General features: G+C 63.0%; 50 protein-coding genes and 2 pseudogenes (1 of these 52 cut by a window edge). 27 read left to right on the top strand and 25 right to left on the bottom strand.

What is annotated here, in order from left to right:
• Both acs and NKJ15_RS08340 read left to right on the top strand, forming a co-directional pair.
• Positions 1-1527: the 3' portion of an acetate--CoA ligase gene (acs, locus tag NKJ15_RS08345; protein ID WP_352814798.1), read on the top strand. 429 nt of this gene lie to the left of the window's left edge; only the last 1527 of its 1956 coding nucleotides appear in the window; the start codon falls outside the window, past its left edge; the stop codon is at positions 1525-1527.
• Positions 1527-2270 carry an MOSC domain-containing protein gene (locus NKJ15_RS08340; protein ID WP_352814796.1) on the top strand — a complete coding sequence of 248 codons (744 nt, stop codon included), beginning with the start codon at positions 1527-1529 and terminating at the stop codon, positions 2268-2270. The genes acs and NKJ15_RS08340 overlap by 1 nt, the downstream gene beginning before the upstream one ends.
• Here the strand turns inward: NKJ15_RS08340 and NKJ15_RS08335 are convergent, their stop codons facing one another.
• The 3 genes from NKJ15_RS08335 to NKJ15_RS08325 form a co-directional block, all read right to left on the bottom strand.
• Positions 2271-3539 carry a class I SAM-dependent methyltransferase gene (locus NKJ15_RS08335; RefSeq protein WP_352451225.1) on the bottom strand — a complete coding sequence of 423 codons (1269 nt, stop codon included), beginning with the start codon at positions 3537-3539 and terminating at the stop codon, positions 2271-2273.
• Between the two features lie 387 nt (positions 3540-3926).
• Entirely contained in the window at positions 3927-5288 is a 1362-nt protein-coding gene (locus NKJ15_RS08330) for a pilus assembly protein TadG-related protein (protein ID WP_352814794.1), read from the bottom strand.
• A 328-nt stretch (positions 5289-5616) separates the two neighbouring features.
• Entirely contained in the window at positions 5617-6486 is an 870-nt protein-coding gene (locus NKJ15_RS08325; protein ID WP_352814792.1) for a transglutaminase-like domain-containing protein, read from the bottom strand.
• A gap of 178 nt (positions 6487-6664) precedes the next feature.
• Here NKJ15_RS08325 and NKJ15_RS08320 point away from each other — a divergent pair, with 178 nt between their 5' ends.
• On the top strand, positions 6665-7336 hold the full coding sequence (locus NKJ15_RS08320) for an HAD-IA family hydrolase (RefSeq protein ID WP_352814790.1): 672 nt from the start codon (positions 6665-6667) through the stop codon (positions 7334-7336).
• 17 nt (positions 7337-7353) lie between these two features.
• On the opposite strand, the gene NKJ15_RS08315 is transcribed toward NKJ15_RS08320, so the two are convergent.
• Positions 7354-7566: a DUF1674 domain-containing protein gene (locus NKJ15_RS08315; RefSeq protein WP_352451229.1), complete on the bottom strand. Its 213-nt coding sequence runs from the start codon at positions 7564-7566 to the stop codon at positions 7354-7356.
• A 115-nt stretch (positions 7567-7681) separates the two neighbouring features.
• Here NKJ15_RS08315 and htpX point away from each other — a divergent pair, with 115 nt between their 5' ends.
• From htpX to purH, 5 genes are all read left to right on the top strand, one after another.
• A complete protein-coding gene (gene htpX / locus NKJ15_RS08310; RefSeq protein ID WP_352451230.1) occupies positions 7682-8695 on the top strand; it encodes a zinc metalloprotease HtpX in 1014 nt (337 codons plus the stop codon).
• Complete coding sequence (locus tag NKJ15_RS08305; protein ID WP_352451231.1) at positions 8692-9018, top strand: hypothetical protein; 327 nt, start codon at positions 8692-8694, stop codon at positions 9016-9018. Before htpX ends, NKJ15_RS08305 begins: the two co-directional genes overlap by 4 nt.
• Positions 9015-10361 carry an RsmB/NOP family class I SAM-dependent RNA methyltransferase gene (locus NKJ15_RS08300; protein ID WP_352814787.1) on the top strand — a complete coding sequence of 449 codons (1347 nt, stop codon included), beginning with the start codon at positions 9015-9017 and terminating at the stop codon, positions 10359-10361. The genes NKJ15_RS08305 and NKJ15_RS08300 overlap by 4 nt, the downstream gene beginning before the upstream one ends.
• A gap of 146 nt (positions 10362-10507) precedes the next feature.
• Positions 10508-12256, top strand: coding sequence for a heparinase II/III family protein (locus tag NKJ15_RS08295; RefSeq protein ID WP_352814785.1), 1749 nt, complete (start codon positions 10508-10510; stop codon positions 12254-12256).
• A gap of 84 nt (positions 12257-12340) precedes the next feature.
• Entirely contained in the window at positions 12341-13957 is a 1617-nt protein-coding gene (gene purH, locus NKJ15_RS08290) for a bifunctional phosphoribosylaminoimidazolecarboxamide formyltransferase/IMP cyclohydrolase (protein ID WP_352814783.1), read from the top strand.
• Between the two features lie 37 nt (positions 13958-13994).
• Here the strand turns inward: purH and NKJ15_RS08285 are convergent, their stop codons facing one another.
• Positions 13995-15371: an MFS transporter gene (locus tag NKJ15_RS08285; protein ID WP_352474669.1), complete on the bottom strand. Its 1377-nt coding sequence runs from the start codon at positions 15369-15371 to the stop codon at positions 13995-13997.
• A gap of 189 nt (positions 15372-15560) precedes the next feature.
• Positions 15561-20381 carry an NAD-glutamate dehydrogenase gene (locus NKJ15_RS08280; RefSeq protein ID WP_352814781.1) on the bottom strand — a complete coding sequence of 1607 codons (4821 nt, stop codon included), beginning with the start codon at positions 20379-20381 and terminating at the stop codon, positions 15561-15563.
• 130 nt (positions 20382-20511) lie between these two features.
• Here NKJ15_RS08280 and NKJ15_RS08275 point away from each other — a divergent pair, with 130 nt between their 5' ends.
• Positions 20512-21075 (top strand): peroxidase-related enzyme, encoded by a 564-nt coding sequence (locus NKJ15_RS08275; protein ID WP_352683681.1) that lies wholly within the window; start codon positions 20512-20514, stop codon positions 21073-21075.
• Positions 21076-21212: 137 nt separating this feature from the next.
• Positions 21213-21536 (top strand): YciI family protein, encoded by a 324-nt coding sequence (locus NKJ15_RS08270; RefSeq protein ID WP_023678126.1) that lies wholly within the window; start codon positions 21213-21215, stop codon positions 21534-21536.
• A gap of 10 nt (positions 21537-21546) precedes the next feature.
• Here NKJ15_RS08270 and NKJ15_RS08265 read toward each other — a convergent pair whose 3' ends face one another.
• Positions 21547-22161 carry a LysE family translocator gene (locus tag NKJ15_RS08265; protein WP_352540903.1) on the bottom strand — a complete coding sequence of 205 codons (615 nt, stop codon included), beginning with the start codon at positions 22159-22161 and terminating at the stop codon, positions 21547-21549.
• A 393-nt stretch (positions 22162-22554) separates the two neighbouring features.
• On the opposite strand from NKJ15_RS08265, the gene NKJ15_RS08260 reads away from it, so the two are divergent.
• Positions 22555-23181, top strand: coding sequence for a DUF1062 domain-containing protein (locus NKJ15_RS08260; protein WP_352814778.1), 627 nt, complete (start codon positions 22555-22557; stop codon positions 23179-23181).
• Between the two features lie 46 nt (positions 23182-23227).
• On the opposite strand, the gene NKJ15_RS08255 is transcribed toward NKJ15_RS08260, so the two are convergent.
• The gene (locus NKJ15_RS08255; protein ID WP_352458081.1) at positions 23228-23437 is read right to left on the bottom strand and encodes a hypothetical protein; all 210 of its coding nucleotides are present in this window, start codon (positions 23435-23437) and stop codon (positions 23228-23230) included.
• A 16-nt stretch (positions 23438-23453) separates the two neighbouring features.
• Positions 23454-25283, bottom strand: coding sequence for a translational GTPase TypA (typA, locus tag NKJ15_RS08250; protein ID WP_352451241.1), 1830 nt, complete (start codon positions 25281-25283; stop codon positions 23454-23456).
• A gap of 198 nt (positions 25284-25481) precedes the next feature.
• On the opposite strand from typA, the gene NKJ15_RS08245 reads away from it, so the two are divergent.
• On the top strand, positions 25482-25763 hold the full coding sequence (locus NKJ15_RS08245) for a hypothetical protein (RefSeq protein WP_352451242.1): 282 nt from the start codon (positions 25482-25484) through the stop codon (positions 25761-25763).
• Between the two features lie 47 nt (positions 25764-25810).
• On the opposite strand, the gene NKJ15_RS08240 is transcribed toward NKJ15_RS08245, so the two are convergent.
• Together NKJ15_RS08240 and NKJ15_RS08235 are read right to left on the bottom strand one after the other, a co-directional pair.
• Positions 25811-27385, bottom strand: coding sequence for an alkaline phosphatase D family protein (locus NKJ15_RS08240; protein ID WP_352767496.1), 1575 nt, complete (start codon positions 27383-27385; stop codon positions 25811-25813).
• Between the two features lie 279 nt (positions 27386-27664).
• Entirely contained in the window at positions 27665-28948 is a 1284-nt protein-coding gene (locus NKJ15_RS08235) for an MFS transporter (RefSeq protein WP_352767494.1), read from the bottom strand.
• A gap of 82 nt (positions 28949-29030) precedes the next feature.
• Between NKJ15_RS08235 and NKJ15_RS08230 the strand changes: the two genes are divergently transcribed.
• Positions 29031-29636 carry a TetR/AcrR family transcriptional regulator gene (locus NKJ15_RS08230; RefSeq protein WP_352767492.1) on the top strand — a complete coding sequence of 202 codons (606 nt, stop codon included), beginning with the start codon at positions 29031-29033 and terminating at the stop codon, positions 29634-29636.
• A 98-nt stretch (positions 29637-29734) separates the two neighbouring features.
• Positions 29735-30325, top strand: a complete 591-nt coding sequence (locus tag NKJ15_RS08225; RefSeq protein ID WP_352814775.1) for a hypothetical protein — start codon at positions 29735-29737, stop codon at positions 30323-30325.
• A 17-nt stretch (positions 30326-30342) separates the two neighbouring features.
• Here the strand turns inward: NKJ15_RS08225 and ppa are convergent, their stop codons facing one another.
• The 6 genes from ppa to NKJ15_RS08195 form a co-directional block, all read right to left on the bottom strand.
• Entirely contained in the window at positions 30343-30873 is a 531-nt protein-coding gene (gene ppa / locus NKJ15_RS08220; protein ID WP_352451245.1) for an inorganic diphosphatase, read from the bottom strand.
• 116 nt (positions 30874-30989) lie between these two features.
• Complete coding sequence (locus NKJ15_RS08215; RefSeq protein ID WP_023678138.1) at positions 30990-31496, bottom strand: GNAT family N-acetyltransferase; 507 nt, start codon at positions 31494-31496, stop codon at positions 30990-30992.
• Positions 31497-31613: 117 nt separating this feature from the next.
• Positions 31614-32252: a TPM domain-containing protein gene (locus NKJ15_RS08210; RefSeq protein WP_352767488.1), complete on the bottom strand. Its 639-nt coding sequence runs from the start codon at positions 32250-32252 to the stop codon at positions 31614-31616.
• Between the two features lie 10 nt (positions 32253-32262).
• On the bottom strand, positions 32263-33081 hold the full coding sequence (locus NKJ15_RS08205; RefSeq protein ID WP_502906884.1) for a TPM domain-containing protein: 819 nt from the start codon (positions 33079-33081) through the stop codon (positions 32263-32265).
• 76 nt (positions 33082-33157) lie between these two features.
• On the bottom strand, positions 33158-34000 hold the full coding sequence (locus tag NKJ15_RS08200; RefSeq protein WP_352814771.1) for a TPM domain-containing protein: 843 nt from the start codon (positions 33998-34000) through the stop codon (positions 33158-33160).
• 167 nt (positions 34001-34167) lie between these two features.
• Positions 34168-34812: a LemA family protein gene (locus tag NKJ15_RS08195; RefSeq protein ID WP_352814769.1), complete on the bottom strand. Its 645-nt coding sequence runs from the start codon at positions 34810-34812 to the stop codon at positions 34168-34170.
• 161 nt (positions 34813-34973) lie between these two features.
• Between NKJ15_RS08195 and NKJ15_RS08190 the strand changes: the two genes are divergently transcribed.
• From NKJ15_RS08190 to NKJ15_RS08180, 3 genes are all read left to right on the top strand, one after another.
• Complete coding sequence (locus tag NKJ15_RS08190; RefSeq protein WP_352470714.1) at positions 34974-35225, top strand: hypothetical protein; 252 nt, start codon at positions 34974-34976, stop codon at positions 35223-35225.
• A gap of 9 nt (positions 35226-35234) precedes the next feature.
• Positions 35235-36119, top strand: coding sequence for a pyridoxal kinase PdxY (gene pdxY, locus NKJ15_RS08185; protein WP_352470715.1), 885 nt, complete (start codon positions 35235-35237; stop codon positions 36117-36119).
• A 62-nt stretch (positions 36120-36181) separates the two neighbouring features.
• The gene (locus NKJ15_RS08180; protein ID WP_352815007.1) at positions 36182-36949 is read left to right on the top strand and encodes a DUF429 domain-containing protein; all 768 of its coding nucleotides are present in this window, start codon (positions 36182-36184) and stop codon (positions 36947-36949) included.
• Between the two features lie 11 nt (positions 36950-36960).
• Here the strand turns inward: NKJ15_RS08180 and NKJ15_RS08175 are convergent, their stop codons facing one another.
• Positions 36961-38163, bottom strand: coding sequence for an aromatic ring-hydroxylating oxygenase subunit alpha (locus NKJ15_RS08175; protein ID WP_352814767.1), 1203 nt, complete (start codon positions 38161-38163; stop codon positions 36961-36963).
• 418 nt (positions 38164-38581) lie between these two features.
• Between NKJ15_RS08175 and NKJ15_RS08170 the strand changes: the two genes are divergently transcribed.
• On the top strand, positions 38582-38986 hold the full coding sequence (locus NKJ15_RS08170) for a hypothetical protein (RefSeq protein ID WP_352814765.1): 405 nt from the start codon (positions 38582-38584) through the stop codon (positions 38984-38986).
• Positions 38987-39074: 88 nt separating this feature from the next.
• Here the strand turns inward: NKJ15_RS08170 and NKJ15_RS08165 are convergent, their stop codons facing one another.
• Together NKJ15_RS08165 and NKJ15_RS08160 are read right to left on the bottom strand one after the other, a co-directional pair.
• Positions 39075-41162: a PAS domain S-box protein gene (locus tag NKJ15_RS08165; protein ID WP_352683696.1), complete on the bottom strand. Its 2088-nt coding sequence runs from the start codon at positions 41160-41162 to the stop codon at positions 39075-39077.
• Positions 41163-41201: 39 nt separating this feature from the next.
• Positions 41202-41981: a response regulator gene (locus NKJ15_RS08160; protein ID WP_352815005.1), complete on the bottom strand. Its 780-nt coding sequence runs from the start codon at positions 41979-41981 to the stop codon at positions 41202-41204.
• A 46-nt stretch (positions 41982-42027) separates the two neighbouring features.
• Here NKJ15_RS08160 and NKJ15_RS08155 point away from each other — a divergent pair, with 46 nt between their 5' ends.
• Entirely contained in the window at positions 42028-42714 is a 687-nt protein-coding gene (locus tag NKJ15_RS08155; protein WP_292663715.1) for a response regulator transcription factor, read from the top strand.
• Positions 42715-42790: 76 nt separating this feature from the next.
• On the opposite strand, the gene NKJ15_RS08150 is transcribed toward NKJ15_RS08155, so the two are convergent.
• A complete protein-coding gene (locus NKJ15_RS08150) occupies positions 42791-42958 on the bottom strand; it encodes a hypothetical protein (RefSeq protein ID WP_352451255.1) in 168 nt (55 codons plus the stop codon).
• Between the two features lie 599 nt (positions 42959-43557).
• Between NKJ15_RS08150 and NKJ15_RS08145 the strand changes: the two genes are divergently transcribed.
• Positions 43558-44022 (top strand): L,D-transpeptidase, encoded by a 465-nt coding sequence (locus tag NKJ15_RS08145; RefSeq protein ID WP_352470721.1) that lies wholly within the window; start codon positions 43558-43560, stop codon positions 44020-44022.
• A 48-nt stretch (positions 44023-44070) separates the two neighbouring features.
• Here NKJ15_RS08145 and NKJ15_RS08140 read toward each other — a convergent pair whose 3' ends face one another.
• Both NKJ15_RS08140 and NKJ15_RS08135 read right to left on the bottom strand, forming a co-directional pair.
• A complete protein-coding gene (locus NKJ15_RS08140; RefSeq protein ID WP_352767473.1) occupies positions 44071-47157 on the bottom strand; it encodes an efflux RND transporter permease subunit in 3087 nt (1028 codons plus the stop codon).
• Positions 47154-48431, bottom strand: a complete 1278-nt coding sequence (locus NKJ15_RS08135) for an efflux RND transporter periplasmic adaptor subunit (protein ID WP_502906878.1) — start codon at positions 48429-48431, stop codon at positions 47154-47156. The genes NKJ15_RS08140 and NKJ15_RS08135 overlap by 4 nt, the downstream gene beginning before the upstream one ends.
• 149 nt (positions 48432-48580) lie before the next feature.
• On the opposite strand from NKJ15_RS08135, the gene NKJ15_RS08130 reads away from it, so the two are divergent.
• The 4 genes from NKJ15_RS08130 (at position 48581) to NKJ15_RS08115 (ending at position 52522) form a co-directional block, all read left to right on the top strand.
• A complete protein-coding gene (locus NKJ15_RS08130) occupies positions 48581-49117 on the top strand; it encodes a TetR/AcrR family transcriptional regulator (protein WP_352683701.1) in 537 nt (178 codons plus the stop codon).
• A gap of 194 nt (positions 49118-49311) precedes the next feature.
• Positions 49312-49956, top strand: a complete 645-nt coding sequence (locus NKJ15_RS08125; protein WP_352814762.1) for a carbonic anhydrase — start codon at positions 49312-49314, stop codon at positions 49954-49956.
• 13 nt (positions 49957-49969) lie between these two features.
• The gene (locus NKJ15_RS08120; RefSeq protein WP_502906883.1) at positions 49970-50377 is read left to right on the top strand and encodes a nuclear transport factor 2 family protein; all 408 of its coding nucleotides are present in this window, start codon (positions 49970-49972) and stop codon (positions 50375-50377) included.
• Positions 50378-50467: 90 nt separating this feature from the next.
• On the top strand, positions 50468-52522 hold the full coding sequence (locus NKJ15_RS08115; protein WP_352815002.1) for a M3 family metallopeptidase: 2055 nt from the start codon (positions 50468-50470) through the stop codon (positions 52520-52522).
• A gap of 327 nt (positions 52523-52849) precedes the next feature.
• Here the strand turns inward: NKJ15_RS08115 and NKJ15_RS08110 are convergent.
• A pseudogene (locus NKJ15_RS08110) lies at positions 52850-53246 on the bottom strand (transposase); the annotation flags it as partial.
• Between NKJ15_RS08110 and NKJ15_RS08105 the strand changes: the two are divergent.
• The 3 genes and pseudogenes from NKJ15_RS08105 to NKJ15_RS08095 all read left to right on the top strand — a co-directional run.
• Complete coding sequence (locus NKJ15_RS08105) at positions 53233-53424, top strand: hypothetical protein (protein WP_352470727.1); 192 nt, start codon at positions 53233-53235, stop codon at positions 53422-53424. The pseudogene NKJ15_RS08110 and the gene NKJ15_RS08105 overlap by 14 nt on opposite strands.
• A gap of 35 nt (positions 53425-53459) precedes the next feature.
• Positions 53460-54293 carry an NAD(+) synthase gene (gene nadE, locus NKJ15_RS08100; RefSeq protein WP_352500802.1) on the top strand — a complete coding sequence of 278 codons (834 nt, stop codon included), beginning with the start codon at positions 53460-53462 and terminating at the stop codon, positions 54291-54293.
• A 116-nt stretch (positions 54294-54409) separates the two neighbouring features.
• Positions 54410-54544, top strand: a pseudogene (locus NKJ15_RS08095) (IS630 family transposase); the annotation flags it as partial.
• A 211-nt stretch (positions 54545-54755) separates the two neighbouring features.
• On the opposite strand, the gene NKJ15_RS08090 reads toward NKJ15_RS08095, so the two are convergent.
• Positions 54756-56093 (bottom strand): LGFP repeat-containing protein, encoded by a 1338-nt coding sequence (locus NKJ15_RS08090; RefSeq protein ID WP_352814758.1) that lies wholly within the window; start codon positions 56091-56093, stop codon positions 54756-54758.
• Between the last annotated feature and the right edge of the window lie 227 nt (positions 56094-56320).

Genomic DNA, 56320 nt, shown 5'->3' with positions numbered 1-56320 from the left:
GCCGCTTATGCGATGCTCGCCTGCACGCGCATCGGCGCCATTCATTCGGTTGTCTTCGGCGGCTTTTCGCCGGATGCGCTGGCCGGACGCATCGACGACTGCAAGTCGACCTTCGTCATCACCGCCGACGAAGGCCTGCGCGGCGGCAAGACTATCCCGCTGAAGGAGAACACCGACAAGGCGATCGAGATCGCCGCCAAGGCCGGAACGAAAGTCGAAAAGGTCTTGGTCGTGCGCCGCACCGGCGGCAAGACCGGCTGGGCCGCCGGGCGCGACGTCTGGTACCATGACGAGGTCGCCACGGTTAAGGCCGAATGCAAGCCCGAGAAGATGAACGCCGAGGACCCGCTGTTCATCCTCTACACATCCGGCTCGACCGGCAAGCCGAAGGGCGTGCTGCACACCACCGCCGGCTATCTCGTCTATGTCTCGATGACCCACCAATATGTCTTCGACTATCATGAGGGCGATATCTACTGGTGCACCGCCGATGTCGGCTGGGTCACCGGCCACAGCTATATCGTCTACGGGCCGCTCGCCAACGGCGCCACCACGCTGATGTTCGAAGGCGTGCCGAACTACCCGTCGCAGTCGCGTTTCTGGGACGTGATCGACAAGCACAAGGTCAACATCTTCTACACGGCGCCGACGGCGCTGCGCGCGCTGATGGGCGCCGGCGATGCCCATGTCACCAAAACGTCGCGCAAGTCGCTGCGCGTGCTCGGCACCGTCGGCGAGCCGATCAATCCGGAAGCCTGGAAGTGGTATTTCAACGTCGTCGGCAACGGCAAGGTGCCGATCGTCGACACCTGGTGGCAGACCGAGACCGGCGGCATCATGATCACGCCGGTTCCGGGCGCCACCCACCTCAAGGCGGGTTCGGCGACGCGGCCCTTCTTTGGCGTCAAGCCGCAGCTGGTCGACGCCGACGGCAAGGTACTGGAAGGCGAAGCCAGCGGCAATCTTTGCATTGCCGACTCATGGCCGGGCCAGATGCGCACCGTCTATGGCGATCACGACCGCTTCGTGCAGACCTATTTCTCGACCTACAAGGGCAGGTACTTCACCGGCGACGGCTGCCGCCGCGATGCTGACGGCTACTACTGGATCACCGGCCGCGTCGATGACGTCATCAACGTCTCCGGCCACCGCATGGGCACCGCCGAGGTCGAATCGGCGCTGGTTTCGCATGAGAAGGTCTCGGAGGCCGCCGTCGTCGGCTACCCGCACGATATCAAGGGCCAGGGCATCTACTGCTATGTCACGCTGATGGCCGGCGAGACGCCAAGCGAGGAATTGCGCCAGGAGCTCGTCGCCCATGTCCGCAAGGAGATCGGCGCCATCGCTTCGCCCGACAAGATCCAGTTCGCGCCCGGCCTGCCGAAGACCCGTTCCGGCAAGATCATGCGGCGCATCCTGCGCAAGATCGCCGAGGATGATTTTGCCGCGCTCGGCGACACCTCGACGCTCGCCGACCCGGCAGTCGTCGACGACCTGATCGCCAACCGGCAAAACAAGAAGGGCTGATGCAACCCGCATTGGGCGCCGTCACCGAGCTTTGGCGCTATCCCGCGAGCTCGCTCGCCGGCGAGTTTCAGGAGGCGATCTCCGTCGACTGGTATACCGTCGAAGGCGACCGCCTGTTTGGTCTTGTCGATACCTCGACCGATGAAATCGCGCGGCCCGACCGCGAAGCGAAATGGCACAAGGTGCCCCGCATCCGCACCCGGCTGTCGCAGGCCGGCAGGCTGGAGGTCGCCATCCCCGACGGACGCTGGCTTTCGGCACCTGGCGCGCAAAGTGATCGCGCGGTTTCCGCGTATCTCGGCTTTGCGGCTTCCATCCGGCCGTTCCGCCGGGAAAATGCGGCTCCGGATTACCTCGGCCCCCTGCTGACGGAACGCTACGTCAAAACCCCTATTCATCTGCTGACCACCGCCTCACTGGCGCGTTTGAAAGTGCTGCATCCAGAGGGCGCCGCCGACGCGCGCCGCTTCCGCCCCAACATCGTCGTCGATATGCCAGAGGTCGAGGGGTCGTTCCCCGAGACGGAATGGATCGGGTGCAAGCTGGCAATCGGCGACCTGCTCCTGACCATCTCCGAGCCGTGCCGCCGCTGCGGCTTCACCATCATTGGCCAGGACGGGTTCGATCACGACCCGGCAATCCTGCGCAGCCTGGTCCGCCACAACGCCCATAACCTCGGCGTCTACTGCACCGTCGACCGACCGGCCCGCGTCGAGATCGGCGCCACGATGCGCCTCCTGTAGCTATCGATACAAATCCGCCCGCGTCGGCGGCAGGCCGCTCGGGCCGCGCGCGCGCCTGGTGACAACGGTCTGGAAGACCTGCGCCGAGGCGCGTTCGAAGGTGATCGAGCAACCGGTCAGATAAAGCAGCCAGAGCCGCGCCTTGGCTTCGCCGACCTCGGCGATGGCTTCGTCGAAGCGTGCGTGGAGACGCTCTGCCCATAGCCTGCAGGTGCGCGCATAGTGCTCGCGCAAGTTTTCGACGTCGTAGACGAGGAAGCCGTGCGCCTCGAGATTGCCGAGCGTCATGCCGATCGTATCGAGTTCGCCGCCCGGAAAAATGTATTTGATCAGCGCCTTGAATTCCGGCCCCTTGCGCAGCGTCTTCTTCAAGCTGCCCTTGTCGCGCCGGGTGATGGCGTGGTGCAGATAGATGCCGCCGGGCTTGAGCAGGCGATGGATCCTCGAGAAATAGGCCGCATGGTTGGCAAGCCCCAGATGCTCGAACATGCCGATCGAGGAGATCTTGTCGAAGGAGCCGGACAGCTCGGCATAGGACTTGATCTCGATGGTGATGCGGTCCTCCAGCCCGGCGGCGCGGATGCGTTCACGGGCGAGTTCGGTCTGTGCTTCCGATAGCGAAACGCCGTGGCCGACGACGCCATAATTCTTCACCGCATGGATGAGCATCGCTCCCCAGCCGCAGCCGATGTCGAGCAATCTGTCGCCGGGCTTCAGGCGAAGCTTGCGGCAGATATGGTCGAGCTTGTCTCTCTGGGCCTGATCGATATCGTTGGCGAAATCCTTGAAGTAGCCGCAGCTATAGACCATGCGCTCGTCGAGGAAGAGCCGGTAGAATGCGTTGGAAATGTCGTAATGATGCTGGATCGCCTCCTTGCTCGAACCGCTGACGAAAGGATTGCGGCCGGAAAGATCGGTTCGCGTCGTCATCTGTTTTCGCGAAAACAGCACCGCCGGCAGGTCGCGCAGGATCGCCAGCTTCGGCAATGTCTTGAGCTTCGTCCTGAGCTTGCCGTGCGTGGGCAAGGCGTAGAAATCGAACAGCGATCCGTCTTCGACGTCGACCGCCTTGGCAATCCACATCTCGATCAGCGTCGATAAAGAGGGCCGACGTACGATCTGCCAGACGATGTCCTGGTCGTTGATAGTGAGCACCGGGCCGGTAGCCGGGCCGATCCGCTCGCCTGTCCACAGCCTCACCGCGAAACCCGGCTTCAGCGTTTCGATGACCGTCCGAACAATCCGGGCCGCTCTCTCGGCTGCCTCCATCCCCGTCCTCCCTTACCCGGCAAATAACGGCCCGGAACAATCGCGGCTCGATCTTGCCTGCCCGATCGGCCGGCCGCAAGCCGCCCGAGTGCACAAGCACGCTTGTTCAGGATTTTCGAGTGCCGCGCCTTGCCATTTGCCGGATGACACCCCATCATGAGGAAGTGTTCAACAAATCGAAAGGAGGTGATCCGATGTCGAGTGATTTCGTTTTCCAGAACGTGGCCTCAGCGGATCGCACTTTCGGGAAGCAGTCTTCCCGTTAAGGCGCGAGATGCGCGGCTGGCGACCAACCGTCGCCGCCAGGAGCCGCGCCATGGACGGAAACACGGAAGGCCGCCGACTTCGCGAGAAGCGGCGGCCTTTTCCTTTTTGGGCTGTTGTCCCTTATTTGGTTACGGTCAACATCTCGACGTTGCGGGCTATGTCCTGGAAAGCCTGGTTGAGTTCGGTTCCATTGGCAGCTTGGTAGAAGTGCTTGATCTTGGCGGTGTCCGGGCTCGCGCAATCCTGGAGCGTGGCCTTGGCATTCGTTTCGTTTAGGTCAAACCCAATAGTGAAGATCTCGATGCCGTTGTCGCGCATGGCAGCGCAAAGTTTCTTGGCGGCCGTGCGGGTCGGCTCCTTGCCGGCGTCATTGTAGACGTCGCTCACCGTGCTCGCATCGAAGTAGGACAGGTTGAATTCGCCGTCGGTCATCAGGATCGCGATTTTGGCGACCTTTCTTGGATCCATCTTGGCTGGCCGCTGCGAAGTCCTCATGATGCCCCCCCAGTTCTCCGAGAGCATGTACCAGGTCCACTGCACGCCGATATGGCCGGCAGTGCCGCCGGAGGCGACGAAATTCTTGATGACAGTCTTGAGCGCCGTCGCATCCGCCGTCAGCGGCATCAGCGTGGCGGCCGGGCAGGCGGCGGTGCCGGTTTGCCAGGCGAAGGACGACAGCAGGTAGTCGCGGTTGACCATGCTGGCGCCGGGGCCTGCGTCCGAATATTGGTAGGTCCCCTTGCGTTCGGTGGCGCAATTGTCAGGACGGATGAGCCCCGAGACATACTGCACAGCGTCATTGGCCGGCGCCTGTTTGCGTTGGCTGGCGGTGGTTTCCACATAGACGCTGCTGGCGGCAAGTGTACCGGCATTCACCGAATTGGCATAAGGTACGATGGCAACCCGCACGCGCGGTTTGGAGGTGTCCTGACCGCCCAGAAAACTGTCGACGGCATTCGCCGCAGCCGTCCGCAGATCGATGATTTTCTGGCCTGCCATCGAGCCGGTCACATCGAGCATCATCGCGACTTCGATCTGCTTGTCCGAATAGAGAGCCGTCGTCGATGCGGGAACGCGCTGCATGCTACCCGTGCTGAAAAGCGGGAAATAATAGCTGACATTGACATGAACGTCCGCCTGAACGGTCCTGGCGGTCTGGTCGACGGTCAGTTTGTCGAGAACGATCTGATTGTCCTGCAGGATACCCGCCGTGCTGTTGGCATCGAGAAAGGCCTGCACCGATTTGCTGGCTTCGGCCTCGCTGATGACGCCGGTCGTCAGGTCGCGGGCCGTCGAGGTGACCGCAGCGTCGACGACGCCTTGCAGGCTCGATTTCACATTGTAGAGTTGGGATACGTTGACGGCAAAGCCGACACTCAGCGCCAGTACTGAGCCGATTATACCAAACAGGACCGCGAAATTTCCGCTGCGATCCCCGGCAAAGCCGCCGATCGCCTGAACAAGACCCCCGAAACGCCGCATTCCTTCCGCCTCCATTCGCTACAGCCTGCAGCTGTCCGAACGCGCATTGCAGGAATCCGGCCGGATCGCGCCGCCGGGCGCGGGAAAGCGAGCGGCCCCCGCTCAGGCCATTGTTTCCAAACGGTTTCGAGCGGCGACAAGGTAAACAGCGGGTAAACGAAAGCCGCGTCGGCACGGCTTTGTTCAAAAAGCGCTTACCAAGATTCGGGCTCGCAATTCGAGACGGCTGGACTTCGTCCCAATCCGGTACAGACGAGATGTATCGAACAGGATCAGTGCTGCCGCAGTGGCGGCAGGTGGAAATCCGGACTGCGAATGTGTCCGAAGATCAGGCCAGCATCCGTGCGCTGACGGTCTTGTCGACGCCGCGATAGGGCGGCTTGAACAGATTGCCTTCCTGCTCGTGGGTCCAGACCTTGAACAGGCTGAGCCGATGCGGGCCGAAACTGTGCAGCAGCGGCACGTCGGTGGCGTCGCGGCCGCGGGCTATGACGACGCGGCCGATCCTCGGCACATTGTGGCGAGGATCGAAGGTGTACCATCTGCCGTCGAGGAACACTTCCACCCAGGCCGAGAAATCCATCGGCGCCGGATCGGCGGGCACGCCGATATCGCCGAGATAGCCGTTCACGTAGCGGGCCGGGATGTTCATGCAGCGGCAGAGCGTGATCGCCAGATGGGCAAAGTCGCGGCAGACGCCGACGCGCTCCTCATGCGCCTGCGCCGCCGTGCGGGTCGAGCGCGCATAGCCGTAGCCGAAGGACAGGCGGTTGTGGACATAGTCGACGATCGCCTGCACCCGCGCCCAGCCCGGCGGAAGCTGGCCGAAAAGTTGCCAGGCCAGGTCGCCGAGATGGTCGGTCTCGCAGTAACGGCTGCCGAGCAGATAGCCGAGCACCTCGTCCGGCAATTCGGCAACCGGGACTTCCCCGGCCAGCGTGCTGACTTCGTCCATCTCGCCGCTGTCCTCGACCACCGCGTCATAAAGGATGCGAAAGCTTCCGGCCGGAGCCGTGAAGCGGCGGCAGCTATTGCCGAAAAGATCGTGGTAGACCCTGGTCGGAACCGACGGCGACGTCAGCACGCGCGTCTGCCGCTTGATGTCGGCCTGGCGATCCCGATGGATCTCGAGCAGCGAAACAATCGGCGTGGCTGCAGCGCATTCAATGGCAATTTCATAGCCGAGCCTGATCAGCATCGCCGTCCCCCTACGATCGTCATGGAAGATAGTGGTGGTCAACGCAGGAGAGTGTGCGGCGGTTCCTTGCAAACGTCGAAAACGACGCCTCGCGGCTTCCCATACGGACGCGGCAACGTTACGGTCGATCGACACGCGTCTTTTGACATAATCCCTCCAAGATGACCCGGGAAAGCCGATGTTCGCAGGCAGAAAATTCGCGGCCTTACTGTTCGATATGGACGGCACGATTCTCAATTCGATCGCCGCGGCGGAAAGGGTCTGGGCAGCGTGGGCGCATCGGCAAGGTCTTGACGTCGCCGCATTCCTGCCGACCATCCACGGCGTGCGGGCGATCGAGACCATCGGCCGGCTGGAGCTCCCAGGCGTCGATCCTGCCCGCGAAGCCGAATCGCTTTTGCAGGCCGAGGCGGCCGATGTCGAGGGCATTCGCCCGATTGCCGGCGCCGCGGCCTTCTTGGCGTCGCTGCCGCCTGGAAGCTGGGCGATCGCCACTTCGGCACCGCGCGAACTTGCCTTGCTGCGCCTGCAGGCCGCCGGCATTCCGGCTCCCGCCGTGATCGTCGCGGCGGAGGACGTGGCTCGCGGCAAGCCGGCGCCCGACTGCTTCCGGCTGGCGGCCGCACGGCTCGGCGTCGATGTGCGCGACTGCCTCGTCTTCGAGGACGCGCCGGCCGGCATAGCGGCAGCCGAAGCCGCGGGCGCTGCAATCGTGGTGATCAGCGCCACGCACCGGCATCCGTTGCAGACGCCGCATGCCGCCATCACCGGCTATGGCGCGATCGGCATCGCCGTCGATGACAACGGCTGGATTGCCATCGAAGCGGAACGGACCGCACAGCCTGCTTAACTAGCATCCTGCTTGCGCTAAAAGTCGCTGGTCAGGCCCTTGACCTCCCAGTCGCCATAGCGGCCAGGCTCCTTGCCGCCGCGCCCGCCGATCTCCCTCGGCAGCGTGGCTTCCTGCTCGCGATATTTCTCCCGCCGGGCCTCGGCCTCGACCAAGGCGCGCCTGGCTGCCGGGGTCAGCGGCTTTTGCGGCGAGCCGTTAGCATGCGTTTGGCTGGTTTTGTCGATCATGCGATCTTCCGCTAGATTGAAACAGGCCCGATTGAAACGGGAACGGCTGTTTCCCATCATATAGCGATGCGCCCACAAGGATCGACCCCTTTGTTGGGCCCAAATGGAGCAGACGATGAACACCCTTCGCACCGCCATGCTTTTGGCCGCAATGACGGCCCTGTTCATGGGCGTCGGCTATCTGGTCGGCGGATCCGGCGGCATGATGATCGCCTTGCTGATTGCCGCCGGCACCAATTTGTTCAGCTATTGGAACGCCGACAAGATGGTGCTGTCGATGCACCGTGCGATCGAAGTCGACGAACGCAACGCGCCTGAATATTACGCCATCGTGCAGGGTCTCGCCCAACGTGCCGGCCTGCCGATGCCGAGAACCTATCTCATCGACAATCCGCAGCCCAATGCCTTCGCCACCGGCCGCAATCCGCAAAATGCCGCTGTCGCCGCCAGCACCGGCCTGCTCGAGCGGCTATCGCATGAAGAAGTCGCGGCGGTGATGGCGCACGAGCTCGCCCATGTGCAGCACCGCGACACGCTGACCATGACGATCGTCGCCACCTTTGCCGGCGCAATTTCGATGCTCGGCAATTTCGCCTTCTTTTTCGGCGGCAACCGCGACAACAACAATTCCTTCGGCATCGTCGGCGTGCTGGTGGCAATGATCGTCGCGCCTTTGGCCGCCATGATCGTGCAGATGGCGGTGAGCCGCACCCGCGAATATGAGGCCGACCGGCGCGGTGCCGAAATCTGTGGACACCCGCTGTGGCTCGCCTCGGCGCTTGACAAGATCGCGCGGGGCGCCGAACGCATCCGCAACCCGGATGCCGAGCGCAATCCGGCAACCGCCCATCTCTTCATCATCAATCCTCTTTCCGGCGAGCGTATGGACAGTTTGTTTTCCACTCACCCGAGCACAGAAAACCGCATCGCCGCGTTGCAGAGGATGGCGAGCGAAATGGCCGGCGCACCCGAAGCGGCCGCGACGCCAAGGCCGGCGCCGGAAGCGACCGGGCAGCCGTCTGGTCCGTGGGACAGGGCCGCGCGGCCCGAGAGGCCGGCTGAGCCGGCCAAGCCGAGACCCAATCCCTGGGGACGCAATCCGACCGGCCCCAAAGGTCCGTGGTCGTGACGAGCGCGACAGACAAAAAAGGCGGGATCTCGCTGGCGGAAATGCGCGATCTTTGTGCAAGGCACTGGAACCCTATCGGCATACCGATGGCGAGCATAGCAACATCAAGTGACCTGGGCTTTCGCCCACTTCCTGAAGATGAATATGACACCTATCTCCGCCACATCGTCCGACTTGTCGGGGATGGTGCATCTCCAAAGCAAGTCGCGGACTATGTCGGCACGGTTGAGAAAGACTACATTCAGGTGATCTCACCCCTAGGAAGTAAAGAAGATTTTGTCAGCGCCATATTTAAACTAGTCAACCGATCGCCGACACAATGAGGCCAACTCACAGTGAGGCTTCAGAAGCTCGCGGTCTCGCCGCGCGCAAGGCAGCCGCGCGGCTGCTTGCCGCTGTCATCGACGCGAGGACGCCGCTCGACGGGCTGACCGACCATGAGAACGGCCATCCACAATACAAGGCGCTCGACCTGCGCGACCGCGCTTTGGTGCGCGCCACTCTGGTCACCGCCCTGCGCTACCGCATGACCATATCAGGCCTTCTGGCCCGTCGCCTGGAAAAGCCGCTACCGCCCAACGCCACGGCGCTTTCGCACATTTTGCATGTGGCGGCAGCGCAGATCCTGTTCCTCGATGTTCCCGACAGCGCCGCCGTCGACCTCGCCGTGACACACGCCAAGTCCGATCCGCGCACGGCGCGCTTTTCCGGCCTCGTCAACGGCGTGCTGCGCACGCTGGCGCGGGCCAAGCAGGACGAGCTCGCCGCAGCACTTGCCGCTACCGACGAGGCGCCAAAATGGTTTTCCGACCGTTTGAAAACAGTCTACGGCCTCGACAAGGCCAGGCAGATACTGCTCGCCCATCGCCATGAGGCACCGGTCGATTTCTCGGTCAAGTCGGACCCGGCGCTGTGGGCCGAACGGCTCGGCGGCTTTGTCCTGCCGACCGGCACGGTGCGGGTGGAAAAGCTCAGCGCTTCCGTGACCGAACTGCCCGGCTTTGGGGAAGGCGCCTGGTGGGTTCAGGATGCAGCGGCCAGCCTGCCGGCCCGGCTGTTCGGCGACATCAATGGTTTGCGAATCGCCGACCTCTGTGCCGCGCCGGGCGGCAAGACCGCCCAGCTGATCCTCGCCGACGCCCACGTCACCGCGCTCGACATGTCCAAAACGCGGCTGGCACGGCTGACGCAGAACCTCGAACGGCTCGGTCTGGCCGCCGAGATCGTCCAGGCCGATCTGCTCAAATACGAGCCGAAGGACCTCTTCGATGCGGTCCTCCTCGACGCACCTTGCTCTTCGACCGGCACGGTGCGGCGGCATCCCGACGTCCCCTGGACGAAGACGGCGGCCGACGTCGAAAAACTGGCCAACCTGCAACGCCGGCTGCTTGCCCGCGCCGTCACCCTGGTCAAGCCTGGTGGACGCATCGTCTTTTCCAACTGTTCGCTCGATCCACTGGAAGGCGAAGAGCTCTATCGCGACTTTCTCGCCGGCAATGCGGAGATTGTCGACGACCCGCTTCGGCCGGGTGAGATCGCCGGCATCGACCCGTTTCTGACGCCGCAAGGCACGTTGCGCACCACGCCTGCCGATCTGGAGCTAGGCTCGCCGGGCCGCTCCGGGCTGGACGGCTTCTTCGCCGCCCGCATGCGCAGAGCCGGCTAAGGGCCGATCTTGAAGCGCCGTCCGGCTTCTTGGGGCGAGGAGGCATGGAAAACAGGCTGAACGGCCCCACTGCCGCGGAATTCGCCTTCGCACAAGTTCTTGAATCATATAAACTTGTGCCTGGGTGAGGACGATCAGGAGGGGTTTTGGCAATCGCTGCCGGTAACACGACGCGTCTGTGGACGCTTGTCGCGAGGGAGTTCTGGCGCAAGACGCGCCGGCGCTTGCGCGCCGGGCCACTCTATCGCTGGCGCTACTCAGGCCGCACGCCGGAGCGCGTCCTGATCGCCCCACCGGACCTGCGGCTCGCCGATCCTCAGATCGCGCTCGAGATCTATTACAGCCGCTATCCGCTTTCGGGGCATCTGGTCGAGACCGGCGGCAAATCGCCCTTCCAGATCGACGTGCCCAATCCCGGCTGGCAAAAAACGCTGCATGGCTTTCGCTGGCTGCGGCATATGCGTGCCGCCGGCACCGAGCTAGCCGCCGCCAACGCGCGGGCGTTGGTTTCCGACTGGATTGCAATCCATGGCAGCCATATTTCCGGCGTCGCCTGGGAGCCCGGCACGACGGCCAAGCGTGTCATTGCCTGGCTGCAGCATTCCTCGATCGTGTTGCAGGGCGCCGAATTTCCGTTCTACCGCGCGTTCTTGAAATCGCTCGCCGTCCAGATCCGCTATCTGCGCGCCATGGTGCGCGAGATGCCGGACGGCAAGGACCGGCTGCGCGCCCGCATTGCGCTGGCCTTTGCCGCTTTGTCGCTGCCGGCGCCGGCCTCGGCGCTACGCGGTGCTACCCGCAATCTCGCCGAGGAGCTCGACCGCCAGATCCTGCCTGACGGCGGCCATATCTCGCGCAATCCGATGGCCGTGCTTGAAATCCTCGCCGACCTTCTGCCGTTGCGCCAGACATACGCCAATCAGGCCGAGACACCGCCGGCCGCCCTGATCGGCGCAATCGACCGGATGCTGCCGGCATTGCGCTTCTTTCGCCATCAGGACGGCAGCCTTGCCCGCTTCAACGGCATGGGCGCCACCATTCACGACCGTATCGCCAGCATCCTGCATCACGACGACACCGCCGGCGCACCGTTGCTGCACGCGCCGCATTCGGGTTATGAGCGCCTGTCGATGGGCGGTGTCACTGTGATCGCCGATACCGGCCCGCCGCCCCCTGTCGACGTATCCAATGCCGCTCACGCCGGATGCCTCGCCTTCGAATTGTCGTCGGGCCGCCAGCACTATATCGTCAACGCCGGAATAGACACTTATGGCGCCGCCGAGTTCCGGCCGCTTGCCCGCGCCACCGCCGCCCACTCGACCGCCACCATCAACGACACGTCGTCGGCGCGCTTCAATCACTCCTTGCGCGTCAACGACCTGCTCGGCACGCCTTTGATCGGCGGGCCGCAGCATGTGCCTTGCAAGCGCACCGACCAGAAGGGCAGCCAGGGCTTCATCGCCCGCCATGACGGCTATGCAGCGCGCTTCGGCTTCCTGCATGAGCGCGAGCTGAAATTATCGACCGAAGGCAATGTGTTTGCCGGCAGGGACCGTTTCCTGCGCCCGGGCGGCGCTTCTATCCGCAACAATGGCCGTGACTTCGTCACGGTGCGTTTCCATGTCCATCCCGATATTAGCCTGCTCCAGGATGAGCATGACCGTCTGGTGCTGGCCGCCGACCATGCCGACACCTGGGTGTTTACCTCTACCGAAGTGGTGCCCGAGGTCGAGGAATCGATCTATTTCGCAGGGCTTGGCGGCCCGCGCCGCAGCCGCCAGATCGTGCTTGCGTTCAAGGCCTCGGAAATTTCGGAGGTCCACTGGCAATTGACGCGCACCATCATCGCCGGCCGTCCGGAAAAAGCTGAAGCCGGTGGCAACGGCAGACACTGATCAAGTCTTGCGGCTTGATTTCCGGGCCTCATATGCTACGGCCCGCGGACGCTCTCCAACCAGAACTGGAAAGGCCGCCAGCCCATGGCCGTCGCCGCCAAGAACATTCCCGCGCCCGACCTTGTACCCATCCGTCGCGCGCTCCTTTCCGTCTTTGATAAGACCGGCCTGATCGATTTCGCCAGGGCGCTGGCTTCGGCCGGCGTCGAGCTAGTCTCGACCGGCGGCACCGCAAGGGCGCTTGCCGAGGCAGGCATGGCGGTGCGCGACGTGTCCGAGCTCACCGGCTTTCCCGAGATCATGGACGGCCGCGTCAAGACGCTGCACCCGTCGGTGCATGGCGCACTGCTTGGCGTGCGCGACGATCCCGAGCACGCCGCAGCGATGCGCGACCACGGCATCGAGCCGATCGATCTCGTCGTCTCCAATCTCTATCCGTTCGAAGAGGTGCGTCGCTCCGGCGCCGACTACGCGGCTATCGTCGAGAACATCGACATCGGCGGCCCGGCGATGATCCGTGCCTCGGCCAAGAACCACGCCTATGTCGGCATCGTTACCGATCCCGATGACTATGCCTCGGTGCTCAACGCGCTGGAGATGAATTTCGGGTCGTTGTCGCTGGATTTCCGCAAAAAGCTGGCAGCCAAGGCCTTTGCCCGCACCGCCACCTACGATGCGGCGATCTCGGGATGGTTCGCCGAGGCGCTTGAGATCGAGCATCCGACATGGCGCGCCTTCGGCGGCAAGCTGCAGTCGGTGATGCGCTATGGCGAAAACCCGCATCAGGGCGCCGGCTTCTATGTCAACGGCGACAGGCGGCCGGGCGTCGCCACGGCGCGCCAGCTTCAGGGCAAGCAGCTTTCCTACAACAACATCAACGACACCGACGCTGCCTTCGAGCTGGTCGGCGAGTTCGACCCGTCGCGCTCCGCAGCAATTGCCATCATCAAGCACGCCAACCCGTGCGGCGTCGCTGAGGACGCTTCGCTGCAGGCGGCCTATGCCAAGGCGCTGGCCTGCGACCCGGTCTCGGCCTTCGGCGGCATCGTCGCCATGAACCGCATCCTCGATGCCGGAACCGCCGAAGAGATCGTCAAGACCTTTACCGAAGTGATCATCGCACCGGAGGCGTCCGAAGAAGCAGTCCGCATCATTGCCGCCAAGAAGAACCTACGCCTGCTGGTCACCGGCGGCCTGCCCGACCCGCGCGCAGCGGGCCTTGGCTTGAAATCGGTTGCTGGCGGTTTGCTGATCCAGGGCCGCGACAACGCGGTGGTGGATGACCTCGAGCTGAAAGTGGTGACCAGACGCGCTCCGACGCCGGCAGAATTGGCCGATCTGAAATTCGCTTTTCGCGTGGCAAAGCACGTCAAGTCGAACGCCATCGTCTATGCCAGGGATGGCGCTACAGTCGGCATCGGCGCCGGCCAGATGAGCCGGGTCGATTCCTCGCGCATCGCGGCGCGCAAGGCGCTCGACGCCGCCGAAGCTGCCGGCCTGACGGAGCCTTTGACCAGGGGCTCGGTCGTCGCCTCGGATGCCTTTTTCCCGTTCGCTGATGGGCTTTTGTCGGCAATCGAAGCCGGCGCCACAGCCGTCATCCAGCCCGGCGGCTCGATGCGCGACGACGATGTCATCGCCGCCGCCGACGCTCACGGCATTGCCATGGTCTTCACCGGAGTGAGGCATTTCCGGCATTGAACGCGTTACCCCCGCTGCGGGAGAAGGCAAGAGCAGCTCACTCCGCCGGCCGATCCGCCGGATAGGGCGTGCCGATCAGGATCGCCATGCCGGCGCCAAGGAACAGCACGATCGCCGCCATGCCGAGCCGCGCCGAGCCGCTGGCCAGGGTGATCGTGGCCACCATGAAGGGTGCGGCAAAACTGGTTGCCCGGCCGGCCAGCGCATAGATGCCGAAATAGCGGCCCGATTCGGCAGCGGAGACGCTGCGCGCCATGTAGGAGCGCGACGATGCCTGCACCGGCCCGAAAGCAAGCCCGATCAGCAGGCCGTAGAAAATGTAGGCTTTTTCCGCCGCCGTGCCGAACAATCCGCCGCCGTCCAGTCCGGGCATCACCCAGGCGCCGAACAGCGTATAGCCCGGGCCGGTCGAGACGATGCCGAGCGTAGCGATGCTTAGCATGACCAGCGAAATCATCACTATGGTCTTGGAACCCAGTGCTGTGTCGAGGCGTGCGGCAACCAGGCAGCCGACGATGGCAACGACGTTGAGGATGATGCCGAATAGGCCGATCTCGGTAATCGACCAATGGAACATTGCTGCCGCAAACGTTCCGCCCAGCGCCAGCAGTGCATTGACGCCGTCCTGATAGATCATGCGGGCGACGAGAAAGCGAAAAATGCCGCTGCGCTTGCGCACTTCGGCCAGCGTCGACTTCAGTTCCGACAGGCCTTCGCGCACCGCCGGCCCGATTGGAATGCCTTTGATCGCATCAGGCGTGAAGAAGAACATCGGCAGGATGAACAGGAAATACCAGGCCGCCGACAACGGTCCGGTGGCGCGCGCGTCCTCGCCGAGCCTGGGGTCGAGGCCGAAGATCGGGTCGAGCCCAACGACGGTCTTGCCGGTTTCAGGCGAGCCGGCCATGACGGTAACGACGAAGATCAGTGCGATCATGCCGCCGAGATAGCCGAGTCCCCAGGCCATGTTCGAGATCCTGCCGATGTCGCTCTTCGGCACCAGGCGGGGCATCATCGAATCGTTGAACACAGTCGAGAATTCCGCCGCGACCGACGCCAGCGAGAACAACGCCACGACCAGAAAAAGATTAGAGCCGGGCGCGGCGAACCACAGCAGGGTGAGGCAGGTGATTTTAACCGCGGCGAAGAAGGCTATCCACGGTTTGCGTGGTCCAGTCTGATCGGCGATCGAGCCGAGGACCGGCGACAAAACGGCAATGACGACGCCGGCGGCGGCAATGCCGTAGCCCCAGGCCGCTTGCCCGGTCTCTGGATTGCTGGCCATGCGCGAGACGAAATAAGGACCGAAGATGAAGGTGGTAACGACCGTGAAAAACGGCTGTGCCGCCCAGTCGAACAGCATCCATCCCCAGATGCCGCGTCCCGATGCCCGCTGCACTGCCATCTCAGCCATGTCCCCTCCGCTGGAGCTTGCTCCATGCCGATCGAATCGGAATGATGCTCCGTCTTGTTGTTGAGCACGATCTTGTCCAAAAGCCGATCGTCACTTTTTGGGATCATGCTCCGGCGCCCCCCAACGCAGGGCGCCGTTCGCTCAATAGCGCAGTTCTTCCCGGCAATCCCGCGCGATGTGGAAGACGTCTCACAGCCCTGTCAGATCGCTCATCAGGCCGGACGCCACCGACAGCCGCGACACGGTGATGTCGCCGCCCTCGGTCAGAGCCTGCAGCCGCTCGCGGATGCGTCCGACCCGTTCGCCGCCCGCCTCCAACCATGCTGTCACCGGATCCGCCGCCTCGGCATGACTGGTGAGTGCCGCCACCGCGATGCCGCGCCTGGCCGCGCCGATTGTGTCGGTGGCGCGCGAAAGCGCCAGTTGATCGTAATAATCCGAGGGCGTGATCGACCGCGCCGCATCTTCGACGCGCGGTATGCGGAAGACATCGCTGACTGCAAAAAACGCCTTGGCGGCAGCGACGATGCCGGCAGTTGCCGTCCGCGCCGTCAGCGCAATGTCGGGGATGAGTTCCGCCACATCGGTCAACGCCAGTTGCTCGGCCAGGCTCTCGGGCGCGCCGCCCTTCGACAGACTGTGCCGCCGCTCCTCGATCCGCTCGCGCGAGAAGGCCGGCAACAGCGCAACGAGCTTCGGCTCCAGCGCCTTGCGCGCATCCTGCAACTCGGTGATCCGCTGCCCGAGCGGTGCGGTGCCGGCATCGTTCTTCAGGTGCCAGCCGCTGGTCACATAGATCAGCCGGCTGACCGCCTGATAGAGGTCGAGCTGGATCTGTCCGTCGATCCGGTTGTCGAGCGCGTCGATCTGGCGATAGAGCGCCGGCAGCGCAAAGCCATCCCGCACCACGGCGAAGGTGCGCACGACATCGGCGGCACTGCGCCCGGTCGCTTCCTGCAGCCTGTTGACGAAGGACGGGCCGCCGCGATTGACCAGGTCATTGGCGACGGCACGGGCGATGATCTCGCGGCGCAGGCGATGGCCGTGGATTTCCGCCGCATATTTCTTTGCCATGCGGTCGGGAAAGTAACCCATCAGGTCGCGGTCGAAATGCGGATCGTCCGGCACGTCGCTGGCGACGATATCGGAAAACAGCACGATCTTGGCATAGGCAAGCAGCACGCCGAGCTCGGCCCGGGTGAGCGGCTCGCCGCGCGCTTCGCGCTCGGCAAGAGCCGCCGGCGACGGCAGCGTCTCGACGGCACGGTCGAGCAGCCCGCGCGCCTCGAGCGCCTCCATGAAGCGGCTCTGATGGGCAATGTCGGCAAGGCCGCGCTTGCGAGCAAGGGACAGCGCCAGCGTCTGCTGGTAATTGTTGGACAGCACCAGGGCGCTGACCTCGTCGGTCATCTCGGCCAGCAATTTGTTGCGCGACGGCCGCGTCAGCGAACCCTTCCGCATGGCGGAAGCCAGCGCGATCTTGATGTTGACCTCGACGTCTGAGCAGTTCACGCCGCCCGAATTGTCGATCGCATCTGAGTTGCAGCGGCCGCCATTCAATCCGAATTCGATGCGCGCCCGCTGTGTGACGCCGAGATTGGCGCCTTCACCGATGACCTTGGCACGCAGGTCGAGCGCGGCGATGCGGATCGCGTCATTGGCACGGTCGCCGACGTCCTGGTTGGTCTCGCCCGATGCCCTGACATAGGTGCCGATGCCGCCGAACCACAAAAGATCTGCCGGCGCCTTGAGGATGGCACTCATGATCTCGACCGGCGTGGCCGTTATCTTGCCGAGGCCGATAGCTGCAGCCGCGGCGGCCGGCAAGGTGATCGACTTCTGGCTGCGCGAGACGATGATGCCGCCTTCGGACAGCTTCGTCTTGTCGTAATCCTGCCAGCTTGAGCGAGCGAGAGCGAACATACGCCGGCGCTCGGCCATCGAAGCGGCCATGTCGGGATCGGGATCGATGAAGATGTCGCGATGATCGAAGGCGGCGATCAGCCGGGTCTGCTCCGACAGCAGCATGCCGTTGCCGAACACGTCGCCCGACATGTCGCCAACGCCGACGACGGTGAACGGCGTGGTTTGGATGTCGCGGTTCATCTCGCGGAAATGCCGCTTGACCGCTTCCCAGGCGCCCTTGGCGGTGATGCCCATCTTCTTGTGGTCGTAGCCGGCCGAACCGCCGCTGGCGAAAGCGTCGTCGAGCCAGAAGCCGTGCCTTTCGCTGATGGCGTTGGCGATGTCCGAGAAGGTCGCCGTGCCCTTGTCCGCGGCGACGACGAAATACGGATCATCCTGATCGCGCCGCACGACGCCGGCTGGCGGGATGACGCCATCCAGCCCGATATTGTCGGTGATCGACAACAGGCTGGAAACGTAATTCTTGTAGGCGGCCATGCCGGCCTCGAAAATTGCGTCGCGCCCGGCGCTCATCGGCAGCTTTTTCGGGTAGAAGCCGCCCTTGGCGCCAACCGGCACGATCACCGCATTCTTGACCTGCTGTGCCTTGACCAGGCCGAGCACCTCGGTGCGATAGTCCTGCGCACGGTCCGACCAGCGCAGGCCGCCGCGCGCGACCGGGCCGAAGCGCAGATGCACACCCTCGACCTCGGAGCCGTAGACGAAGATCTCCCGCCATGGCCGCGGCGCCGGCAGCCCGTCGACCGATTGCGAATCGAGCTTGATCGCCAGCGATTGGCCTTTCTGTTTCGTATCGGCAACGAAATGATTGGTGCGCAGCGAGGCTTCGATCAGGTTCAGATAACGGCGGATGATGGTGTCGTCGTCAATGTTGGGAACGTCTTCCAGCGCATCCGTGATCTTGGCTTTCAGATGTTTGGCCTGAACGACGCCTTCCGTCTCGGCCGTCGCGCCGAGGCGGGCGACAAACAGCGCATGCAGGTCGCGGGCGATCTCGGGATAACGGTTGAGCGCGGCGGCGATGAAATCCTGGCTCTGCGGGATGCCGGCCTGCTGCAGATAGCGGCCATAGGCGCGCAGGACGGTGATCTCGCCCGACCACAGGCCGGCGGTCTGGGCAAGGCCGTTATAGCCGTCATTGTCGACATCACCGCGCCAGACGGAAAGGAACGCATCCTCGAACAGCGCGCCGCCATTGCCGAGGTCGATCGGCCTGCCGTAGCTGTTCTCGAGTTCCATGTCGTGGATGAAGACCATGCCGGGCTGATCACTATTGATCATGCCGGATTGATTGTCGCCGACCTCGAAAGTGCGCTCGCTGATGACGCGGAAACCGATGTTTTCCAGCACGGGAACGCGCCGCGACAGCGCCACCGGGCTGCCATGGTGATAGATCTTCAGCGCCGCCTGATGCGGCTTCTGGTCGGCGTGACGGTAATAGTCGATGGCGATCGGATTTGACGCATCGAGCTTGGCGATGCGCCCGGCATCGGCCAGCGCCACGCCCGGCCGAAAACTGTCGCGATAGCTTTCCGAAAAACGCGAGGCGATGGCCGTGAGTCTCGCATCGGCGCCGGTCTCGGTCGCGGTCTCGCGCAGGGCATCGTCCCAGGTCCGTACGATGTCGCGGATCGCCGCCTCGATCGTTGCCTGCTCGACCTTCGGCGTCTTGCCGCCGGAGCGGCCGATGATGAAATGGACGCGCGCCAGCCCGCCTTCCGGGAAGGCCGGGTAATAGGCGGACAGCCGGCCTTCGAAGACGGTCTTCAGATAGGTGCCGATCTTCTCGCGCACGACGCTGTCGTAGCGGTCGCGCGGCACGAAGACGAGCACGGAGACGAAGCGGTCGAACTGGTCGACACGCACCAATGCCCTGACGCGCGGCCGCTCGATCAAGCCCAGTATGGCTTCGGCATGCTTGCGCAGGATCGGCACCGGAACCTGGAACAGCTCGTCGCGCGGATAGCTCTCCAGCACGTTGATCAATGCCTTGCCGGAATGGTCGCTTGGATTGAAGCCGGATTTGGCGATGACGGTTTCCGCCTTCGAGCGCAGATAGGGGATTTTCATCACCGAGCGCGTATAGGCAGTCGAGGTGAACAGGCCGACGATACGGAGCTCGCCCGAAAGCACGCCTTTGCCGGTGTAGGTCTTGACGCCGATGTAGTCGAGGTAGATGCGGCGGTGCACCGACGACTTGGCGTTGGCCTTGGTGACGATCAGCGGTTCCGGCCCATGCAGGAAGGCACGGATTTCCGGCGTCGTGCTTACCGCTTCGGTGCCGCGCCTGAGCACCAGCACGTCGGGATCGGAAAGGATGCCGAGGCCGGGCTTTTCGGCGCGCTCGAGCATGCCGCTCGTCTCGCCGCCGGTGTAGTTGAATTCGCGCATGCCGAGAAAGGTGAAATTGTCGTCGCGCAGCCATTCGAGGAAGGCGATCGCCTCGGTGACATGGGCCTTGTCGAGCGGCACTGGGGAGTAGCGGAATTCCGAGATCGCCTGGTCGAGGCGGGCAAGCATCGGCTTCCAGTCGGTGACGGCGGCTCGCACCTGGCCGAGCAGCTTCGTCAGGCGTGCGGCCAGGCCTTCGGCCTGCTCGGCCGAAAGGCGGCCGATATGGACATGGATGACGCTCAGTCGGTCATGGCTGTGGTCGCCCTTGGCATAACCGCCATCGCCGAGGATTTCCTCGACGCCGTTCTTGCCGTGCCTGACGACTATGACTGGATGGGTAACCAGCAGCGGCTCGCCGGCGCTTTCTGTAATCTCGCCGAGGACGGAATCGAACAGGAACGGCATGTTGTCGTTGACGACAGTGATCACCGTCATCGGCCGGCCCTGGCGGACGACACCGGAATCGACGTCTATGGCAACGACGCAGTCGTCCTTCTTGTGCCTGGCCACTGCGCGGCCGGCGAGTTCGGCAGCGCGTTCGAGATCGATGACGTCGTAGGCGGCGACATCTTCGGCCGGAGCTCGGGCCAGCAGGTAGTCGGCAAGCCTGCCGGGCTTTTCACCACCCGCGGCTTCACCCCTCGTCAGGCCGGCTTTTTTCAACCGGCTCGCTGACTTTACGCTGGCCATGAGTCCCTCCCGTCACATGTTTTTGCGGCTATGCTAACAGATGACGGGTATTTGGCGACAAAGGTTTGACGGCTTGCGACGAAATGTCGGAATTCACCGGCAGCCTGGCGAAAAAGAGGAGAGATCCGCCATGACGGACAAAATCACCGCGCTTGACCTGGCACCGGCGGAGCTGAGCGACGCGACCAAGGCCTATTTCACCAAGTGCCGGGAGAAGCTCGGCCTCGTTCCCAACGTGCTGCTCGCCTATGCCTTCGACGAGAAGAAGCTGCGCGCTTTCACCGACATGTACAATGATTTGATGCTGGGTGAATCCGGCCTGTCGAAACTCGAGCGCGAGATGATCGCGGTGGCCGTCTCATCGGTCAACCATTGCTACTATTGCCTGGCCGCGCATGGCGCGGCGGTGCGCCAGCTTTCCGGCGACCCAGCCTTCGGCGAGATGATGGTGATGAATTTTCGCGCCGCCAAGCTGTCGGACAGGCAACGCGCCATGCTCGAATTCGCGGTGAAGCTGACCGGGCAGCCGGCAAAGATCGTCGAAGCGGACCGGGCGGCGTTGCGGCAAGTCGGCTTTTCCGACCGCGACATCTGGGACGTCGCCTCGACCGCGGCGTTCTTCAACATGTCGAACCGGCTGGCATCGGCAATCGATATGCGGCCGAACGATGAATACCATGCGATGGCGCGATAGGGCACCGCCGTTGCGAGTCAACGGCATATTATATTAGCTACTTCGCATTATCGTTGCTTGTTTGCCGGTTTGGTCCGATGATCGGCATGCGGCATGACCGCATGCCGGTTCGATGCCGCCGATCAGAGGAGGAGAACATGGCGAAATTTCTCTACGTCTATCACGGCTCGGGCAAGATGCCGACCGAGGAGGCCGAACGGAAGGCAGCGATGGATGCCTGGAACGGCTGGTACGGCAAGCTTGGCTCAGCGGTGGTCGACGGCGGCAATCCAGTCGGCATGTCGAAGACCCTGCTGCCCGGCGGCAAGGTCGAGAACAATGGCGGCAGCAATCCGACCGCCGGTTACACCATCATCGAAGCAAAGGACATCGACGATGCCGTCGGCAAAGCCAAGGATTGTCCTATCTTGACGGACCCGGGTTTCAGCGTCGAGATCGCGCCAATAATCGAAATGGGTTGACGCGCCCGGCTCAAGACCGCGCGGCGATCGCCGCCGCAGCGCCGGCCATGGTACCGGCGCTGATGCGGTTGGCGATTTTCATCGCCCGCTTGCTCCTCAAGAGCTTCCGCGCCTGCGATGCGGCGAGCACCCATGTCAAATCGATGGCGACCAGGACCACTGCCATGGTCGCCGTCAATTCGATCCAGCCGACCATGCTGACCGAACCGAGGTCGATGATGGTCGGCAGCAGCGCCAGATAGAACATCATGATCTTGGGGTTGCCGAGCGTCACGGCCATGCCGGCAAAGAACAGTCTGACGGGCGAATCTTCGCGCGGCAGCGCGCCTTCCTTGGCCTCGACCGGTGCCGTCCACATCTTCCAGGCAAGCCAGCCGAGATAGGCGACGCCGACCCACTTCACGACGACAAAGGCAAAGTGGAACGTCTGCGCCACCACGGCGAGGCCAAACACCGCCAGCGACAGCCAGATCGCTTCGCCGATCCACATCGCAAGCAGGAACGGGAACACGTCGCGAAACCCTTTTACGATGACCCGCGCCACGAGAGCGGCGATCGATGGGCCGGGCGAGCCGGCGGCAACAAGCAGGGCGCCGGCAAAAATCAGAAGCGATGTGAAATGCATGACGCGGATCCCGTTTGAAATGTTTGGGTCGTTCAAGATAACCCAACTGGTCCGACGACAGTAGCGTCCACCGAAAGAAGGCTTGTCGGCCAGGCACCTCGCGGCTAGAAATGTCGTCCCGACATCATTTCGAGCTTCACTTTGCCTTCGTAACCGCCGGTCTCGTCAACTCCCCCAACACAGAGCAGGGCGTCGCAGTCGCGATGCCTATTTTCACATCATGTGTTCCTCGGGTGGCGGTTCGAGACCGGTTTGGCACTGCTGAACCGCTGTCGCGCATAACCACCCGCGACACCTGATTTCCAACTGCCGCAGTCTCTCGCCACGCCGTCCCCGCATGGGTTCTCGATATCGCCGATCTGACGAACTTCCCGACGGGAAGGGCTTTTCGGCATGCCTTCGATACTGCGTATCCGCTGGACGATCACACCCAAGACCGCACCTCGACCTCACCTCAACTGCAATCGCTGCGGCGGCCTGAAAGCCTATCGCTGCAGCGGCAAATTCCGGGTCAATGCCAACGGCAAGCGCATTGACGCCTGGTTGATCTACCGCTGCATCGACTGCGACAATTCCTGGAATTTCGGCATTCTGGAGCGCTGCAGCCGCCGCGATATCGAACCGACAATATTGCAGGCGCTCGAAAGCAACGATCCGGTCCTGGCGCGGCGCCATGCCTTCGATGTTGCCGCATTGCGAAGCAGTATCGGGCGCGTCGAGGAGTTTCCCGAAGCCGTCGTTCATAAGCAGGTGCTCGGGGATAGACCGGAAAATACCAGCGCGCTCGAACTTCAGCTCTGGCTCGAAATGCCGACAGCGCTGCGGCTCGACCGGTTGCTCGCCAACGAACTCGGTGTCCCGCGATCGCGGCTACAGGTTTGGGAAGAGAAGCGATTGCTGGTGGTTGGTCCGGACGGGGCCAAAGCCTTGCGCCGGCCGGCTCGGGCGGGAACGGCGATCCAGATCCACCTGTCTGGCGAACCAGACCGGGACGAAATCATTTCGGCTGCAGGTGGATGAGGCGACGGCAAGGGAATCCGTAATCAGAGACAGTTACGGCCAGGGGTCAGTCGCCCTCTTTGGAGGCCGAGCCAATCAAACCCTTGGCCGCATCGAGATCGCTGTCGGCGACTTGCACATGGATCAAGCCAAGCCTGCCCGTGTCGAGAAGATAATTCGCGAGAGCATAAATTCCATACGCGTCGAGCATCGACACGCAAACTTCGGCCTCGGGTCGATTGTCGTATATGCCAGCCGTGACGAGTTTACCGCTCATTGCGCGGTATTGCCCTTTATGCCGCGCCGACCACTTTCGCCGACTTCTCAAAACGCTTGCGCTCGTTCGGATCGAGATAGAGCTTGCGCAGGCGGATGGTCTTCGGCGTCACTTCGACCAGCTCGTCGTCCTGGATCCAGGCCAGCGCGCGTTCCAGCGTCATGCGGATCGGCGGTGTCAGTTTCACCGCCTCGTCCTTGCCGGCGGCGCGGATGTTGGTCAGCTTCTTGCCCTTGAGCACGTTGACTTCGAGGTCGTTGTCCCTGGAATGGATGCCGATGATCATGCCCTGATAGACCTTGACGCCGGGGTCGATGACCATCGGGCCGCGGTCTTCCAGGTTCCACATGGCGTACGCCACCGATTCACCCTGTTCATTGGAGATCAGCACGCCGTTGGTACGGCCCGGCAGCTCACCCTTGTAAGGTTCATAGGCATGGAACAGCCGGTTCATCACAGCGGTGCCGCGCGTGTCGGTCAACAGTTCCGACTGGTAGCCGATCAGGCCGCGCGTCGGTGCGTGAAAGACGATGCGCTGGCGATTGCCGCCCGAAGGGCGAAGCTCGACCATCTCGGCCTTGCGCTCCGACATCTTCTGCACGACGACGCCGGCATGCTCCTCGTCGACGTCGATGACGACTTCCTCGACCGGCTCCAGTAATTCGCCGCTGTCGCCCTTCTGCATGACGACGCGCGGCCGCGACACGGCGATCTCAAAACCTTCGCGGCGCATCGTCTCGATCAGCACGGCCAGCTGCAATTCGCCGCGGCCGGAGACGAAGAACGAATCCTTATCCGGCGATTCCTCGATCTTCAGCGCGACATTGCCTTCGGCCTCGCGCAGCAGGCGGTCGCGGATGACGCGGCTGGTCACCTTGTCGCCTTCGGTACCGGCCAGCGGCGAATCGTTGACGAGGAAAGACATCGTCACAGTCGGCGGATCGATCGGCTGCGCGTGCAGCGGCTCGGTCACCGACAGGTCGCAGAAGGTGTCGGCGACAGTGCCTTTCGACAGGCCGGCGATGGCGACGATGTCGCCCGCCTGCGCCTCGTCAATGGGCTGGCGCTCGAGCCCGCGGAAAGCAAGGATTTTCGAGATTCGGCCGGTTTCGACCTGGGTGCCGTCATGGTGCAGCACCTTGACCGCCTGGTTGGATTTCAGCGTGCCGGATTCGATACGGCCGGTGATGATGCGGCCGAGGAAAGGATTGGCTTCCAGGATGGTGCCGATCATGCGGAATGGGCCGGGATGAACGGTCGGGGCCGGCACGTGCTTGATGACGAGGTCGAACAGCGGCGCCAGAGCCTGGTCCTTCGGACCTTCGGGGTTTTCCGAGACCCAGCCGTCGCGGCCTGAACCGTAAAGGATAGGGAAGTCGAGCTGCTCGTCGGTAGCGTCAAGTGCTGCAAAAAGATCGAACACCTCGTTCACCACTTCGACGTGGCGGGCATCTGGCCGGTCGATCTTGTTGATGACGACGATCGGCTTCAGTCCAACCTTGAGTGCCTTGCCGACCACGAATTTGGTCTGCGGCATCGGCCCCTCGGCGGCGTCGACCAGCACGATGGCCGAATCCACCATCGACAGAATGCGCTCGACCTCGCCGCCGAAGTCGGCGTGGCCGGGCGTGTCGACGATGTTGATGCGGGTGTCCTTCCAGTCGACCGAGGTCGCCTTGGCCAGGATGGTGATGCCGCGTTCCTTTTCGAGGTCGTTCGAATCCATGGCGCGCTCGGCGACGCGCTGGTTGTCGCGGAACGAGCCGGACTGTTTCAGAAGCTGGTCGACGAGGGTGGTTTTTCCATGGTCGACGTGCGCGATGATCGCGATATTGCGGATTTTCATGTTTTGGTCTCGGGAGCGTTGCAGGCAGCAGGCCAAAAGGCGCTGCCTCTTTCGGTTGGGCGGCTCATACAGGGTTTTTCGCAATTGCGAAAGAGGAGGCGAGCCACCAAATAAAGTCACCAAATCTTAAATGTCTTGGTGTGAAGTGGAATTATTAACCAAGGCGGAACCTTTCATGGTCCGGACAGTTCGAATTTCATGATCGAGATAGGCATCAAACTCCGGCCGATTTTGGCATGTACCGCGCTCGCCGTCCTCCTCGCGGCCGGCGCGGCGCAATCGGCGGCGTCGTTCAAGGAGACGCGGTCTGCTTTGCCGTCCGACAAGCCGTCGGCGGAGCAGCTTTTTGCCGATGCTCCCGATGGCGTCGATCCGGTGGTGACCGGGCCGGTCAGCGCCGCCTTCAAGCAGCGGCAGCAAAATGCCGGATGCGACAGCGCCGTCTGGCCCAACATTCCCGTCGTCTGCTATCCCGATTGATATACGTTCCTACCCTCGGGCTGGCCCGAGGGTAGTGGCGCCGTCGCTCACGCCGACCGCACCGGATCAAGCGTGACCTTGTAGAGTTCGCTGTCGTCGCGATCCATCAGCCGCACCGTCAACTGTTCGGTGGCACCATCGATCTCGACGAGCCCGAAGAACTGCAGGCCGGCCGAAGGCGCCAGGTTTTGACCCTGTTCGGCAGTTGGTGCCTTTATGAACTTCAGCTCCGGGCCGAATGTCATATCGAAACCATTAGGCCCGAACGTCCCGGAATGGATCGGACCCGAAACGAATTCCCAAAACGGATCGAAGTCCTGGAACTGCGCCTTGTCCGGATTGTAGTAATGCGCGGCTGTGTAATGCACGTCTGCGGTGAGCCAGACAGTGTTGCTGATACCCGCATTCTTTATATAGCGAAGAAGGTCGGCAATTTCCAGCTCACGCCCTTTGGCCGGGCCATTGTCGCCATTGCTGACCGCCTCGGCCCCTACCTTCTTGGTGCCGTCGTTCCAGACGACGAGGCCGAGCGGCATGTCGGCGGCGATGATTTTCCAGGTTGCGTTGGAATTCGCCAGTTCACGCTTCAGCCACTTGATCTGCTGTTCACCGAGGATGCGCGATTGCGGCGTCATCGTCTCCTGCATATCCGGACCGTTGGGGCCGCGGTAGGAACGCATGTCGAGGAAGAACACGTCGAGCAGCGGACCATAGGCGATCTTGCGGTAGACGCGGCCGGGCTCCGACGGCTCGTAACGGATCGTCGTCATTTCGTGGAAGGCGCGCGCCGCACGTGCCGCCAGCACATGGATGGATTTTTCAGTGTAGCGATCGTCGGCGCTCAGGTCCTTCGAGTCCGACCAGTTGTTCAGCACCTCGTGGTCATCCCACTGATAGAAGGTCGGACAGATGGCGCTGAGCGCCAGCACATGCCTGTCCATCATGTTGTATTTCCACTGCGCCCGGTATTCGTCCAGCGTCTCGGCAACCTTGCGCTTCTCGTCGATCAGCACTTTGTTTTTCCACTTGCCGCCGTTGGGCAGGTCGACCTCGTCCTTCATCGCACCATCGGCATAGATCGTATCGCCCGAATGCAGGAAGAAGTCGGGCGTGTGCTTGGCAATGGCGGCGTAGGTCTTCATGCCGGTCTCGTCGATGCCCCAACCTTGGCCGGCGGTGTCGCCCGACCAGGCAAAGCGAATGTCGCGCTTCGAGGCAGGTGCCGTGCGGAAGCGGCCGACGACCGGCTCGGAAACGGCGTTGATGTCGGCAAGATCGGCCGCGACCATGCGGTAGAAGATGTCCTGGTCGGAGGCGAGATCGGTAAGCAGCCGCTTCACCGTATAGTCGCTGGCCGGCGAGGTATCGAGCGGCGCCAGGCGGACGGCATTGGTGAAGCTTTCGGTCGACGACACCTCGAACATGACGCGCGACGGCCGGTCGGTGCGTGTCCAGACCATGCCGCTGGTGGCGTCGACGTCGCCGGATTGGATGCCATGGGTGAACGCCGGGCGCTGATTGGCGCGCGAGTAATAGGGAAGGGCGAGGCCCGAGGCGCCGACCAGGCCAACGGCGCTGGCCGACGTGACGAAAGCGCGCCGCGTCATCGAAATCTTGTTCATGGCTGTCTCCTGGATGGCATTGAACGTCGCCGCCAAGCTCCAGCTTCAATGTTTCAGGCACATTTCGAAACGATGAAGGTTTGATAACAGTGAACAGGCTGGCGAATCTCCCCCCTCGAGGGGGAGATGTCGCCGAAGGCGACAGAGGGGGTCGTCTCGGATGGAGCACCGACCTCTTGCGCCTGCGATAAGGGGCCGAGCCCCGTTGGACCGACCCCCTCTGGCCGCTTCGCGGCCATCTCCCCCTCAAGGGGGGAGATTAGCACGGCCGATTGCGCCCTACGCCGCCTGCGGTTCCGGATCAAACGCCGGGCGGCTGGTGTTGATCAACAGCGAGATGCAGGCGGCGGCTATTGCCGTCATACCGGCGATCAGGAAGGCAAGCTCGTAATTGCCTTGCAGCTCGCGCATGGTGCCGCCGAAGAAGGCCGCTGTCGCGGCGCCAACCTGATGGCCGGCGACGATCCAGCCGAAGACGATCGGCCCGCTGCGGTCGCCGAACGCCTCGTTGGAAAGCCTGAGCGTCGGCGGCACCGTGGCGATCCAGTCCAGTCCGTAAAACACCGCGAAGATGATCAGGCTGGTCGCCGAGAAGCCGGAATAGGGCAGATAGATCAGCGACAGGCCGCGAATGCCGTAATAGACGCCGAGCAGCTTGCGCGGGTCGAAACGGTCGGTGAGCCAGCCCGACAGCGTCGTGCCGATCAGGTCGAAGATGCCCATCATCGACAGCAGGCCTGCGGCCTGCACTTCGCCGATGCCCATATCGCCGCAAAAGGCGATCAGATGCGTGCCGACCAACCCATTGGTGGTGAAGCCGCAAACGAAGAAGGTGGCGAACAGATACCAGAACACGCGCGTGCCGGCGGCGCGGCGCAGCGTGCTCAATGTATGCGAAAGGAAATTGCCTTGCGAGGCTGGCGGCACCGGCGGCACGTCGTCGGCATCGGCGCCATAGCGGACCATGCCGATCGACGCCGGGCGCTCCGGCACCAGCATATAGACCAGCGGCACCAGGCAGGCGGTGGCCACGGCAATGGCGATGGCGACCGGCTTCCAGCCGCCCGACTGGGCGAGCGAGGCGAGCAGCGGCAGGAAGACCAGCAGCCCGGTGGCACTGGACGCCGACATCAGTCCCATCACCAAGCCGCGATTGGTCTTGAACCAGCGGTTGACGATGGTCGCGCCGAGCACGGTGGCGACGGCGCCCGAGCTGACGCCGGAAAACACGCCCCAGGTGAGGAGCAGATGCCACGGTTTGGTCATCAACAGGCTGAGCGCGGTCGATCCCGACATCAAGAGCAGCGCGGCAAGCAAGGTGCGGCGCAGCCCGATCCGCTCCATCAGCGCCGCGGCAAACGGCCCGGTCAGGCCATAGAGGAAGATGCCGGTGGCCGCCGCCAGCGACACCACGTCGCGCCGCCAGCCGAAACTGTTCTCCAGCGGCAGCATCATGACTGCCGGCGCCGAACGCAGGCCCGCTGCGATCAGCAGGCAAAGGAAGATGACGGCGACCACGACGAAAGCGTAGCGCTGGCCAAACGGGCGGGATTGAGTTATCATGTTACCGACCGGTACGTTGCAGGAGCGCGAAACATACGTACCGACCGGTAACATTGTCAACCAGCTAATCGGCAGGCCAGGCATGAAAAGCATTGAACCAACGATCAAGGCCAATGACGCACCGCCGCCTCGCGCCGCCGAACGGATTCTCCAGGTGGCGCGAGACCTGTTCTACCGGCAAGGCATCAGGGCGATCGGCGTCGACGAGATCGTGCGGCGTGCCGGCGTCACCAAGCCCAGCCTCTACCGCAGCTTTCCGTCCAAGGATGAGCTGGCCGCATCCTACCTCCGGCACTATGACCTCGAATTCTGGGAGCGTTTCGACGAGGCGGTGAATGCCCATCCCGGCGATCCGCGCGCGCAGATCGTCGCCTTCCTGACGCGTGTCGGCAAGCGTACGCAAAGGCCCGACTATCGCGGCTGCGGCATGACCAATGCCGCGGTCGAATATCCCGAACATGGCCATCCGGCCCGCGTCGTGAGCGAGGCCAACAAGCAGGAACTGCGCCGCCGCCTGCGTGCCATGGCGGCAGAGATGGGCGCCGGCGACGCCAACACGCTGGGCGACGGGCTGCTGCTCCTGATCGAGGGCGCCTATATCAGCGGCCAGCTGTTCGGTGCCGGCGGGCCGGCGAAGTCGGTGGCCCGCAACGCCGATCTTCTGATAGAGGCAAGCTTGAAGAAATAGTGGTCCGTTTTACAAGACCACTGTGCGCAGCCTGACTTCCTCTAGGCTGCCGCTAAATTTGACGGTACGCTGCGCCCCCCGAACTGAGTTGTTCCGCCATGCGCGCTCTCTTGATCCCGCTTGCCCTCGCCGGTTTCTGCCAGGCGGCCCGGGCCGGCGACATATCCAGCGTCTATACCGATCTCGATTGGGAGAAGGACTGCGTCACCTATGCCCAAGCGGAAGAAGGCGACGGCGACTGGGCCGATCTCGCCTGTTCGGGCTACCGCGGCTACCCGGTGATGGTTTCCTATGACGACGCGCGGGAATCGCTGTTCTACGGCTTTCCACCTGGCGACATGACCACGGTCTGGGAAAGCTTTTCCGGTCTCAATTCGGCTGGACCCAAGGTCGAGTGGCGTATCGAAACCAACGGCAAAACTGCCATTCCTTTCGCCGTCATTCATCGTCGCTCGATCAGCGATACCGAGGGCGAGAACAAGTCGACGGAAGTGCTGATTGTGGCCAAGGTTGCCCAGCCTGACGCCCACGAAGGCTGCACGATCGGCCTTGTGCTCGCCACCGGCAATCCCGCCGCCAACGATCAGGCGCGCAAGCTTGCCGACGAGAAGGCACGCACCTTCGCCTGCGGCAAGGACAAGCGTGAGGTGCTGGGCGACGCGCCCGCTTTCGGCCGCGTCGACAACTGATTATTTGCGCCCGATAATTACTTGCGCCTGGCCCGCTCGATTGCCTCGACGATCATCTTCTTGGCATAGGCCGCATCGTACCAGCCTTCGATCTTGACCCATTTGCCGGGTTCGAGATCCTTGTAGTGCTCGAAAAAGTGCTGCACTTGCTGGCGGGTGATGTCGGGCAATTGCGTGTATTCGTGGACGTCCTCGTAGCGCAAGGTCAGCTTGGGCGAAGGCACCGCGATCACCTTCTCGTCCTGGCCGGCATTGTCCTCCATCACCAGCACGCCGATCGGCCGTACATTGATGACGCAGCCTGGCACCAGCGCGCGCGTGTTGCAGACCAATACGTCGATCGGGTCGCCGTCGCCCGACAGCGTATGCGGTACGAAACCGTAATTGCCGGGATAACGCATCGACGTGTGCAGGAAGCGGTCGACGAACAGCGTGCCGGCCTCCTTGTCCATCTCGTACTTGATCGGCTCGCCGCCGATCGGCACCTCGATTATGACGTTGACGTCCTCGGGCGGGTTCTTTCCGCTGGCAATCGCTTCGATACGCATCGCTTTATCCCTCTCTCGATTGCAGATCGATAGCGGGCGACGGCGAATGGTGCAATGCGGCGAATGGTACGGGGAGATCGTCCGAACCGAAAACCGGCCGGATCATGCGCTGGCCGTCATTCCCAGACGAAAGCGACCTTCTTCAGCGCCTTCTGCTCGAAGATCTCGACGCCTTCGGCAACATCGCGGCCACCGGCGCCGGCATAGAAGGCAAGTGCGTTCTGGTTGTCTTCAAGCGCCCAGACCACCATGCCTTTCAGGCCATGGTCGGCCAGCCGTGCCCGCGCGGCCGAGAACAGCCGGCTGCCGAGCCCGATGCCTTGATATTCCGGCCGCAGGTAAAGTTCGTAGATCTCGCCCTGCTGCCTGAGTTCGCGGGCGCGGTTCTTGCCGATCGTCGCATAGCCGGCAATTTTGCCGCCGATTTCGACGACCAGGACGGTGGCAGCGCGGCGAATGGCATTCGCCCACCAGTCGGCGCCGCGGCGGTTGATCATCGATGTCAGCGTGCGGTGCGGGATGATGCCCGAATAGGCGCCGCGCCAGGCCTCGAGATGCACGTCGGCGATGGCGGCTGCATCGCGCGGTTCGGCTTTCCTGATGTCGATGCTCAGCGTATTCATGATTGGTTAACCATAAACCCGCTGCGCCCGATTGCAAGAGTCCGGTCAACCGCCGCGATGCTTTCACACAGCCGGACGGTGCGTCCTTGAGACGCTGCGAAACCGCTTTTGGCGAGATCAAATCTCGACCAGATGGTCGTCCAGTTCGTTGCTGTCGCCGGTCGAGACCGGAAAATGCTCGGCCAGTACCGCACCGACTGCTTGGATCGCCTTGACGAACCCGTCGGCAAGCCGATCGTCGCCGGCATGCGCCGTAAGGTCGCGGACGACACCGTCCCAGACATGCTGGCCGACACGAGAATCGATGCCGCTGTCGGCGACCACCTCGGCGTAGCGCTCGGCAATCGAGACGAACACCAGCACGCCAGTGCGCGCCGTGGTACGGTGGACGTTGCGGGCGAGGAACTGCTTCATCGCATTGGCGTGGGCGGCCTGGTAGCGCAGCCGCCTCGGCACCAAATGGATGCGCAATGCCGGCAATGCCCACAACAGAATGAGCACACTGGCAAGCGCCAGAAGCTCTGCGATGACGAAATGCGGCAAGCGGATCGACAGCCACCAGGCTTCCAGCCCATAACCGACGGCGAGGCTGACGACGAGCATGCCGAGCATCGCCATGAAAGCGGCCGGGAAGAAATAGCCGTCGCTGGCATGCGCCACGACGCAGTAGATCTCGCCGTCGGTCTTTGATTCGGCAGCGCGGATCGCACCGGCGATGCGCTCATGATCCTCGGGGCTGATCGGTCGTGTTGCCATGATTGATGTCTCACCAGCTTCCTGAAGAACCGCCGCCGCCGGACGAGCCGCCGCCGCCTGAAAACCCGCCGCCCGAACTTCCGGACGACCAACTGCTGCCGGAACTTCCAGACGACCAGCCACTGCCAGACGAGGTCCCAGACGTCCAGCCACCGCCGCCGGAGGATGACGAAGCTGGCCCACGGCCGTAGCGGAACGTCATGCCCAGCCACTTGTACACGCCCGGCGACAGCTTCGTGCCGAAGATCGGCGGCAGGAACGCCATTGCCAAGCCGCCGAAGAACATCGTCGCCCACAGGACAATGAACAGCATGAAGATGGGATCGACAGGATTGTCATTCGCCGGATTGCGCTTGCCGCGCGCCTCCAGCTCTTCGGGATTGCCTTCCAGCACCATGATCATATCGTCGACGGCCTTGCTGATGCCGCCTGAGAAATCGCCGGCACGGAAGGCCGGCACCATGTCGTTTTCGATGATTAGCTTGGTGTGCAGGTCGGTCAGCGTGCCTTCAAGCCCATAGCCGACCTCGATGCGCATCTTGCGGTCGTTCGGCGCCACCAGAAGCAGGACGCCGTTGTTCTCCTTCGCCTGGCCCAGTTTCCAGGCGCGGAACAGCCGGTTGGCGTAAGGCTCGATCTCCTCGCCGTCAAGGCTGGGGACGGTCGCGACGACGATCTGGTCGGACCCTTTGGTCTCGAACTCGGCAAGCTTCTGCGTCAGCGCCGCCTTGGTCGCGGCATCGATGATGCCGGCATTGTCGACGACCCGTCCGGTCAGCGCCGGCAGTGCGGCGGCGAAGGCCGCGAAGCCGACCAGCAGCACCGCCATGGCCAACAGCGCGGTGCCGATTATTTTGATGAAACGGCCGGATTCCACCGGGCTGATGGCGTGTCTTGTCATCTCGTCACCAACTTCCCGAGGAGCCGCCGCCGCCGGACGAACCGCCGCCGCCGGAAAACCCGCCACCGCTTGAACCCGACGACCATCCCCCGCCGGAACCTCCCGACCAGCCGCCGGACGACCGCCGGTTTGGCTCGAAGGTCATGCCCAGCCAGTGATAGCGGCCGGGACCGATCTTCTGGCCGAAGATCGGCGGCAGGATGGAGGCTGCGAGGCCGCCGAAAAAGATGATTGCCCAGATGGCTATGAAGATCGTGAAGAACAGATCGTCGCTGTTGAACGGCGGCTGCTGGTTGCGTTCGCCGCGCGCCTCCAGTTCTTCGGGATTGCCTTCCAGCACCATGATCATGTCGTCGACGGCCTTGCTGATGCCGCCTGAGAAATCGCCGGCACGGAAGGCCGGCACCATGTCGTTTTCGATGATCAGCTTGGTGTGCAGGTCGGTCAGCGTGCCTTCAAGCCCATAGCCGACCTCGATGCGCATCTTGCGGTCGTTCGGCGCCACCAGCAAAAGCACGCCATTGTTCTCCTTCGCCTGGCCCAGTTTCCAGGCGCGGAACAGCCGGTTGGCGTAAGGCTCGATCTCCTCGCCGTCGAGGCTGGGGATGGTCGCGACGACGATCTGGTCGGACCCTTTGGTCTCGAACTCGGCAAGCTTCTGCGTCAGCGCCGCCTCGGTCGCGGCATCGATGATGCCGGCATTGTCGACGACCCGTCCGGTCAGCGCCGGCAGTGCGGCGGCGAAGGCGATGAGAGGGAGGAGGAGAAGGCTTTGGAAGACGAGCAGGAAGGCCAGGCTGGCGTTCTGTCGCGCCCCCCTCTGTCCTGCCGGACATCTCCCCCTCAAGGGGGGAGATCGGCTGTCAGGGCTGTTTTCGCCAATCTCCAACGATGCAGGATGGGCGGTGAAGCCAAAGCTGCCAATCTCCCCCCTGGAGGGGGAGATGCCCGGTAGGGCAGAGGGGGGCGCTACGGAGTGCAAGGCCAATAGGGACCACGCTCACCGGCTGTTCTTCACCCGCCTTGCGTGGTGTTGGTGCCGAAATCGACCTTCGGCGGCTGCATCTTATCCTCCTCGATGGTGAAATTCGCAAACGGCTGGTTGCCGCGGAACCACAAGGTCGCCCAGATCACCGACGGGAAGGTCCTCAGCGTCAGATTGTACTCTCTCACTGCCTGGATATAGTCGCGGCGGGCGACCGTGATCCGGTTCTCGGTGCCTTCGAGTTGTGCTTGCAGCGCCAGAAAGTTCTGGTTGGCCTTGAGATCGGGATAGTTCTCCACCACCGCCAGCAGGCGCGACAGCGCGCTGGTCAGGCCGGCCTGGCTGTCCTGGAATTTCTTGAAGGCTTCCGGATTATTCAGCGTTTCCGGCGTCACGGTCACCTGCGTCGCCTTGGCGCGCGCTTCGACCACGGCATCGAGCGTGTCCTTCTCGTGCGCCGCGTAGCCCTTGACCGTGTTGACCAGATTGGGGATGAGATCGGCGCGGCGCTGGTATTGATTCAACACCTCGCTCCATGCGGCCTTGGCGTTTTCCTCAGCTGTTGGAATGGTGTTGTAGCCGCAGCCGGCAAGCAGCGGCAGCATGACGGCCATAACCAGGAACGCAGCTAAATTACGGCAGATTGGCGGCGAAGAAAGGCGCTGGGCAAGCATGATAAGTCCCCTCGATAGCATTGGCAGGCGAAGCATTAGCACAATCCTTGCGTAAGAAAATGACTTCGGCCGAGAAGTGTTACTGGTTTCTGCCATTCGCCGTCGGGCCCTGTGACAGACGAGGCGAACGGGTTAAGCTCGGCATAAAACGGGACATCACCATGGCGAAACGCCACGACAGAGACGCGGAATCGCGCCGCATCATCGAACGGGTGGCGCGCGAGACCGACCCGGGGGGCACCTCGTTCCTTGCACGAACGACTAAAGGCGCGCGCGACCACGTCACTGCGGCCGATGCCGACCGGTCGGACCCGATCGAATATTGGGGCACCCGCATCGGTCGGGCAGCGGGCTTGCTTATTGCCATTGGCCTGTTGATCTGGCTCGTGCTTTTCGTCACCAGGGGCAGTTAGGAAAAATCAATGAGTGCCGAAAAAACCGACGCGCCGCGCGCGGTCATCGTCGTCTCCAGTCATGTCGCCCGTGGCTCGGTCGGCAACCGTGCCGCTGTCTTTGCGCTGGAGACGCTCGGCTTTCCGGTTTGGGCGGTACCGACCGTCATTCTGCCCTGGCATCCGGGCCATGGCCGGGCCACCCGCATCGTGCCGCCGCTGGACCAGTTCAAGGCGCTGATGGCCGACCTCGAGCGCGCGCCGTGGCTGGGCGAGGTCGGCGCCGTGCTGTCCGGCTATCTCGGCGAGGCTGGCCAGGCCGAAGCCGTCGCTTCGCTGGTCGGCGCGGTCAAGGCGAAGACGCCGGACGCCCTCTATATCTGCGATCCGGTGATGGGCGATTCGGGCGGGCTCTATGTACCTGAGCCGACCGCAATCGCCATGCGCGACCGGCTGATGCCGATCGCCGATATCGCCACGCCCAACCGCTACGAGCTGGAATGGATGGCCGGAGCGCCGCTGCCCGACTTGAAATCGGCAATGGCTGCAGCCCTGCAGGCCGGCCCACCGGCCATGCTGGTCACATCGGCGCCGGCGATGATGGCCGGCGGCACCGGCAATTTGCTGCTCGCCGGCAGAGAGGCACTGCTTGCCGAACACCGGCTCATCGACAAGCCGCCGAATGGGCTCGGCGACCTGACGGCTGCCGTCTACCTGGCGCGGATCCTGTCCGGCCAGCCGGCCGCCAAGGCGCTGCAATCGACCACGGCGGCGGTCTACGAGATCCTGGCGCGGACCGCCAAGCGTGGCGGCGACGAGTTGCAGCTCGAGACCGATGCCCAGAGCCTGTCGCACCCGATGGCGATGGTGCAGCTTCGCCATCTCCTGCATCCGGAACGGGACCGCCGGGCATGACGCAGGCCGAAGACGCCGTTCCCCAGGATGATGCGCCCAAGGATGTTGCGCCCGACCATGTTATGCCCTGGGGTGTTGTGCTTGTCGGCGTCGACGGTTGCAAGGCCGGCTGGATAGCCGTCCGCCGCGATCCCGGTGCGGCACCGTCGACAGCCGTTTTCCCGAGCTTCGCGGCGTTGCTCGACCGACTGCCCGCCGACTCGTTGGTAGCGGTCGATATGCCAATCGGCCTGCCCGATTTCTCGCAAAGAGGCGGTCGCGGCCCGGAGGCGCTGGTGCGGCCGCTGCTCGGGGCGCGGCAGTCCAGTGTCTTTGCCATTCCCTCCCGCGCCGCGCTCTACGCCGAGGTCGAAGCCTTCACCACGGTCGATGCCTGGTACGCCGCACATCGCAAGGCAAGCGAGGTGGCCAGGACGACCTCAGATCCGCCGCGCGGTGTCTCGATCCAGGCCTTCGGCATCTTCGCCAAGGTCCGCGAGATCGATTCGCTGCTGATCGCGCGGCCCGAACTGCGCAGCCGCGTCTTCGAATCGCATCCGGAAGTTGCCTTCTGCAAACTGAACGGCGACCGCGCTATGCGCCTGCCGAAGAAGATCAGGGGCAACATCAATCCGGCCGGCATGGCCGAACGCAAGGCGCTGCTTGCCCAGCATGGTTATAGCCAGGATTTTCTCGACCAGACGCCGCCGCGCGGCGCGGCCGCCGACGATTTCCTCGACGCCGCGGCGATGATGCTGGTTGCCGGACGCATCGTCAGAGGCGAGGCAATGCCGTTTCCGGATCCGCCGCTCGCCGATCGTTTCGGTATTCCGGTCGCCATTTGGGCCTGAGGACCGGGGCGTCAGGAGCGTGATCTGAGCGCCTCGTTGAGTGCCCACATATCCTTCTCCTCGGGCGCGGTCTCCAATCCGAGCACGGGAACTTGCTTACGCAAATGGTCGTGGTGGGTGCGCACGCCATATTCGAGATCGGAGAGGTAAAAACCTCCGAAGGCTTCGGACAGCATGGATTCGTTGGACCATATCGAAAGCTGTACATCCTCGGCCAGCGTGTCGCGGTCGATGCGGTAGGATAGGTAGCGGGCTGCCGCCTGTTCCCTGGTCTCGTCGCGATAGCGGTAGATGGCGCCGCGCAGCAGCGTCTCACCCGTCGACAGCGGAAATTCCTGATAGAACTGCACCGATTCCGGCGTGAGCGACAGCACGTTGTTCGGGAAGATGCCGTAGTAGATCCAGGCCTTGCGCAGGTGTTCCGGCAGGTGCTTCGCCTCGGGTGCGAGCTTGATGTACTGCGCGACGCTCCAGCGCCGTCCGGCATGCGGATTGTAGGTGGCGAACGAGCGCGACACGCCGTTGACGAACGGCTCGTCGAAATAGGTCGCACCGTAAAGGTCCTGCAGCGCCGGATGCCCCATGGCGACGTGGTAGCCTTCATTGTCGACATCGCGCACCGACTTCCAGTTGACCGGCGTCCTTTGGGTCCAGATGCCCCAGGACGGCACCATCTCGGCGACGCCGTAATGGGCAATCTCGGCTTCGATCGGCTTCAACAGCTCGGCCACCGATGGCTGCGGCCCACCGTTGCGGAAACGGATGAAGATGAAGCCCATCCAGATTTCGAGCTCGAGCGGCATCAGGCCGAAATCGGTCTTGTCGAGGTCGGGGAATGAACGGGGGCGGGCAGCACCGCGCAGCGTGCCGTCGAGATTGTAGACCCAGCCATGAAAGGGGCAGACCAGCGCATTCTTGCAAGTGCCCTGGCTGTCGGCAACGACGCGACTGCCGCGGTGGCGGCACATATTGTTGAAGGCGCGCACAACGCCATCCTTGCCGCGCACGATCAGCGCCCGCTCGCCGACCACATCCATCGTCAGATAGTCGCCGGCGTTCGGCACGTCGCAGACATGGCCGGCGATCTGCCAATGGTTGCGGAAGACGTGCTCTTTCTCGAGTTCGAGCAAGGCGTCGGAATGATAGCTCCAGCCCGGCAGCCCCCGCCGATCCCAATCGTTGGGGATTGCCACGTCACGCAGATGCGGGTTCATAAAGGCTCTTTATTTATTGAATGGTCGTTCAATAAAAGCATATTTTCCATTGAAATGCAATGGCTTGGAAAAATGGGGCGAAGTCTTGACGGGAAATCGAACGGGATTCGAGAGCCCGGTCCGAACGATCGAAGCCGGGAAAATCCCGGGAATTCCAGACGTTAATCCCCTTACACTTGTTGAGCGCCCGACGCTCCGTGGGCCTGGAAAGGCGACGTGGATCTGGTGCCGTGGGTAGCGCAAAACGAGCAGAGAATGCCACCGGTGCTGCCAGCTACGCCGGATCGGTTTACCCAGGAATGGCCGCGGGCTTGGTTTCATGCCGGTTACACAATCGTTAATTCATCATCGTTGGCCGGTTACAAGGTGCGATTAGGTTCGTTTCAACAGAGAAAGAAGAAGACCGAAGGAAACGACGATGCGTACGAAAATCCAGATCACCGATACCGACCTTCGCCAGCAGGGTCCCCAGCGTAACGACCGGCGCCCGAAGCTGGCGCTGCGCCAGCGCGCCAGTGATCATCCAATGGCGATGTTCATGCTGCTGGCGGCTGCCGCATTTGCCGGCATGGCGTTGACGCCGACCGTCGGTCCGGCCTTCGCCTCACTGAACCCGCCGGCCAACCTCATCGATGGCGCGACGATCACCACCAAGACGGCGCGCCTGCCGATTCCGGAGATCGATTTTGCCTGCAAGGGGCAGGCCTGGGGCGCCGAGAGCCTGGACTGCCTGCGCGTCATCGCCGCCCAGTCGGGCAAGGCACGGCCGGTCCGCATGATCGCCAACGCCGCACCACTGGCCGATAGGCCGAACGTTTTTTGATTTTTTGCGAGCGCCCTCCAGCACTCCAGTCAGGCTCCCGCCGCAATGTCGGCCGGGAGCCTTTTTCTTCCGGGAGAGATCTCGGAGTCTAGCCGCCCAGAGCCGCCTGCTCGGCAATGGCCGAGAGCACGCCGCGCACATCCAGCGTGCTGAACGGCTTTTCGAGGATTGGCGGCCGCTGCGGCGCCGGCAGCGCCTCGATCTCGCCTTTCGCGCCGATCAGATCGCCGGTGACAAGCACGAAGCGCTGCGCCAGACCCGGCAATTCGGCGAGTAGCTCGCGATAGGCGGCTATGCCGCTGGTGCCGGGCATGCGCAAATCGGAAAACACGATGTCCGGCGGCACATGGCCGCTCAGCGTCGCGGCGGCCGAGACCCAGGCCGGCACGATCCGCGACTTGATGCCCATCAACTCCAGAATGTCGGACAGCGACGCGGCGACATCCGGCTCATCGTCTATGATCAGCGCGTGACGCAAGCCGCTCGACCGCGACGGAGCTTCGCCGGCGGCGGCCGCGCCGGCCGCGATCGCCGGCAGCTGCACGACAAAACGCACACCTCTCGGCGAAACCTCCTCGAACCAGATATTGCCATTGTGCCGCTCGATGATCGATTTCGAGATCGACAGGCCGATGCCGGTACCGACACCGACCGGCTTGGTGGTGAAATAGGATTCGAATATGCGTGAACGTATCGCTTCCGGCACGCCTGGTCCGTTGTCCTCGACCGAGAACCCGGGATTGCCGCGGTCGCTGCGAAACGTCCGGACCTTGATCCGGCGGTCGCCGGCAACGCCGGCCAAGGCGTGCTGGCTGTTGATGAGGAAGTTGGCGGCCACCTGCGTGACGTGGTCGGCATCTGCCATGGCCAGCAGCGGGCCGCTGGCGAAATCGGTGTCGATGATGATGCCGCTCGACCGTGCGCCATAGGCGGTCACTTCGAGTGCGGCGCGGATCACCTGGTTGAGGTCGGTTTCGGCCTGTGCGGCCGGGTGCAGGCGGACCATCGACAGGAAGCTCTTGACGATACGGCCGCAGCGCTCGGCAGCGGCACGCACCTTTTCGGCGCGCACCTTTGTCTGCGGATCGGCGGCGAATTCATGCAGCAGCGTCGACTGGGCGACGACCACGGCCAGCGGGTTGTTGAGCTCGTGCGAAACGCCGGCAAGCAGCGAGCCCATCGCCGCCATCTTCTCGTTCTGGTGCAGTTTTTCGCGCTGGCGGTTGATTTCCTCCTCGGCGCGCAATCTGTCGCGCAGGTCGCGGATAGAGCCGAAGATCAGCTGGCGATCGGCGACCCGCATCTCGGTTGCCGTCAGCTCGATCGGAAAAACCTCGCCGGCGGCGTTCTGGGTGACCGTTTCGAGCCGCTGGCCGACCATCGGCGCGCCGCGGCCCGACATATATTCGGCGCCGGACGCATAGCCCTTGCGGTAATATTCCGGCACGACCGTGTCGAGCAGGTCCTTGCCGAGGATATCGCTGCGCCGATAGCCGAACATCTTCTCGGCGGCCGGATTGAATTCGATGATCGAGCCGGTCTCGTCGATGACGATGATGGCGTCGAGCGAGGCCTGCAGCATGGTGCGGCGAATGACGTCGCTGGCATGCGCGTCGGAGGGCGATCGTTCGATGGCATCGCCGATGGCGAGTGCCACCATGTGCAGCGCCGCCTCTTCCTGGTCGGTCCATTCGCGTTCGTTGACGCAGTCGTTGACCGCCAGCGTGCCCCACAAATTGCCGTGCGAAAAGACCGACACCGACAGGAACGACTTGATGTTCTGCTTTTCGAAATCGGTCCGCAGAAAGCCTTCGAGATCGCGTGTGTGCCCGGCGAAGATCTTGCCTTGGCGCTCGTCCTCCGCCAGCCGTTCCAGCAATGGGTCCGAATCGACGACCGACTGCACGATGACGGTAGGTGACGCTAGCTCACCGCCAAACCGGGGGGCGATCCAATAAGCGGCGACCGACTGGGCGAAACCCTGGCCGGGCAGTTCGCGCAGGCGAAACAGGATGCCGCGGTGACAATCCATGGCTTCGCAAAGCGTTTGGAGAATACCTTCCATCTCGCGCTGCCAATCGCCGGCTTCGCGCAGCCGGCGAACCACATGCACGGCCACCATCGCCGCGCCCTGCCTGGCGCCCTGCGTGTCCGCGCGTGCTGTTTCAGCCGTCATGGTCATTTCCTGGCCTTGGCTTGCTCAAGCCGCCAGGCCTCAGTTATTTTCACCGACCGGCAGCGAGAAGATATAGCCTTCGCCGCGCACCGTGCGCAGGAATTTCGGGTTGGCCGGGTCCGCTTCGATCTTCTTTCTCAGCCGCATGATGCGGATGTCGACGGCGCGGGACGATTCCGGGTCCTCGACGAAACCGATCGCCTCGGAGATCGCCGCCCGCGTCAACAGCCGGTTGGCGCGCGTCAGGAACACCTCCAGCACGTCGAACTCGCTCTTGGCCATGTCGATGACCGCGCCGTTGGCGCCGGTGACGAGCCTGCCGTCGAGATCGGCGTGAAAAGGTCCGAAGCTCACGGACCGGCGGCCGCCGGATGTTTCAGCCTTGGCCTTTTGTGGCTCGGTCGGCTCCGGAACGCGGCGCAGCACGCTGCGCACCCTGGCCAGCACTTCGCGCAATTCGTAAGGCTTGACGATATAGTCGTCAGCGCCGAGCTCCAGTCCGACGATGCGGTCGAGCGCGGTACCGGCGGCCGTCGCATAGATGATGCCGATCGGCATTTTCGACCGCATCCAGCGGCCGAGCGACAGGCCGTCCTCGCCCGGCATGGCGATGTCGAGGATGGCCAGATGGAAGGACTGGGTTCCCAAAAGGTCGCGCGCCGCCGCCGCACTTTCGGCCGTGGCCACATCATAGCCGCTGGCGCCGAGATACTCGGCGACCGCATCCCTCAGGTCGGGCTCGTCCTCGACAATGACAATTCGTGCCCGCACGATGCTTTCGCTCCCGCTTTCAGCGGAAAGTAGATTGGGTATAAACATGATGTCCAGCACTCTTCTTGGGTTGCCGTATGCGGGGTAGAAAAACATGGCTGCACGATCCGTTATCGCGCTTGTTTCCGTCGCTGAAGTAATTGCGACCGATCTTGCCGATCATCTCGAGCGGCGCGGTCATGACGTCCGCGCGGCGCGACAGCCGTGGGAGGCCGAATCGCTGCTTTCGGAAAAGGGTATCGATGTCGTGGTTGTCGGCGACAGCGTCAGCCAGGCAGAGGGGCGCGACCTGCTCAGGCGACATGGCGGCGAAGGTGGACCGGATTTCATCCTGATCTGCCGCCCGGCCGATCTGGTCGACAAGGTTCTGGCGCTCGAACTCGGCGCCGCCGACGTCGTCGAAAGCCCGCTCAATGTCAGGGAGCTTGCCGCTCGCGTCGGCGGCCTTCTGGCTCGGCGCGGCAGGAGCGCCGGGGAACTGATCGTGCTGGAGAACGCGACCGTCGATCTCCGATCGGCCATCGTCATGCACCGCTCGGGCACGGAAGAACAGCTGTCCCCCGGGCAGGTGGCGCTGCTCAGGCTGTTCCTGGCCAGCCCGCGCAAGGTACTGACGCGGGACGACATCATCGCCGCCGCGCCCGCCGAAAATGCCGAAGCCTTCGATCGGTCGATCGATTCGCGCATCGTGCGGCTGCGCCGCAAGCTCGATACCGAAACCATCACTACCATACGGGGTGCGGGTTACCGGTTCGATCCGCCGACGCAATTCGCCGATTGAAGGCAGGACGGCCACCCTCTTGTCTTGAGCATCGGGTTTTCCCAAAACCGGTTTCCACTTTGGGGTCCGATGCTCTTCAGCGCACCACGAGAAGCGACGGGCCGGACAGCATGTCACTGTTCGTACTGACCTCGCCGGCATGGGCACGTTCCTTCAGCAGCACGGTGGCGAGGCCGGCAATGCCGAGCAGGCCCTGGACGTAAAGCAGGGCGGAAAGCACGGAAGCGGCGAATTTCGTTTTCATCCTGTTCGTTCCTCAAAATTGGAATTTGCGGGCACTTCAGAGGAACCCCCGAAGCGCCCGCGCCGCCAGCGGAGCCCCCCGTTGCGGCGCGGGCCTTCGGTCCTCTCGGCTGCAAGTTGCCGGAGGCGCCGCGCATCCTCAACGGCCCTAAGCCGCCCCCGCCAGAGGGGCTTGAGCCGGTCGACGCGCAGGCTGGAAACTGTCCAGACCAATCCAGACCGTAGCGAAAACAGTGTTGTCTTCCGATCGTTCGTTGACCGCTGTTTTCGCTAGGTCAACTTTGCCTGTTCGCTGTATCCGGATCATGCCGCCGAGGCTGCGCTTTGTTGCAGCTCGGTTTCGGAGTCAGGTGAATTCTTATCAAACGAAAGGCAATCGCGTATTCGCGCCGCGGTTTGGCCGATCCGCCTAGGCAAACACGCCACTGTCATGACAACGTCGTGCAACTGCAGGCTGCTTTGCACGGACCTTTTCTGTTAACCAGGGGAAACAGAATCGAAACACAAACGAGCATCTAGCGAAATCGGCTTGAAACATGACGCCCCGATAAGCCGGTCATCGAATTGAGCCGGCCCCGACCGGCAGAATAGGGAGACATCATGTACACTGCCATTTCCGCCAAGCTCATCAACATCGCCGCCGCCGTCATCACCGGTACTGCCTTGCTTGTCAGTGCCGGCAACGGCGCAGCCCACGCCGCCGCCAACAAGATCGTCGCGCGGGTATCACTGTCACAGCAGACCATGGAAATCCTGGTCGACGGCCGGCCGACATTCGCCTGGAAGGTCTCGACCGGCGACAGGACGCACGTCACGCCGACCGGTTCGTTCAAGCCGACCCGCATGCATGAAATTTGGTATTCGAAGAAATACGACAACGCCCCGATGCCGCATTCGGTGTTCTTCAGCGGCGGCTACGCCGTACATGCGACAAGCGCCATCAAGCGCCTCGGCCAGCCAGCCTCGCATGGCTGCGTGCGTCTGCATCCGGACAACGCCGCCGATTTCTACCAGCTCGTCGAGGTCTTCGGCCCAGCCAACACCAGCATCGTCATCGTTAAATGAGCGATGCTGCTCTCGTCGCTCTCAAAAAAGGCCGGAAATTAGCGCAGCCTAATCCGGCATTACCGGCATCAGCTTCGGATCCGGCTTTTCGGCGTGATGCGGCAGGTCCTTGCTGGCGATGAAGGTGTAGAACATCGGCACCACGAACAGCGTGAACATGGTTCCGACCAGGATGCCGGTGAAGATCACCAGGCCCATCGAATAGCGTGCCGCGGCACCCGCGCCGCTGGAGATGATCAGCGGCACCACGCCGAGCGCCATCGCCGCCGTCGTCATCAGGATCGGCCGCAGCCGCACCCTGGCCGACGCGATGATCGCATCGCGCCGCCGCATGCCGTGCATTTCACGCTGCTGGTTGGCGAACTCGACCAGAAGGATGCCGTGCTTGGTGATCAGGCCGATCAGCGTGATCAAGCCGACCTGGGTGTAGATGTTGAGCGTGCCGAGCCCGACATTAAGCGGCACGATCGCGCCGAAGATCGACAGCGGCACCGCCATCATGATGATCAGCGGATCGCGGAAACTTTCGAATTGCGCCGCCAGCACCAGATAGATGACGAGCACCGCCGCCGCGAAGGCGATGATGATCGTGTAGCCCTGTTCCTTCTCCTGCCGCGATTGACCGGTATAGTCGATGAAGAAGGTGTCGGGCAGGCTTTGCTTGGCAATGTCCTCGATCGCCTGTAGCCCATCCCCGGTGGTGATGCCGGGCCGCGGCAAGGCAGAGATCGTCGCCGAGTTGAGCTGGTTGAACTGCTCGATGGCGGCCGGCGACGCGTTGGTCGAGATCTTCACCACCGCCGAGAGCGGCACCATCTCGCCCGATACGCTGCGCACGAAATACTCGCCCAGTTTTTCAGGGTTGTCGCGAAAGCTCTGCGGCACCTGCGGGATGATGTCGTAGCTGTTGGATTCGCGGTCGAATTGCGCCACTTCGGCGCCACCGACCAGGAGCGTCAGCGTCCGGCCGATGTCGGCTATCGGCAGGTTGAGCGCGGCGGCGCGGTCGCGGTCGATCGTCACCGTCACTTGCGGCGCGTCGAAGGTCATCGAATTCTGCACGACGATGAAGCGGCCGGAGGCCTGCGCCTTGTTCTTGATGTCTTCGGCCGCCTCGTACACCTGCGAGGCGTCGCCGGTCGAGCGCACGACCATCGTTATCGGCAGGCCGCCGCCGGAGCCGGGCAGCGTCGGCGGCGCGAAGACGAAAGCTTCGACGCCCGCCACCTTGCTCAGGCGGCCCGTAATGTCTTGCTGGATTTCCTTCGAGTTGCGCGTGCGGTCAGCCCAGTCCTTGAACGCAAAGCCGACGAAAGCGCTGTTCGTCTGGCCACCACCGAAGGCGACCGCCGAGAACTGTGCCCGCGTCTCAGGCAGATCCTTGACCAGGCCGAGTATCTGATTGACGTAGGTTTCGGTATAGTCCGACGTCGCGTACCGCGGCGCGGTCACCAGCGAAAGCAGGAAACCCTGGTCCTCTTCCGGCGCCAGTTCGCTCGCGGTCTTGGTGAACATGAAACCGGTCGTGGCGACCAGCGCGAGGACGATCATCAGCGTCACCGGGCGATAGTTCAACGAACCGGTGACGAGCCGCTCATAGATGTGTTCGACGCGCCCGAACGTATTGTCGACAATGCGCTGGAAGCGGCTGTGCGAGCCGGACCTCAGGATACGTGCCGACATCATCGGTGTGATGGTGAGGGCGACGACACCCGAAAGCACCACCGAGCCGGCAAGCGTCACCGCGAATTCGCGAAATAGTGCGCCTGTCAGGCCGCCGGTGAAGGCCAGCGGCGCGAACACGGCGGCCAATGTTATCGTCATGGCGACGACGGCGGACGAGATCTCGCGCATGCCGTTGAACGCCGCCTGCATCGGCGACAAGCCGTCTTCCTCCATGTGGCGGTGGATGTTTTCCACCACCACGATGGCATCGTCGACGACAAGTCCGATCGCCAGCACCATGGCCAGCAGCGACAAAAGATTGATCGAATAGCCCACCGAAAACAGCAGGAAACAGACACCGATCAGCGACAGCGGAATGGTCACGATCGGCATCAGCACCGAGCGGAACGAGCCGAGGAAGAGCAGGATAACAACGATGACGATGGCGACCGCCTCGCCGATGGTCTTGAACACCTCCTCGATCGACGCACTGATCTGCTCGGTGGAATCGTAGACGATCTCCATCGTCATGCCGAGCGGCAGCGTCTCCTGGATGGTCGGCACAATCTTGTGGATTGCCGCCGCGGTGGTCAGCGGATTGGCGGCCGGCGTCGGAAAGATAGCGAGAAAGATGCCGGGCTTGCCGTTGAAGCTGACCCTGGTGTCGGTGTTCGCCGCGGCGAGTTCGACGCGGGCCACGTCGCGCAATCTCACCACATTGCCGTCCTTCGACCGGAGTGGAAGGGCGGCGAAAGCCTCCGGGGTCTGCAGCGTAGAGCGAACGGTGATCGAAGAAACCACATATTCGTTTTCGGTGTCGCCGGGCGCGGAAAGGAAATTCGATTCGTTGATGGCGGCCAGCACTTCCGCCGCGGTCACGCCGCGCGCCGCCAGTTTGATCGGGTCGATCCAGACCCGCATCGAATATTCGGCTGCGCCGAAGATCTGCACGTCGGCGACGCCTTCGACCGTCGAGATACGCGGCCGCACGACGCGCTCGATATATTCGGTGAGCTGTTCCGGCGTCATGTTCGGGTTCTGCATCGAGATGTACATCATCGCGAACTGCTGGCCGGTGCCCTTGACGATCACCGGGTCTTTGGTTTCGTCCGGTAGATCGCCGCGAACGCTCTGAACCTTCGACAAGACTTCGTTCAGCGCGACGTCGGGGTCGGAGCCGAGCTTCATCTGCACTGTCACGGTGCTGGAGGACGGCCGGCTCGACGACGTGACATAATCGATGTTTTCGGTCGAAGCGACGGCACGCGCGATCGGCGCGGAAATGAACCCCTGGATCAGGTCGGCACTGGCGCCGGGATAGGCCGTGGTGATGGTGATGGCCGTTTCTTCAACCTCTGGATACTGCCGGATCGAAAGGTTGAAGATTCCCTGAAAACCCAGAAGCAGGATCATGCAGGCAAGCACGGTCGAAAGGACCGGGCGGCGGATGAAGAGGTCGGAAAAGCTCATTGCTGGGCTGCCTGCTGGTTCCCTGGCTTGCTCGGATCGATCGTGTTGTCGACGGCAACGGACATTCCGTTGGAGAGCCGGTTCTGGCCGGCGGTAACGACTTCGTCGCCGGGCGCGATGCCCTCCAGGATCTCGACCAGGCCGGCGTTGCGGCGGCCTGGCTTGACGAACACCTGGGCTAGCACGAGCTGCGGCTTCTGTTTTTCCGCTGCCGGCTTGGCTTCCTCTGCCGGTTTGGCTGGGGTAGCAGCCGGCTTTTCGTCGGGTTTTGCCGCGGGTGCTTCGGCTGCGGGCTTGGCAGCATCTGCAGCCGGCTTTTCTTCCGGCTTTGCCTCGGGCGCCGCGCCGTTGGCTTCGGCGGATTTGGCCGGCCGCACCACGAAGACGAAGTCGCCGTACAGGCTGGAAGTCAGCGCTGTCTGCGGCAGCGCCAGCACGTCGTTCTCCTCGGGCAGTTCGACGCGCACCTGGACGAACTGGCCGGGCGTCAGCTTGCCTTCGGGATTGCCGACCTCCGCCCTCACGGTCACCAGCCGGCTGGTCGGGTCGATCTTCGGATCGATGCCGCGGATGCTGCCGGTGAACGGCATGTCGCCGCCGCCGACGCCCAACCGCACCGTCTGTCCGATCTTCAGCTGCGGAAGCTGCTGCTCCGGCACGGTGAAATCGACACGCATCGTGTCCATGTCCTGCAAGGTCACCACGGCGGTGCCGGGTGTGAGATACTGGCCAAGGTCGATTTTCGGAATGCCGACGGTACCCTTGAAAGGGGCCGTCAACTGCTTTTGGTCGAGCACCGCTTGTAGCTTGTTTACCTGCGCGGCGGAGACCGATGCTGCTGCCTGCGCCGTGTCGAGCGTAGCGTCGGTGCCGACCCCGCGCTTCTGCAGCTCAAGAGCGCGCATCAGCGTGGTCTGGTCGGATGTGGCTTGCGCCTTCGACGCCACGAGGTCGGCTCGCTCGACTTCATCGTCGAGCTGCAGCAGCACGGCGTTGGCGGCGACCTTTTGATTGGCATGGAACAGGATGTCCTTGACGATGCCCGCGGTTTCGACCGTGAGGTCGACACCGCGTACGGCACTGACAGTGCCGATCGCCTCGATGCCGGGCGTCCAGGACATCGGTTTGACGATGACCGTCGACACCGTCGCGGCCGGCGGCTTCATGCTGGCGAAGAACTGTTTGATCGCATTGTCGCGAAACAGGTTGAAGCCGACGATGCCGCCGCACACCAGCACGAGCAGAATGAAGGCGATGATGAAGCGCTTGATCACGAACAGTCCCTCGGCCACGGCCCAGCATAACGGTCGGATGACCGGAACACATACCTGTGCCTGGTCCCAATTTCAAATGACGGCGATCTTACTGTACCGTCTGGACGGTCTTGTCAATTCCGCCTAAGCTAATGAATGGGGAACGCTTGATGAAGGCCCGCAGAGCAAATTCGCGCGAGAAGATCCTCGCCGCCGCCGCCGCCGTGGCGCGCGAGACGGGTCCTGGCAGCCTGTCGCTGGATGCGGTCGCCAGCCGTGCCGGCGTGTCGAAGGGCGGTCTTCTCTACAATTTCCCGACCAAGGCGAAATTGATGCAGGCGCTGGTGGAGGATTACCTGCGCGCCTTCGAGCAGGCCCTGGAGTCCGCCCGCACGGCCGGCGTCAACGGCGAAAGCCCGCTTGCAACTTACATCAAGCTGTCGGCCGAGCATGCCGAGGAATCGAAACCGTCGGCATCCTGGATATTTTCGGCGATTGCCGAGGATCCCGATTTCCTGACGCCGATAAAATCGTTCAGGCGGCAGCTATTCGAGCGGCTGAAGCAGGAGACGCCGAACCTCAAGGCGCTGCTGGTCTGCTATCTCGCCATCGAAGGGCTTCGCAGCATGAACCTGTTCGATTCGGACATTCTCTCCGCCGAAGAGCGCCGGCTGCTGATATCGACCCTGCTGGACATCGCGGAATAGTCGAACCGCCAATCTGCGGTTCTGAACCCGATTAATGGCGGCGTTCGTTCACCTGTGTCAAAATACGGGCTAGCACGTCGAAACCACGCCATCCCGCTTTCCGAAAATCGGTTCCGATTTTCGGGCCGATGCGCTAGAGCCTTTCGGGATTGAACCGAGCTGCCTTCAACCCGGAAAGGCTCCCACCGCTGCCCATGCCCCATCTTCCCGAGCATCTTCTCACCGGCTACCGCAGTTTCATGAGCGGCCGCTATCTCACCGAAAGCGGCCGTTATCGCTCGCTGGCGCGGGAGGGCCAGGCACCGGAAACGATGATCGTCGCTTGCTGCGATTCGCGGGCCGCGCCCGAAGCGGTCTTCGATGCCGGGCCCGGCGAGCTGTTCGTGCTGCGCAATGTCGGCAATCTGGTGCCGCCCTATGCGCCCGACGATCAGTTCCACTCGACATCGGCGGCGCTCGAATTTGCCGTGCAGAGCCTCAAGGTCAAGAACATCGTAGTGATGGGCCACGGCCGCTGCGGCGGCATCCGCGCGGCACTTGACACCACGGCCGCACCCTTGTCGCCGGGCGATTTCATCGGCAAGTGGATGAGCCTGATCGCGCCCGCGGCCGAGACCGTATCGTCGAGCACCTTCATGACCGCGACCGAGCGCCAGACGGCGTTGGAGCGCATCTCGATCCGCTATTCCATCGCCAATCTGCGTACCTTCCCTTGCGTCTCGATCCTCGAAGGCAAGGGGCGGCTATCGCTGCACGGCGCCTGGTTCGACATCTCGACCGGCGAGCTTTGGGTGATGAACAAGGACACAGGCGATTTCGAGCGACCGGAGACGGAGTAGGAGGTGAGGCATGATGCGAGCTCGGTTCGCGTTCGCGGCGGCGGCACTGCTGTGCTCGGCAAATGTCGCCCGTGCCGACGATAGCGCGATCATCGATCGCTGGTATTCGGCACTGCTCGTCGCCGACCGCACCGAATTGTCGGATCTGCTCGCCGACAACGTCCGCATCAAGCTCGACGACCTCGGCGTCGTGCAAAGCAGGCAGGAATTCATCGCCTCGATCGCCGAGTGGCAAGGCGCCGTCGCCGGGGCCGAAATCCGCCATCGGATCAAGAAATCGGAGGGCGGCGTCACCACTGTCATCGCCTGCTATGATTTTCCCAGCAACGACATGCTGATGCAGGAGACCTTTGCGGTCGCCAACGACCAGATCACCGCCAGTTCGCAAGCCGCGATCGCCGAAAATTGCGACGGCTACTGACGGAACCATGAACGGGACCCGCTGTTGCGCGCGACCGGCCGGCGTCCTACATCGGTGACGATCCGCCTCCTCCCGCCACTCAGCGAAAGTTTGCCCATGCCGTCCACCGTCGACCTCGCCGCCCATCCGCTGACCGCATGGCAAGGGCCGCTCGGCCTGCCCGATTTCACGCGCATCGGCGACGGCGATTTTTCTCCGGTCTTCGACGCGGCCCTGAAGGCGCATGAGGCCGAGATCGAGGCGATTGCCGGCAACACCGGGACACCGACGATCGAAAACACGCTTGCCTCGCTTGAGCTTGCCGGCAAGGCGGTCGACCATGTCTCCTCGATCTTCTGGTGCCGCGCCGGCGCCCACACCAATGAGGCGATCCAGGCGCTGGAGCGCGACATCTCGCCAAAAATGTCGCGGCATTACTCGGCGATCTCGATGAACGAACGCCTGTTTGCCCGCATCGACGATCTCTATCAGCGCCGCGAGGCTTTGAAGCTCGATGCCGAAACGCTGCGGGTTTTGGAAAAGACCTGGAAAAACTTCGTCCGCTCCGGCGCCAGGCTCGACGCCGAAGGCAAGAAGCGGCTTGCATCGATCAACGAGGAGTTGTCGTCGCTCGGCACCAATTTCGGCCAGAACGTGCTTGCCGACGAGCGCGACTGGGCGTTGTTCCTCGACGAGGCCGACCTTGCCGGCCTGCCGGAATTCCTGAAAAGCTCGATGGCGGAAGCCGCCGAGATGCGCGGCCAGAAGGGCCGCTACGCCGTCACTTTGTCGCGTTCGATCTACGAGCCGTTCTCGACCTTCTCAGAACGCCGCGACCTGCGCGAGACGGCGTTCCGCGCCTTCATCACGCGTGGTCAGAATGGCGGCGCTACCGACAACACGGAAGTGGTGCGCGACATGCTGCGCCTGCGCGCCGAGAAGGCGAAGCTGCTCGGCTACGCTTCCTACGCCGCGTTGAAGCTCGACGACACCATGGCCAAGGCGCCGGAGGCGGTGCACGCGCTACTCGATCCGGTCTGGGAAAAGGCGGTTGAAAAGGCCGCGAGCGACCAGGCCGAATTGCAGCGGCTGGCGGCCGAGGCCGGCAGCAACGAGAAATTCGCTGCCTGGGACTGGCGCTTCTATCAGGAGAAGCTGCGCGCAGAGAAATTCGCCTTCGACGAGGCCGAGCTGAAGCCGTACCTGCAGCTAGACCGCATCATCGACGCCTGTTTCGACGTGGCAACACGATTGTTCGGCATTTCTTTCGAAGAAAAGAAGGGCATTGCCACCTGGCACCCGGACGCTCGGGTTTTCGTGGTGAAGAATGCCGACGGCAGCGAGCGCGGCCTGTTCCTCGCCGATTATTTCGCGCGACCCTCGAAGCGCTCCGGCGCATGGATGAGCGCGCTGAAATCCGGCTACAAGCTTGGTCCTGGCTCCAAGCCGGTCATCTACAACATCATGAATTTCGCCAAGCCGCCGGCCGGCGAGGCAGCCTTGCTGTCGGTCGACGAGGCCAAGACCCTGTTCCACGAATTCGGTCACGCGCTGCACGGCATGCTGACCGACGTCACCTGGCCGTCGGTCGCGGGCACCTCGGTCAGCCGCGATTTCGTCGAGCTGCCGTCGCAGCTCTACGAACATTGGCTGACGGTGCCGGCGGTGCTGGAAAAGCATGCGCTGCATGTCAAGACCGGCAAGCCGATGCCAAAGGCGCTGGTCGACAAGATGCTGGCGGCGCGCACCTTCGGCGCCGGCTTCGCCACGGTCGAGTTCACCGCCTCGGCTTTGGTCGACATGGCCTACCATGCGCGGCCGGATGCGCCGCAGGAGCCGCTTCGTTTCGAAGCCGAAACACTCGAAAAACTCAACATGCCTGACACCATCGCCATGCGTCACCGCACCCCGCATTTCGGCCATATCTTCGCCGGCGATGGCTATTCTGCCGGCTATTACTCCTACATGTGGTCGGAAGTGCTTGACGCCGACGCGTTCGCCGCCTTCGAGGAAACAGGCGATCCCTTCAATCCGGCGCTGGCCGAGCGGCTGCGCAAGAACATCTACGCCGCCGGCGGTTCAAAGGACCCGGAAGAACTCTACACCGCCTTCCGCGGCAAGATGCCTTCCCCGGAAGCGATGATGGCCAAGCGCGGGCTGGTGTGATGCATGCCCGCTCTTGTCACCGTTCCTTTCCATCCTGATTGATGTCGGCTGTCATGGCGTCGGGTTGCGCACCGCCTGATCCGGTTTCCGCCGGTCCCGCTCGGCCCCGTTGGCCGTTCGCGTCGTTGAGGTGACTGCACTTAATGCGGTCTCCATCGTTCCGGCCGAAGGAGCCGCGTTCATGGCGGCGCTACGGGCTGTGCGGGGGTAGGCAACGACAGCTTGCCCGCTATGCTGATCGGCCGCTGCCGCATCCGGACCGCGCCTTGCGACGACTACTAGTGGCTCTGCACAGGGATTATGACTCGTTGGCGGTGGGCTTTGGATAGGATAGGCTTTGGCCAATTTGAGGCGGGCCTGTTCGGTCGAGAACATCCCGTTGATGCGGGCGCCGCTGGCGCCTCGCTGGTTTTCCCAAGCGGCGATCTCGGCAAACAGGCTGTCGCGACTTTCGATGCGGCGGTCGAGGCACCGGCTACGCAGGATGCCGATCTCGATCTCGACCATGTTGAGCCGGCTCACGTGTTTGGACGTGTCATGGAACTCCAGCCGTCGCAGGATGCGTCGCGCCTCTGACGCCGGCAGGGCCTGATAGAGCGCGGCGTGTGGGTCGGCAGACTAACGAGCACCACCCTGACGCGGTCGGCCTGGGGGAAATGAATATCGAGGAGGTCGCGCATGCAGTGGCAAAGTCTTGTGCTGCGCGCTCGGTGACCTTGACCTTATGCAAGGTGGGTGTCACCGCGCCTTCTGTCCATAAGATGGTGCTCATCCTCGAGCGGGCCGGATTGATCCGCAGGCGACCCGGCCTCGCGCGCAGCATTGAACTGCTCGTCGAACCCAATATCCTACCCACGCTACAACCCATCGAACCCGCCGAATCCTCTGTGCAGAGCTACTAGACGGAATGCTGTGATATCAGGAGCACCCACTGCCAATGACCGAACAGGAAATGATTATCAACGCGTTGGGCGTCGCTCCCAGTGTTGACGTCGCGCTGGAAGCACGCCGGCGTATCGACTTTCTCGGCACGTATCTGCGTGCATCGGGCCTCAGCACCTATGTGCTGGGGATCAGCGGCGGGGTGGATTCACTCGTCGCGGCCCTTCTGGCTCAACGAGCCGTCGAAGAACTGCGAACGGCTGGATACGACGCCAAATTCCTGGCCGTTCGGCTCCCGTATGGCAACCAGGCCGACGAGAGCGACGCCCAGCGGGCTTTGGACACCATAGGGGCGGACGAAGTGTGCCGGGTCGACATCAAGCCGGCTGCCGACGCAATGCTGGATTCGATCAAGCGGGCTGGTGTCGAGTTCGGCGACGCCGGCCGCGAGGATTTCTTGCTTGGCAACATCAAGGCGCGTCAGCGCATGATTGCCCAGTTCGCGCTCGCCGGTGCCAGCCGAGGACTGGTCATCGGCACCGATCATGCGGCCGAGGCACTGATGGGCTTCTTCACCAAGTTCGGCGACGGCGCCGCCGATATCCTTCCTCTTTCGGGGCTAAACAAACGCAGGGTGCGAGCCTTGGCCGCGCATCTGGGCGCTCCGCCCGAACTCGTCGACAAGACCCCGACCGCCGACCTGGAGAACCTTGTCCCGCTTCGTCCTGACGAGGATGCATATGGCGTCACGTATGAACAAATCGACGATTTCCTCGAAGGCAAGGAAATCGACGAGGCCGCGCGAACGCGGATTCTTCATGTACATTCCAGCACGGCACATAAGCGCGCGCTTCCGGTGACAGCGATTGCGCTAACACTCTCGCCATGACGGCACGGGCAAACAGTTCCATGATTCCGCTTCGTGGCCAGCGCCTCGTGGAGATTGCTTCCGCCATTTGGCAACCGCGAGTCTCGCGCGACAGCTGTTCGTGCTCGGTCAGCTCCAAGCGGGCCCAGATCCTGCTCGCTGCCAATGCCGGCCTGGGCGACGAGGCCATCGCCGCCACGGTGGTGGTCGGCGGCTCCACGGTCTACCGCACCAAGCGCTTCGTGGAGATAGGCCTGGAGGCGGCGCTCAGCGGATTGATCCGCAGGCAATCCGGCCTCGCGCGCAATATCGAACTGCTCGTCGAACCCGAAAGCCTACCCAGAGCCCAGCTAACCCATCAAATCCTCTGTGCAGAGGTACCAGGGCAATAAAACTCTCTGTCGCGAACTGGCAGCCCCGCCAACGGAAGGCGGGGCTGGTAAGTTGATTGTCCCGGCAAGCTTTTTTGCCAGGGCGATTGGCCTAGGCAGGCACAAAGCCAAAATAGGCTTTGTAGGAAGCCCCATCGCCGGAAATCAGGGGCGTTTCCACCTTGAATCCAATCCCGCTGAAGGTAGTATTGTTCGTGCGTGCAGCGAGCAACACCATCTGCTTTGCGGAGATGGTTACTGTCGCGCTCCCGATCCTGTCATCGCCCCAATCGAAGAGATCGCTGATGGCGCCGCCGATCGATGGCATCAAGGATCCCAGGGCCGGGCCGGCTATCGCGGCAATGATAGGTCCTGCCACCGGAATGAGGCCCAAAGCGAGCGTGCCCGCCGTATGGACGCCCATGACGATCTTCTGCACCTCGTCCTTGTATTTGTTGGGGTCGCCAAAATCGTTTTCCATCAGCACCGTGCCGATATTGATGCCGTAAGGCTTGCCTCGATAGATTTCCATAAGGTCGGGTCTTGTATCTCCGGCATCGACGTCGCCATAGACCTGGCTGCGCTTGGTGTCGGCGATCTGCGGCGTTGTCACGCTGACGATGACATAGGGTTCGTCCGCACTCGATCCCTGATCCCAGTCGGTCTCGCCGAAGCAATGGAGGCCGGTATAGTGGACGACGACATCTCGAAGGTCGATCGCGCCGGTGTCGGGCCACCAGTATATGCCGCCGTTTTCAAACAGATTGGCACGGCCACCATCGGCAAATTCGGTCTCGTCGGTCGTGGGATATCCCAGATATGACTGTTCCCAGCCCAGGCTCTCCCACTTCTTGCGGATGTCACCGTACACCACGTTGGCTCCTGTGTTCGGTGTCCAGTAGATCGAGCCGGCATTGGCAAAATGGTTGTAGCGCCCGACGCCGTCGGGAGTTCCGGTTTCGTCGGTGACCGGATAGCCGAGAACCGAGCGCTCCCAGCCCATTGCTGCCCATTTGCCGCGAATTGCCCCCCAAATCGCTTGAGCACCGGTATTCGGTGTCCAGTAGATCGAAGCGGTATTGTTGTTGAAGTGATTGTATCGGCCGACGCCGTCGGGAGTTCCGGTTTCGTCGGTGCAGGGAATGCCCCACGCGAGACCGCCAAGCGCAATCCACTTCCTGTAGATTTCGCCATGGATCTCAAAGGCGTCGTGCATGGCATCGTTGTAACAAATGCATGAGCCGTTCTTGAGATACCAGGCGTTTCCAGTGTCCTTCCTGTCGATCTCGGCGAAGCCGGCGCCTCCAAGGGAGTTGTACTTTTGCTGTATGACAGCTTCGGGCGAGAGGAGCGACCAAGGCCCGATCCTGAGCTGGTCGGAAAGTCTTGTGGCTCCAGCCCGGATGGTGCCGGCACGCACTCTCGAAGTCGCTCTGGCAGTATACGGCATGACCTTTTCCTTCCTGTGAGTGTTGGTATCGGGGGCTTCAGGCCTCCGGCGATCGGTTTTGATCGACGGGCCGAGATTCCCAGACCGCGACTTACGGACGGCTTACAGAGTTCCGAGCTGCGCCAGAGTATCCGTGTTGGTCAAGGGAGAGATGGTGTCCAGGTCCGATTGTCCCTGAGTAGTGCGTTTGCGAGGATGATGAGCTTTCGCATGATGGCTGTGATGGC

Origin of the sequence: Mesorhizobium sp. M0207, from assembly GCF_040321995.1 — a bacterium.
Lineage (GTDB): Bacteria > Pseudomonadota > Alphaproteobacteria > Rhizobiales > Rhizobiaceae > Mesorhizobium.
Note: the sequence above shows the minus strand (reverse complement) of the source record. Positions and strands in the feature narration are given on the sequence as shown.

Coding starts and splice junctions, on each gene's coding strand:
- NKJ15_RS08195 (WP_352814769.1), bottom strand. CDS start 34,812: ATGCTTGCCCAGCGCCTTTCTTCGCCGCCAATCTGCCGTAATTTAGCT.
- NKJ15_RS08320 (WP_352814790.1), top strand. CDS start 6,665: ATGTTCGCAGGCAGAAAATTCGCGGCCTTACTGTTCGATATGGACGGC.
- NKJ15_RS08335 (WP_352451225.1), bottom strand. CDS start 3,539: ATGGAGGCAGCCGAGAGAGCGGCCCGGATTGTTCGGACGGTCATCGAA.
- NKJ15_RS08090 (WP_352814758.1), bottom strand. CDS start 56,093: ATGCCGTATACTGCCAGAGCGACTTCGAGAGTGCGTGCCGGCACCATC.
- pdxY (WP_352470715.1), top strand. CDS start 35,235: ATGAGTGCCGAAAAAACCGACGCGCCGCGCGCGGTCATCGTCGTCTCC.
- NKJ15_RS08325 (WP_352814792.1), bottom strand. CDS start 6,486: ATGCTGATCAGGCTCGGCTATGAAATTGCCATTGAATGCGCTGCAGCC.
- NKJ15_RS08140 (WP_352767473.1), bottom strand. CDS start 47,157: ATGAGCTTTTCCGACCTCTTCATCCGCCGCCCGGTCCTTTCGACCGTG.
- NKJ15_RS08210 (WP_352767488.1), bottom strand. CDS start 32,252: ATGGCAACACGACCGATCAGCCCCGAGGATCATGAGCGCATCGCCGGT.
- htpX (WP_352451230.1), top strand. CDS start 7,682: ATGAACACCCTTCGCACCGCCATGCTTTTGGCCGCAATGACGGCCCTG.
- NKJ15_RS08255 (WP_352458081.1), bottom strand. CDS start 23,437: ATGAGCGGTAAACTCGTCACGGCTGGCATATACGACAATCGACCCGAG.
- ppa (WP_352451245.1), bottom strand. CDS start 30,873: ATGCGTATCGAAGCGATTGCCAGCGGAAAGAACCCGCCCGAGGACGTC.
- NKJ15_RS08235 (WP_352767494.1), bottom strand. CDS start 28,948: ATGATAACTCAATCCCGCCCGTTTGGCCAGCGCTACGCTTTCGTCGTG.
- NKJ15_RS08215 (WP_023678138.1), bottom strand. CDS start 31,496: ATGAATACGCTGAGCATCGACATCAGGAAAGCCGAACCGCGCGATGCA.
- nadE (WP_352500802.1), top strand. CDS start 53,460: ATGACCGAACAGGAAATGATTATCAACGCGTTGGGCGTCGCTCCCAGT.
- NKJ15_RS08155 (WP_292663715.1), top strand. CDS start 42,028: ATGGCTGCACGATCCGTTATCGCGCTTGTTTCCGTCGCTGAAGTAATT.
- NKJ15_RS08175 (WP_352814767.1), bottom strand. CDS start 38,163: ATGAACCCGCATCTGCGTGACGTGGCAATCCCCAACGATTGGGATCGG.
- NKJ15_RS08280 (WP_352814781.1), bottom strand. CDS start 20,381: ATGGCCAGCGTAAAGTCAGCGAGCCGGTTGAAAAAAGCCGGCCTGACG.
- NKJ15_RS08260 (WP_352814778.1), top strand. CDS start 22,555: ATGCCTTCGATACTGCGTATCCGCTGGACGATCACACCCAAGACCGCA.
- NKJ15_RS08300 (WP_352814787.1), top strand. CDS start 9,015: ATGAGGCCAACTCACAGTGAGGCTTCAGAAGCTCGCGGTCTCGCCGCG.
- typA (WP_352451241.1), bottom strand. CDS start 25,283: ATGAAAATCCGCAATATCGCGATCATCGCGCACGTCGACCATGGAAAA.
- NKJ15_RS08245 (WP_352451242.1), top strand. CDS start 25,482: ATGATCGAGATAGGCATCAAACTCCGGCCGATTTTGGCATGTACCGCG.
- NKJ15_RS08170 (WP_352814765.1), top strand. CDS start 38,582: ATGCGTACGAAAATCCAGATCACCGATACCGACCTTCGCCAGCAGGGT.
- NKJ15_RS08130 (WP_352683701.1), top strand. CDS start 48,581: ATGAAGGCCCGCAGAGCAAATTCGCGCGAGAAGATCCTCGCCGCCGCC.
- NKJ15_RS08205 (WP_502906884.1), bottom strand. CDS start 33,081: ATGGCGGTGCTGCTGGTCGGCTTCGCGGCCTTCGCCGCCGCACTGCCG.
- NKJ15_RS08120 (WP_502906883.1), top strand. CDS start 49,970: ATGCGAGCTCGGTTCGCGTTCGCGGCGGCGGCACTGCTGTGCTCGGCA.
- NKJ15_RS08190 (WP_352470714.1), top strand. CDS start 34,974: ATGGCGAAACGCCACGACAGAGACGCGGAATCGCGCCGCATCATCGAA.
- NKJ15_RS08315 (WP_352451229.1), bottom strand. CDS start 7,566: ATGATCGACAAAACCAGCCAAACGCATGCTAACGGCTCGCCGCAAAAG.
- NKJ15_RS08285 (WP_352474669.1), bottom strand. CDS start 15,371: ATGGCTGAGATGGCAGTGCAGCGGGCATCGGGACGCGGCATCTGGGGA.
- NKJ15_RS08230 (WP_352767492.1), top strand. CDS start 29,031: ATGAAAAGCATTGAACCAACGATCAAGGCCAATGACGCACCGCCGCCT.
- NKJ15_RS08165 (WP_352683696.1), bottom strand. CDS start 41,162: ATGACGGCTGAAACAGCACGCGCGGACACGCAGGGCGCCAGGCAGGGC.
- NKJ15_RS08145 (WP_352470721.1), top strand. CDS start 43,558: ATGTACACTGCCATTTCCGCCAAGCTCATCAACATCGCCGCCGCCGTC.
- NKJ15_RS08160 (WP_352815005.1), bottom strand. CDS start 41,981: ATGTTTATACCCAATCTACTTTCCGCTGAAAGCGGGAGCGAAAGCATC.
- NKJ15_RS08340 (WP_352814796.1), top strand. CDS start 1,527: ATGCAACCCGCATTGGGCGCCGTCACCGAGCTTTGGCGCTATCCCGCG.
- NKJ15_RS08225 (WP_352814775.1), top strand. CDS start 29,735: ATGCGCGCTCTCTTGATCCCGCTTGCCCTCGCCGGTTTCTGCCAGGCG.
- NKJ15_RS08275 (WP_352683681.1), top strand. CDS start 20,512: ATGACGGACAAAATCACCGCGCTTGACCTGGCACCGGCGGAGCTGAGC.
- NKJ15_RS08240 (WP_352767496.1), bottom strand. CDS start 27,385: ATGAACAAGATTTCGATGACGCGGCGCGCTTTCGTCACGTCGGCCAGC.
- NKJ15_RS08330 (WP_352814794.1), bottom strand. CDS start 5,288: ATGCGGCGTTTCGGGGGTCTTGTTCAGGCGATCGGCGGCTTTGCCGGG.
- NKJ15_RS08270 (WP_023678126.1), top strand. CDS start 21,213: ATGGCGAAATTTCTCTACGTCTATCACGGCTCGGGCAAGATGCCGACC.
- NKJ15_RS08180 (WP_352815007.1), top strand. CDS start 36,182: ATGCCCTGGGGTGTTGTGCTTGTCGGCGTCGACGGTTGCAAGGCCGGC.
- NKJ15_RS08150 (WP_352451255.1), bottom strand. CDS start 42,958: ATGAAAACGAAATTCGCCGCTTCCGTGCTTTCCGCCCTGCTTTACGTC.
- NKJ15_RS08265 (WP_352540903.1), bottom strand. CDS start 22,161: ATGCATTTCACATCGCTTCTGATTTTTGCCGGCGCCCTGCTTGTTGCC.
- purH (WP_352814783.1), top strand. CDS start 12,341: ATGGCCGTCGCCGCCAAGAACATTCCCGCGCCCGACCTTGTACCCATC.
- NKJ15_RS08125 (WP_352814762.1), top strand. CDS start 49,312: ATGCCCCATCTTCCCGAGCATCTTCTCACCGGCTACCGCAGTTTCATG.